Source organism: uncultured Rikenella sp., from assembly GCF_948810725.1.
Lineage (GTDB): Bacteria > Bacteroidota > Bacteroidia > Bacteroidales > Rikenellaceae > Rikenella.
Genome location: NZ_CAQIVA010000001.1, coordinates 222,278 through 279,948, shown reverse-complemented (window position 1 = coordinate 279,948; position 57,671 = coordinate 222,278). Strand labels below are relative to the sequence as shown.

52 protein-coding genes, 2 tRNA genes and 1 other RNA gene (1 of these 55 cut by a window edge) are annotated in these 57,671 nt (G+C 55.2%); 18 read left to right on the top strand and 37 right to left on the bottom strand.

Annotated features, from left to right (window positions below; translation table 11 throughout):
* The first annotated feature begins 1,211 nt into the window (after positions 1-1,211).
* Positions 1,212-2,501: a malic enzyme-like NAD(P)-binding protein gene (locus tag Q9S52_RS01390; protein WP_297625058.1), complete on the top strand. Its 1,290-nt coding sequence runs from the start codon at positions 1,212-1,214 to the stop codon at positions 2,499-2,501.
* Here Q9S52_RS01390 and Q9S52_RS01385 read toward each other — a convergent pair.
* From Q9S52_RS01385 to Q9S52_RS01365, 5 genes are all read right to left on the bottom strand, one after another.
* Positions 2,495-2,917, bottom strand: coding sequence for a WG repeat-containing protein (locus Q9S52_RS01385; RefSeq protein ID WP_297625055.1), 423 nt, complete (start codon positions 2,915-2,917; stop codon positions 2,495-2,497). The genes Q9S52_RS01390 and Q9S52_RS01385 overlap by 7 nt on opposite strands.
* Before the next feature lie 26 nt (positions 2,918-2,943).
* Positions 2,944-3,609, bottom strand: coding sequence for an MBL fold metallo-hydrolase (locus Q9S52_RS01380; RefSeq protein WP_297625052.1), 666 nt, complete (start codon positions 3,607-3,609; stop codon positions 2,944-2,946).
* A 106-nt stretch (positions 3,610-3,715) separates the two neighbouring features.
* Positions 3,716-3,913, bottom strand: a complete 198-nt coding sequence (locus tag Q9S52_RS01375; protein ID WP_297625049.1) for a hypothetical protein — start codon at positions 3,911-3,913, stop codon at positions 3,716-3,718.
* Positions 3,914-4,036: 123 nt separating this feature from the next.
* The gene (locus tag Q9S52_RS01370) at positions 4,037-4,183 is read right to left on the bottom strand and encodes a hypothetical protein (RefSeq protein WP_297625045.1); all 147 of its coding nucleotides are present in this window, start codon (positions 4,181-4,183) and stop codon (positions 4,037-4,039) included.
* Positions 4,184-4,234: 51 nt separating this feature from the next.
* A complete protein-coding gene (locus Q9S52_RS01365) occupies positions 4,235-4,450 on the bottom strand; it encodes a hypothetical protein (protein ID WP_304707892.1) in 216 nt (71 codons plus the stop codon).
* 257 nt (positions 4,451-4,707) lie between these two features.
* On the opposite strand from Q9S52_RS01365, the gene Q9S52_RS01360 reads away from it, so the two are divergent.
* From Q9S52_RS01360 to Q9S52_RS01335, 6 genes are all read left to right on the top strand, one after another.
* Entirely contained in the window at positions 4,708-6,117 is a 1,410-nt protein-coding gene (locus tag Q9S52_RS01360; RefSeq protein ID WP_304707890.1) for a DHA2 family efflux MFS transporter permease subunit, read from the top strand.
* 125 nt (positions 6,118-6,242) lie between these two features.
* Positions 6,243-6,316, top strand: a tRNA-Asp gene (locus Q9S52_RS01355).
* A gap of 330 nt (positions 6,317-6,646) precedes the next feature.
* Positions 6,647-8,896 (top strand): DUF3575 domain-containing protein, encoded by a 2,250-nt coding sequence (locus Q9S52_RS01350; RefSeq protein ID WP_304707888.1) that lies wholly within the window; start codon positions 6,647-6,649, stop codon positions 8,894-8,896.
* Positions 8,897-8,927: 31 nt separating this feature from the next.
* Positions 8,928-9,911 (top strand): DUF5119 domain-containing protein, encoded by a 984-nt coding sequence (locus Q9S52_RS01345; RefSeq protein WP_294591347.1) that lies wholly within the window; start codon positions 8,928-8,930, stop codon positions 9,909-9,911.
* Between the two features lie 75 nt (positions 9,912-9,986).
* Complete coding sequence (locus Q9S52_RS01340) at positions 9,987-10,898, top strand: fimbrillin family protein (RefSeq protein ID WP_304707884.1); 912 nt, start codon at positions 9,987-9,989, stop codon at positions 10,896-10,898.
* Positions 10,899-11,058: 160 nt separating this feature from the next.
* Positions 11,059-11,874 (top strand): fimbrillin family protein, encoded by an 816-nt coding sequence (locus Q9S52_RS01335; protein ID WP_304707882.1) that lies wholly within the window; start codon positions 11,059-11,061, stop codon positions 11,872-11,874.
* Between the two features lie 416 nt (positions 11,875-12,290).
* On the opposite strand, the gene Q9S52_RS01330 is transcribed toward Q9S52_RS01335, so the two are convergent.
* Positions 12,291-14,531, bottom strand: a complete 2,241-nt coding sequence (locus Q9S52_RS01330; RefSeq protein WP_297829126.1) for an inorganic phosphate transporter — start codon at positions 14,529-14,531, stop codon at positions 12,291-12,293.
* Between the two features lie 127 nt (positions 14,532-14,658).
* Entirely contained in the window at positions 14,659-15,249 is a 591-nt protein-coding gene (ruvA, locus tag Q9S52_RS01325) for a Holliday junction branch migration protein RuvA (protein WP_304707879.1), read from the bottom strand.
* A gap of 129 nt (positions 15,250-15,378) precedes the next feature.
* On the opposite strand from ruvA, the gene Q9S52_RS01320 reads away from it, so the two are divergent.
* Positions 15,379-16,038 carry an OmpH family outer membrane protein gene (locus Q9S52_RS01320; protein WP_294591355.1) on the top strand — a complete coding sequence of 220 codons (660 nt, stop codon included), beginning with the start codon at positions 15,379-15,381 and terminating at the stop codon, positions 16,036-16,038.
* Between the two features lie 243 nt (positions 16,039-16,281).
* On the opposite strand, the gene Q9S52_RS01315 is transcribed toward Q9S52_RS01320, so the two are convergent.
* The 10 genes from Q9S52_RS01315 to Q9S52_RS01270 form a co-directional block, all read right to left on the bottom strand.
* Positions 16,282-16,551, bottom strand: a complete 270-nt coding sequence (locus tag Q9S52_RS01315; RefSeq protein WP_304707876.1) for a DUF4180 domain-containing protein — start codon at positions 16,549-16,551, stop codon at positions 16,282-16,284.
* A 144-nt stretch (positions 16,552-16,695) separates the two neighbouring features.
* Positions 16,696-17,175 (bottom strand): DUF456 domain-containing protein, encoded by a 480-nt coding sequence (locus tag Q9S52_RS01310; RefSeq protein WP_294591359.1) that lies wholly within the window; start codon positions 17,173-17,175, stop codon positions 16,696-16,698.
* A 151-nt stretch (positions 17,176-17,326) separates the two neighbouring features.
* Positions 17,327-17,521, bottom strand: coding sequence for a hypothetical protein (locus Q9S52_RS01305; RefSeq protein ID WP_294591361.1), 195 nt, complete (start codon positions 17,519-17,521; stop codon positions 17,327-17,329).
* Positions 17,522-17,611: 90 nt separating this feature from the next.
* Positions 17,612-18,184 (bottom strand): electron transport complex subunit RsxA, encoded by a 573-nt coding sequence (rsxA, locus tag Q9S52_RS01300; protein ID WP_294591363.1) that lies wholly within the window; start codon positions 18,182-18,184, stop codon positions 17,612-17,614.
* A gap of 40 nt (positions 18,185-18,224) precedes the next feature.
* Positions 18,225-18,818, bottom strand: a complete 594-nt coding sequence (locus Q9S52_RS01295; RefSeq protein ID WP_294591364.1) for an RnfABCDGE type electron transport complex subunit E — start codon at positions 18,816-18,818, stop codon at positions 18,225-18,227.
* Between the two features lie 9 nt (positions 18,819-18,827).
* Positions 18,828-19,487, bottom strand: a complete 660-nt coding sequence (locus Q9S52_RS01290) for an RnfABCDGE type electron transport complex subunit G (protein WP_294591366.1) — start codon at positions 19,485-19,487, stop codon at positions 18,828-18,830.
* 4 nt (positions 19,488-19,491) lie between these two features.
* Complete coding sequence (locus tag Q9S52_RS01285; protein WP_304707871.1) at positions 19,492-20,475, bottom strand: RnfABCDGE type electron transport complex subunit D; 984 nt, start codon at positions 20,473-20,475, stop codon at positions 19,492-19,494.
* Positions 20,476-20,490: 15 nt separating this feature from the next.
* A complete protein-coding gene (gene rsxC, locus Q9S52_RS01280; protein WP_304707869.1) occupies positions 20,491-21,840 on the bottom strand; it encodes an electron transport complex subunit RsxC in 1,350 nt (449 codons plus the stop codon).
* Positions 21,833-22,741, bottom strand: coding sequence for a Fe-S cluster domain-containing protein (locus Q9S52_RS01275; protein WP_304707867.1), 909 nt, complete (start codon positions 22,739-22,741; stop codon positions 21,833-21,835). Before Q9S52_RS01275 ends, rsxC begins: the two co-directional genes overlap by 8 nt.
* Before the next feature lie 2 nt (positions 22,742-22,743).
* Positions 22,744-23,184, bottom strand: coding sequence for a SoxR reducing system RseC family protein (locus tag Q9S52_RS01270; protein ID WP_304707865.1), 441 nt, complete (start codon positions 23,182-23,184; stop codon positions 22,744-22,746).
* Positions 23,185-23,343: 159 nt separating this feature from the next.
* Here Q9S52_RS01270 and nadB point away from each other — a divergent pair, with 159 nt between their 5' ends.
* Positions 23,344-24,921, top strand: a complete 1,578-nt coding sequence (gene nadB, locus Q9S52_RS01265) for an L-aspartate oxidase (protein WP_304707863.1) — start codon at positions 23,344-23,346, stop codon at positions 24,919-24,921.
* 111 nt (positions 24,922-25,032) lie between these two features.
* Here the strand turns inward: nadB and Q9S52_RS01260 are convergent, their stop codons facing one another.
* The 3 genes from Q9S52_RS01260 to Q9S52_RS01250 form a co-directional block, all read right to left on the bottom strand.
* A complete protein-coding gene (locus tag Q9S52_RS01260) occupies positions 25,033-26,337 on the bottom strand; it encodes a DUF4784 family protein (protein ID WP_304707861.1) in 1,305 nt (434 codons plus the stop codon).
* Positions 26,338-26,618: 281 nt separating this feature from the next.
* An RNA gene (gene rnpB / locus Q9S52_RS01255) (RNase P RNA component class A) lies at positions 26,619-27,052 on the bottom strand.
* 564 nt (positions 27,053-27,616) lie between these two features.
* The gene (locus Q9S52_RS01250) at positions 27,617-28,819 is read right to left on the bottom strand and encodes a DUF2027 domain-containing protein (RefSeq protein WP_304707859.1); all 1,203 of its coding nucleotides are present in this window, start codon (positions 28,817-28,819) and stop codon (positions 27,617-27,619) included.
* A 37-nt stretch (positions 28,820-28,856) separates the two neighbouring features.
* Here Q9S52_RS01250 and Q9S52_RS01245 point away from each other — a divergent pair, with 37 nt between their 5' ends.
* The 4 genes from Q9S52_RS01245 to dnaB are packed head-to-tail and all read left to right on the top strand — an operon-like array spanning position 28,857 to position 34,017.
* The gene (locus Q9S52_RS01245; RefSeq protein ID WP_304707857.1) at positions 28,857-30,068 is read left to right on the top strand and encodes an S-adenosylmethionine:tRNA ribosyltransferase-isomerase; all 1,212 of its coding nucleotides are present in this window, start codon (positions 28,857-28,859) and stop codon (positions 30,066-30,068) included.
* Positions 30,069-30,081: 13 nt separating this feature from the next.
* Positions 30,082-30,657: a DJ-1/PfpI family protein gene (locus Q9S52_RS01240; RefSeq protein WP_304707855.1), complete on the top strand. Its 576-nt coding sequence runs from the start codon at positions 30,082-30,084 to the stop codon at positions 30,655-30,657.
* 10 nt (positions 30,658-30,667) lie between these two features.
* Positions 30,668-32,449 (top strand): YgiQ family radical SAM protein, encoded by a 1,782-nt coding sequence (locus tag Q9S52_RS01235; protein WP_304707854.1) that lies wholly within the window; start codon positions 30,668-30,670, stop codon positions 32,447-32,449.
* Positions 32,410-34,017, top strand: a complete 1,608-nt coding sequence (gene dnaB, locus Q9S52_RS01230; protein WP_370648980.1) for a replicative DNA helicase — start codon at positions 32,410-32,412, stop codon at positions 34,015-34,017. Before Q9S52_RS01235 ends, dnaB begins: the two co-directional genes overlap by 40 nt.
* Positions 34,018-34,147: 130 nt before the next feature.
* Here dnaB and Q9S52_RS01225 read toward each other — a convergent pair whose 3' ends face one another.
* From Q9S52_RS01225 to Q9S52_RS01175, 11 genes are all read right to left on the bottom strand, one after another.
* Positions 34,148-34,687: an AbiH family protein gene (locus Q9S52_RS01225; protein ID WP_304707995.1), complete on the bottom strand. Its 540-nt coding sequence runs from the start codon at positions 34,685-34,687 to the stop codon at positions 34,148-34,150.
* Positions 34,660-35,475: an AbiH family protein gene (locus tag Q9S52_RS01220; protein ID WP_304707852.1), complete on the bottom strand. Its 816-nt coding sequence runs from the start codon at positions 35,473-35,475 to the stop codon at positions 34,660-34,662. Before Q9S52_RS01220 ends, Q9S52_RS01225 begins: the two co-directional genes overlap by 28 nt.
* Before the next feature lie 80 nt (positions 35,476-35,555).
* Positions 35,556-35,644, bottom strand: a tRNA-Ser gene (locus tag Q9S52_RS01215).
* A gap of 82 nt (positions 35,645-35,726) precedes the next feature.
* Positions 35,727-36,701 carry a flotillin-like protein FloA gene (gene floA, locus Q9S52_RS01210; protein WP_297624968.1) on the bottom strand — a complete coding sequence of 325 codons (975 nt, stop codon included), beginning with the start codon at positions 36,699-36,701 and terminating at the stop codon, positions 35,727-35,729.
* A 36-nt stretch (positions 36,702-36,737) separates the two neighbouring features.
* A complete protein-coding gene (locus Q9S52_RS01205) occupies positions 36,738-37,202 on the bottom strand; it encodes an NfeD family protein (protein WP_297624965.1) in 465 nt (154 codons plus the stop codon).
* Positions 37,199-38,800, bottom strand: a complete 1,602-nt coding sequence (locus tag Q9S52_RS01200) for a hypothetical protein (protein ID WP_304707848.1) — start codon at positions 38,798-38,800, stop codon at positions 37,199-37,201. Before Q9S52_RS01200 ends, Q9S52_RS01205 begins: the two co-directional genes overlap by 4 nt.
* A gap of 32 nt (positions 38,801-38,832) precedes the next feature.
* Positions 38,833-40,278 (bottom strand): TrkH family potassium uptake protein, encoded by a 1,446-nt coding sequence (locus Q9S52_RS01195; protein ID WP_297624959.1) that lies wholly within the window; start codon positions 40,276-40,278, stop codon positions 38,833-38,835.
* Positions 40,275-41,030 (bottom strand): hypothetical protein, encoded by a 756-nt coding sequence (locus Q9S52_RS01190; RefSeq protein WP_294591399.1) that lies wholly within the window; start codon positions 41,028-41,030, stop codon positions 40,275-40,277. The genes Q9S52_RS01195 and Q9S52_RS01190 overlap by 4 nt, the downstream gene beginning before the upstream one ends.
* Before the next feature lie 55 nt (positions 41,031-41,085).
* Positions 41,086-41,466: a VOC family protein gene (locus Q9S52_RS01185; RefSeq protein WP_304707843.1), complete on the bottom strand. Its 381-nt coding sequence runs from the start codon at positions 41,464-41,466 to the stop codon at positions 41,086-41,088.
* Positions 41,463-44,189: an N-acetylmuramoyl-L-alanine amidase gene (locus Q9S52_RS01180; protein ID WP_304707841.1), complete on the bottom strand. Its 2,727-nt coding sequence runs from the start codon at positions 44,187-44,189 to the stop codon at positions 41,463-41,465. Before Q9S52_RS01180 ends, Q9S52_RS01185 begins: the two co-directional genes overlap by 4 nt.
* A 98-nt stretch (positions 44,190-44,287) precedes the next feature.
* Positions 44,288-44,770, bottom strand: coding sequence for a metallophosphoesterase (locus Q9S52_RS01175; RefSeq protein WP_297624950.1), 483 nt, complete (start codon positions 44,768-44,770; stop codon positions 44,288-44,290).
* Positions 44,771-44,835: 65 nt separating this feature from the next.
* Here Q9S52_RS01175 and Q9S52_RS01170 point away from each other — a divergent pair, with 65 nt between their 5' ends.
* From Q9S52_RS01170 to Q9S52_RS01150, 5 genes are all read left to right on the top strand, one after another.
* Positions 44,836-46,113, top strand: coding sequence for a replication-associated recombination protein A (locus Q9S52_RS01170; protein WP_304707994.1), 1,278 nt, complete (start codon positions 44,836-44,838; stop codon positions 46,111-46,113).
* Between the two features lie 147 nt (positions 46,114-46,260).
* Positions 46,261-47,037, top strand: coding sequence for a 3-deoxy-8-phosphooctulonate synthase (kdsA, locus tag Q9S52_RS01165; RefSeq protein WP_304707993.1), 777 nt, complete (start codon positions 46,261-46,263; stop codon positions 47,035-47,037).
* Positions 47,038-47,065: 28 nt separating this feature from the next.
* Complete coding sequence (locus Q9S52_RS01160; RefSeq protein WP_304707838.1) at positions 47,066-47,770, top strand: hypothetical protein; 705 nt, start codon at positions 47,066-47,068, stop codon at positions 47,768-47,770.
* On the top strand, positions 47,706-49,637 hold the full coding sequence (locus Q9S52_RS01155) for a hypothetical protein (RefSeq protein WP_304707836.1): 1,932 nt from the start codon (positions 47,706-47,708) through the stop codon (positions 49,635-49,637). Before Q9S52_RS01160 ends, Q9S52_RS01155 begins: the two co-directional genes overlap by 65 nt.
* A gap of 74 nt (positions 49,638-49,711) precedes the next feature.
* Positions 49,712-50,305 carry a peroxiredoxin gene (locus Q9S52_RS01150; protein WP_297624942.1) on the top strand — a complete coding sequence of 198 codons (594 nt, stop codon included), beginning with the start codon at positions 49,712-49,714 and terminating at the stop codon, positions 50,303-50,305.
* A 346-nt stretch (positions 50,306-50,651) separates the two neighbouring features.
* Here the strand turns inward: Q9S52_RS01150 and Q9S52_RS01145 are convergent, their stop codons facing one another.
* From Q9S52_RS01145 to Q9S52_RS01120, 6 genes are all read right to left on the bottom strand, one after another.
* Positions 50,652-52,406 (bottom strand): acyl-CoA dehydrogenase family protein, encoded by a 1,755-nt coding sequence (locus Q9S52_RS01145; RefSeq protein WP_304707833.1) that lies wholly within the window; start codon positions 52,404-52,406, stop codon positions 50,652-50,654.
* Positions 52,407-52,423: 17 nt separating this feature from the next.
* Entirely contained in the window at positions 52,424-53,443 is a 1,020-nt protein-coding gene (locus tag Q9S52_RS01140; protein ID WP_304707831.1) for an electron transfer flavoprotein subunit alpha/FixB family protein, read from the bottom strand.
* A gap of 38 nt (positions 53,444-53,481) precedes the next feature.
* Entirely contained in the window at positions 53,482-54,366 is an 885-nt protein-coding gene (locus tag Q9S52_RS01135) for an electron transfer flavoprotein subunit beta/FixA family protein (RefSeq protein WP_297624932.1), read from the bottom strand.
* A 55-nt stretch (positions 54,367-54,421) separates the two neighbouring features.
* Positions 54,422-55,831: a signal peptidase I gene (lepB, locus tag Q9S52_RS01130; protein ID WP_304707829.1), complete on the bottom strand. Its 1,410-nt coding sequence runs from the start codon at positions 55,829-55,831 to the stop codon at positions 54,422-54,424.
* A 15-nt stretch (positions 55,832-55,846) separates the two neighbouring features.
* Complete coding sequence (gene dapB, locus Q9S52_RS01125) at positions 55,847-56,572, bottom strand: 4-hydroxy-tetrahydrodipicolinate reductase (protein ID WP_297624926.1); 726 nt, start codon at positions 56,570-56,572, stop codon at positions 55,847-55,849.
* Between the two features lie 91 nt (positions 56,573-56,663).
* A protein-coding gene (locus tag Q9S52_RS01120) for an adenylosuccinate synthase (protein WP_304707826.1) crosses the window boundary here: on the bottom strand, positions 56,664-57,671 show its 3' portion. It continues 258 nt past the right edge of the window; 1,008 of the gene's 1,266 nt are visible here — the last part of the coding sequence; its start codon lies beyond the right edge, outside the window; the stop codon is at positions 56,664-56,666.

Sequence of the window (57,671 nt, the reverse complement as noted above, 5' to 3'; positions counted from 1 at the left end):
CTGGTTCTCTTTGTTCACAAAGAGAACAGTATTAGCTGGGGCAGTGATCAGATCGCGCGCCGACGCCTTAAGAGGGAAATCGTCAAAATGCGCTTGCGCGTTTTGACAGGATTTCCCAAGGCGCGCGAACAAAGAACGGCGTGTGAAAAAACTTGATCCGCGCAAAAACTCCGTCGCCCGCCCGCCTAAAAGGGGATTTCGCTCGTTTTGCGACAGCAAAATCGAGATGAAATCCTAACGGGCGACGGAAATGCGGCGGAGCGAAAGCGGAGCCGCAGTGAGGCTGACACAGGGCGGAGAACTGGTTTCTGCTTTAGGCTGGAATTTGGGGCGAGAGCGAATAGCGCGATTCCGAAAGGAATCGCCGTTCTCGGCGAGAGCGACGCATTAGCGGCGCGTGGGGGGCGCGCCGAGGACGAACTCGACAGAAAAAATAGTGCTTTTGCGACCCTTTAGGGTCGTGCGGGCCGAAGCCTCCCGCCGCGGAGGCCCGCAACTCGCTATGCTCGTTTTAGGCCCCGCAGGCTTCGACCCGCTCGGACGACAAGGCCGAACCTGAAAGATGTAGGTTGTGGATTGGGCCGAGCTCCTGCGGCTCGCAGAGCCGCGCGGACCGGAGCCACCCCCGGCGTAGGGCCGCCACTTCGCGGTGCTCGTTTTGCCCACGCTGGCTCCGGCCCGTCCAAGAGAGTAGGATAGTCCCAGCCCTTTGCCCCCCGCGAGCGGCACCCCCGTTTATTTCGAGAGGCAACGCAACTGAAAACCGTGGCCACGATAACGCGCATAACCGGATTGGACTACATCTGTCAGGAAACGCAAACGCACACTGTATATCCCTTCAGTCGAGGCAGACCAAAGCGATCCCTCGCTGCCGTCGCCCCACAGCCCACCCGTGTCGTAGCTGCGGAAGCCCGGGGCGGTGCGTCTCCGTTTATTCCGAGAGGCAGCGCAACGGAAAACCGTTAGCCTGTCGTGACGTAACGCGGGGATTTATCTCCCTCATTTCAAAATACAAGCATCTGCCATAAGTGCCACTGACTGTAGAAGTCCAACTATACCCATTGTTGCCAACGCCGCCTATCATACCCTCTCCGTTGGTGCGGCAGCCCGGGGCGGAACGTTGGGGAAATCGAGTCGAATCATTCGTTGCAGAGGACAACGAATGACGTTTTTTGACTAACTTTACCACTGAATATCATATCTTTCATCCGATGAAAAAGCAAGATAAAGAAGCGCTGCTCTATCATAGCTCCGAACCCAAAGGAAAACTGGGCGTTGTTCCCACCAAACCCTACACCACCCAACACGACCTCTCGATGGCTTATACCCCAGGCGTGGCGGTGCCCTGTATGGAAATTTACGACGATCCGGAGAAAATCTACGAATATACCAACAAAGGCAATCTGGTGGCCGTGATTTCGAACGGCACGGCCGTGTTGGGACTCGGCGATATCGGCCCGGCCGCCGCAAAACCCGTGATGGAGGGGAAAGGACTGTTGTTCAAGGTGCTGGCCGGAATCAATGTATACGACATCGAGATCGACACTACGGATGTGGATCGTTTCGTGGAGACTGTCAAGGCGATTGCGCCGACCTTCGGGGGGATCAACCTGGAGGATATCAAAGCGCCCCAGTGTTTCGAAATCGAACGACGGCTCAAAGAAGAGGTCGGCCTGCCGCTGATGCACGACGACCAGCATGGGACGGCGATCATTACTTCGGCCGCCCTGCTCAATGCTTTGGAGATCGTGGGAAAACGCATCGACCGGATTCAGGTCGTTGTGAACGGCGCGGGAGCTGCTGCGACAGCTTGTGCGCGGCTCTATTTGCACCTGGGGGTTAGGCCCGAAAATCTGGTGATGTGCGACAGCAAAGGAGTGATCAGCGTACGGCGAACGAACCTGACGCCCGAAAAGGCACAGTTTGCGACCCGGCGCGAGGTGAATACGCTGGCCGAAGCTTTGGTCGGCGCCGATCTTTTCTTGGGCGTCTCCAAAGCAGGGGTGCTGACGGCTGAGATGGTGCGGACGATGGCCGATGACCCGATTGTCTTTGCATTGGCCAATCCCGATCCGGAAATTCCGTATGAAGCGGCCAAAGCGTCGCGTCCCGACCTGATTTTCGCCACCGGGCGGAGCGACTATCCGAATCAGGTCAATAACGTGCTCGGTTTTCCGTACATCTTTCGCGGGGCGTTGGATGTACGAGCCACGGCTATCAACGAGGAGATGAAGGTAGCGGCGGCACAAGCGATCGCCGGGCTGGCGAAAATGCCGGTCACGGACGAAGTGCTTCGGGCCTATAATTTAGAGGAGCTGGCTTTCGGACGGGACTATCTGCTGCCCAAACCGTTGGATCGACGCCTGCTCGTGACGGTCTCGGTGGCCGTGGCCAAGGCGGCGGTCGAATCGGGTGTCGCGACCAAAATCATTACGGATTGGGAGGCCTATGCAGCCGGTCTGGCACGGTTGGCCGACCGTATCCGACAGGGGCGTTATTGATTGCGGTGAAGAGAGACCGATCCTTTGACTTTTCGGCCTTTGGGGTCAATCTCTTTCCATCGGTCGCTCTCCCAATAGAAGTGCTCGCCGATCCAGACCTTGCGTGCCCGGCGAGCCACAGTAGCGTGTCCGTCCTGAAACGGATAGGCGGCTTCGTAGTGCGGTCGGATCACGACACGACCCGTTGTGTCGGCATATCCGATTCGTCCGTTGCGTCCTACGATTCGAAACAGACCTTCCGAAACATAATCCGGGCCGTTGTCGAATAGGTAGGCATCGTATTTTTTGCGACTCTCCCGGTCGGCCAGTTCGGCGGTTTTCGGATCATGGCGACGGAGGCCGGAGCGATAACCGGCGCAACTGCCGCAGAGTGCAAGTGTCGCGCCGGCGCAGAGGATGACGGTGAGGCGGTTCATGGCGAGCGATGGGTGTATTGGGGTGATTATCGCACCTGCACGACGGCCAGCTGTTCCTGGATCCGTTTCCGATCCACCGTCTCATAATGATATGGATAGAGGTATTCCGGTTCGATGATTTTGGCCGCTTCGATAAACTCCTCTTCGCTCATCGTATAGGGAAGCATCAGGGGGAGAAAAGCGATAAAAATAAAGTTCAACTCCCGCATTTCCGGAATCAGTTCGGTGTCGCCGGCGATGTAAATCCGTTTTTCGTTGATGGTCAGCAGATAACCGTTTCCCTCTCCTTTCGGGTGGAACGGTACGCCGGGTCTCCGTTCCCGGACGACGTTATAGGCCGGCAGGGCCCGGATGCGGATTGAGCGGTTGTAGTCTGTCGTATCGCCGTTGGCCAGTGTGATGATCCGTTGGGTGAATCCGTCGACCCGCAGCCGTTCTGTGGCTTTCGGCGGTGCGATAAAGACGGTCTGGTCGGTCGCGATGGCGCGTAGCGCCTCGGGGTCGTAATGGTCATAGTGATCGTGGGTGATGAGAACCGTCGTGGCTTTCGGAAGCATCGTATAATCGGCCCCCTCTCCGTATGGATCGACGGCGATTAGCTCATTCTCATAACCTATATAAAGCGCCGCATGGCTGATACGCGTCACGCTGATCGGGCCGTAGTAATCGGTGGTGTCGGGTTGTGCTTTCATGATGTTTGTGGGTTTGGGAATAAAGGTAGCATTTTTCGTGCCGAAATCGGAGCGTTTTTTGGGAAAATGGAGGGGCTATTTTTGCTGAGGTTGGAGGCTGTCCTGTTTATTCCGAGAGGCAACGCAGCTGAAGACCGCTGGCCCGGTGTACCGGATAGTTTGAGCCGAGTCCCGTCGCGTCGAAGTACAAGTATACGCCATAGATATCGCTGACTGTGGAAGTCCAGCTGTAGCCGCCGTTACCGACCACCCACACCGAGCCTGAACCGTAACCGCGGTGGCCCGGGGCGATGCCGCTCGGCACGCGGACCGGGTAGCCTCTGCCCCAATGGTCGCCTCTACCCTAAGTGCTTCTATCTCAAATAATCGGCCTGCCTCGGCTTCAAGTTGGGGCAGACACAGCCAGTAGAATGCCCTGTGGGCGCGTTTATTCCGAGAGGCAACGCAACGGAAAACCGTGGGCGCGGCTGTCCGAGTTGCTGGTGAGGAGGTGCTGCGAAAAGAAATTCAAGTCCAGACCGTAGACACCGCCCGTAACGGAAGACCAGCTGAACCCGGTGTAGCCGACGCCCATCAGATCGCCCGAGTTCGAAAGGCGGTTGCCCGGGGCGGGGTTTGTCTCCGTTTATTCCGAGAGGCAACGCAACGGAAAACAGTGGGCACGGTAGTCTGGGTAGCCGATGTAGAGGCCCTGCGAATTGAAACTCAAGTCCAAACCGTAGATGTCGCTTGCGGCGGAAGACCAGATGAACCCGCGGTTGCCGACGTGCCACAACGCACCCTCATCGAAGGCGCGGAAGCCCGGGGCGTGTCGCTCGGCCCTGTTTATTCCGAGAGGCAACGCAACGGAAGACCGTAGGCGCGGAGGTACGCGTAGCTGGGATTGAGCCCCGTCACGTAGAAATCCAAGTACACCCCATTGCTGCCGCTCACCGACGACGAATAGCTGAACCCGCCGTTGCCGACGTAGCTCAGCCCGCCCGAGGCGAGGCTGCGGAAGCCCGGGGCGGCACTGCCCCGCCCTTTCCTGATTTGAACGAAGAATCGCAGTAAACCATAAATTGTGTAATTTCGGAGCGCTTTTCGGACAAATTATCGATGGATAAACAGACGACGATTCGAGTCTCGCTGGTCGTAGCTGTTGCGTTTTTCATGCAATTTCTCGACACCACCGCGGTCAATACGGCCATTCCGGCCATGGCCGACACGTTCCGGGTGGATGTCATCCGGCTCAGTACCGGCGTGACCTCCTATCTGATGGCGTTGGCGGTTTTTATCCCCGTGAGCGGCTGGATCGCCGAACGCTTCGGAACCCGCCGCGTTTTTTGCTCCTCGGTCGCCTTTTTCATCCTCTCCTCTACCCTTTGCGGCACCTCGCACAGTTTGTGGCAGTTCGTCGCCTATCGCATCATGCAGGGGATGGCCGGAGCCATGATGTCGCCCGTCGGTCGGCTGGCCGTGCTCAAAGCCACGCCCAAAGAGGATTTGCCCACCGCCATGAACTATATTACCATTCCGGCACTCGTCGCTCCGATTATGGGGCCCGTGGTGGGCGGCTATCTGACCTCCTTTTGGTCGTGGAGGTGGATTTTTTACCTGAACGTGCCGATCGGAATCGCCTGTATTCTGTTGGCCTGGCACTACATTCCCGAAGAGACGCCGCGCGACGCGAAACGAAAGCCGCCGTTCGATTGGGGCGGATTCGTATTGAGCGGGAGTGCGCTGGCCGGATTTATGTACGGAGTCGAAATGTTCAGCAAATCAGGCATCTCGTATGCCCTTTCCGGTTCGGTCGTCGGCCTGAGCCTGCTGTTGCTTTACTGGAACGTGAAGCACGCGGCCCGGGTGGAGACGCCGCTGATCGACTATTCAGTCATGCGGGTGCGAACCTACAGCATTACGGTTTGGGTCGGTTCCGTATCGCGAATCGTGATCGGAGCCTTTCCTTATCTTGTGCCGCTGATGTTTCAGGAGGGTTTCGGGCTGAGTCCCTTTCGTTCCGGGCTCCTCTTTCTGGCCACGATGGCCGGCAACCTGTCGATGAAGACCGCGACCGTCTGGCTGATCCGCCGTTTCCCCTTTCGCAATATTTTATTGGTAAACGGTGCCTTAGTAGCTCTTTTCACCTTTCTGACCGCCCTGTTTTCTCCCGAAACGCCCGTTTGGATGATCGTGGTTACCCTCTTCTGTGCCGGTCTGGTGCGGTCGATGCAGTTCAGTTCGCTGACCACCCTCGCCTTTGCCGATATCGCCGAACGGAAAATGACATCGGCCAATACCTTATATAGTACGGTGCAACAGATGTCCACCGGCATGGGGATCGCCGTCGGCGCCGTGATGCTGCGGTTCGCCAACCAGTTCGACGGCGGCATGCCCGGACACTATACGGTATTGGATTTTCGGCTGGCATTCTTTGCTGTGGCCATCCTGGGTGTTATTCATCTGTTCGGCTACACCTTTTTGCGTCCCTCGGCCGGAAACGCCGTCAGGATCAAGAAGAAAGAGTAAGATTCGGCCTCCGTTCGCATCATACCGTCCGGCGGAATTTGCGAAAAAAACGGTCGAACGTTTGGTAGAATAAAAAGAAGACTCTATATTTGTCCTCGCAATGCCGAATCGGGTATTGCGGATTTGGTGCGGTAGTTCAGCTGGTTAGAATACCTGCCTGTCACGCAGGGGGTCGCGAGTTCGAGTCTCGTCCGCACCGCGCGTTTTTAACACGCCTCTTCTTGTGGATGGAAGAGGCGTTTTTCGTATGAGCCTTTTTGACATAGAGCGGGATTTGCACGAAAATTGTCGGAGGGCTCTTGCTTTCGCCGTCCGAGCTGATTCGGGCGGGCCGGCTTCAGGCGTCGAACTCCGGGATTCGGCGACGAAAAAAAGTGAAATCTGACAATAAGTGTGGATTACTGACTAAAATTTATTAATTTAGCCGCGTGAAATATCCTCTCTCGCAGAGGATTCGGGCATAAATTGAACGGATATGGATTTTGCAAAACGCAGAAAATCAAATTTTTCGAACGGTAGAAAGCGGTCGTTGCGAATCGTAACGGCGGCTTTGTTGGGCTTGTTGGGGGGCTGTGTGTGGGGGGCATTTGCGCAGGGACAGGGGCTGGGGGCGCCGCAGAAACAGTCCGTCGATTTTGCATTCGGCTTGGGGAACTCGGAACTGAGCGTAAATTATGGTCAGAATGCCGCAGCGATGGCCAAATTCGATAAATTGGTGCGCGACGTGGCCAATTCGGCATCGGCACGGATCGACTCGGTGGTGATTACCGCTTATTCGACGGCTACGAACCCGCTCGGGAACGTCGATGTGGCGGAACAACGGGTGTCTGCGGTTAAAGCGTATGTCGATCCGGTGATCCGGAACTCGCAGCTGCGTCAGGCGGTGGTCGTGACGGGGAACGTCGTGGCCAAGAACAACGTCATGATGCCGGATCAGGTATTCGGGATGTTGAAAAAGGTGACCGTTACCGTTTATATGAACGGGTCGAGCCTGGCGAAGAAAGGTACGACCAACGGCGGTGGGACGATGGGGAGCGACGAAAGTCGATATATGTCGCCGTTCGGCGGAAGCAACGTCTTCGGAACGACTTCGCGGCAGCAGCAAACGGCGGCTCAGGCGGACACTCATCGCGAACCGCAGCAGGTGGCGGTTGAAGTAGTGCCGAAACACGCTTTCTCGGCTAAGGAACAGCCGCGGCAGGAAGTGGTCGTTGCGCGGCCGGCGGAACCGCAGCAGCCCGCTCAGACGAAACCGGTAGTTGCAGAGCGGGAGTCGGAAGTAATTTTGCCGGTCGATAATAATAAATCGACCCCGAAAGACGATTATAAGAAGGAACCGGTTCGGCAGTCGGAAGCGGTTGCTGCGACGCCTGTTGCTCCGGCGGAACCGTTGTGGGAACCGACCAAAGAGGAAAAGAAAGCTCTGGATGCGGAATTGCATCGCTTTATCGACTCATTGGCCCAGCTGGAAGTGAAACGGAAACAAGAGGCGACTGCGGTGGCTCCTGCTCCTGCGGTTGTGGTAGAGACTCCGAAGGTTTCGAATGTGCAGCCTGTGCGGCCGGCGGTAGTAGCGGATAACAGCTATGCACAGCAGGGACGCAATCCGGAGATCGATGCGCTCGTACAGCAACTCCTCGAAGAACAGGGAGCGACTGCTACGGCGACCGTTCCTGCGGGAAGAGGCGGTGCGACGAATATCGCCGGTCTGGAGTTGGGGAACAGTACCGACGACAAGACCAATAAAGTGGTGTTGGAAGAGATCAGCACTACCCTCTTGCGCTCTTCGAATGCCAAACAGAAGGCGATTATGGAGCTCGAAATTTCGGGTAGCTCGGCTTTCGTGGCAGGGATGGCGGATGCGAAGAAGATTAAAATGAAGCCGTCGAAAGCAGGGGCGGTTGTGGAAGCGAAACCGGTGAAAGCGGAAAAACCGGCTAAACAGAAACCGGTCGTAGTAGCGAAAGAAAAAGAGAAGATCAAGGTAGAGGAAGAAGTGATCGCCGTTACGCCGATCGTACCGGCTGAAGTCGTGGCCAAAGAAGAGATCAAAGAGAAAGAAAAAGAAGAGGTTAAACCGGTGAAGGTGAAGCCTGTCAAGCCGTCGAAAGCAGTGGCTATCGAAGTGGTACCGGTCGAAGAGGTTGAAACCGCAAAAGTGAAAGAAAAAGAAGAGGTTAAACCGGTAAAGGTTAAGCCTGTTAAACCGGTGAAAGCGGAAAAACCGGCCAAAATCAAAACGGCGCACGAGCCGATGACTTTGGTGCGACCGTTGGTGGCGGCGAAGACCAATCTGGCTTACTGGGCGGGAGTTGCGGCGAATGCCGAAGTCGAATTCTACTTCGCTAAACGCTGGTCGGCGATGGTCGAAGGGGTTTATACCGATTGGAACATGAACCTCTACAAGAAGCACTACGCCGTCAACGAAATCAGCCCGGAAGTACGTTATTGGACGACCCGGAAAGCGGGGCAATATTGTGGCTTGTACGTTGGGGTATATGGACACTTGGGACAGTTCGACTACATGTCCAAAGATCGCCTCACGGGCGGTAAGACCGGGGACTACTACGGTGCCGGGATTTCGGTAGGGGGCTATCTGCCTTTCACTCCTCACTTCGGGATGGAACTCGGCTTGCGAGGGGGATATGTACGGGCGAATTACGACCGTTACCACAAAGAAGTTTCGACCTATATATATGAATCGTCGAAGTCGGCCAACTATTTCGGTCTGACGGGAGCGAAAGTTTCATTGGTATACCGTTTCGGCTTGGGCCGGTAGTAATTTTTGAATAGGGAAACGCAGATTTATCATGAACAAGATACTACATTTCGGAAGATCGAAAAAGCTGGGGGTGATTGTCATGGCTGTGGCGGCTGCTTGGAGCGGTTTGGGGACGACATCGTGTGTCAGACGGAATTTGTACACCAAACCGGACGAAGGGCGCGTGATTGTGAATTTCGACTGGAAAAACAAAGTCGAAGGGACGACGGCGCCGGAGAAAATGTCGGTCTACCTGTATAACGAAGATGGCAGCAAACTGTATCACGGTGAGACCGGAGAAGACGGTTCTTATCAGGGGACGGTAGCATCGGGGAAATATAAAGTATTGGCTTTTAACGAAGGGATCGAAGGGATCAAATTTGCCGATATTGAAAGCTTTGAAAAGGCATATGCTTATGCGCTGCCGTTGAATAACAAGGCTTTGGAAGAGGATGAGTGGATCAAGGAGGCGGGCGGATGGCTTTATAGCGGACAGTTCGCGGAATTGACCGTTGCGAAAGAAGATACCGTCGTGACCACATTGGCGCCGGCACCGCGGGTACAGCGGGTGGTGGTAAAGATTCTTGTGAATGGCGATGCGGATAAGGTGACCGGATTACAGATGGCTTTGACGGGAGTCGCTTCTTCAATCCGGTTGTGCTCCGGAGAGTGTACGGGGGGATATAAAGCGGTGGTACCTTTGAACCATCAGGTGGAACAGGTGGATGGCTCTGTGCTCTATTCGGCGAATGCTTTGGTCTTCGGAATCCGGCCTTCGGAAGGAGAGAGTCAGGGATCGAATAGCGTGCGGCTGGACTTGAATTTTGACAATGGCGGCTCGCAGCAAATCGAAGCAGAGATTGGGCCGGAAATTATCGATAATCCGGATGCCATCGAAATAACGATCGATATCGATGTGGAAGTTTCGGCTACTTCTCAAGGCGGATTTACGGCTCAAATCACCGATTTCGAGGTGACTACCGACGATATGATCGTGAATAACCGGCCAAATACCAGCGGTGCGGGGAATTAGGTGATAGGCGGGGTGAGAAACGGGGGAGAACTGTTGGATACGAACTAAAATTAATCGGGGGAAATATAGATGATCATGAAAAAAATCACTTGGTTCTCGGCACTGACGGCGATATGCGCCGTGGCTGTAGGAGTGAGCGGTTGTACCAAAAAGGAACTGGAGATTCCGGCGGGAGAAAAATCCCAGTTGTTGCTGACCGGAAAAACCCAGAAAATGGGAGTGACCAAGGCGCAGAAGGCGACCACTACCCAACCGTTGGCGAATAATTTCGAAACCGGGATATATGTGGTGAATCGGACTTCGGGCGAAAATGTGGGGACGGCGGGAGTGTCCAATTTGAAGCATGTGTCCGATGCGTCGGGGGCGTTGATTAATACCGGCGCTCCGATTATCTTGACCACGGGTTGGGAATACGATATGATCGCTTACGGGCCGCATGATCCGGCGGTGGTGGCTGCGAACGGAGTAAAAGTCGCGCATGGGAACGATATGATCTGGGCGAAGAGCGCCGGTGAGAAACCCAATGCGAAGACACATAGCACGGCATTGACCTTTCAACATAAAGTATCGCAGATCGAATTCGAACTGGTGGATGGCGGGACTACCGGAGAGGGAAATTCTGTGAACTTGGCGGGAGCGACATTCAAAGTGACGGGGTTTGTTAAGGACGGGACCGTAGATTTGACCACCGGTGCGATGACCCTCGGAGCGGTCGATCCGACGATCGTTTTGACCGGGATCAATAATACTGATCTGAAGACCGATGTAATCTATTTCGTGCCGGGAGAAAATTTGCAGTTGAACGCGGAAGTGACTTTGGCCGACGGAACTACCTTCTCGGGTGTCTATAAGAAGAAGTTCGAAGCCGGAAGACATTATCAGGTCAAGATTAAAGTACTCGATTTGGACACCGATTTGGATCTGGATGACAGTACATTGCTTCCGTGGGAAGAAGACGAAGAGGGAGATTTGGAACTCGGACAATAACACCAAGCGAATAGAAATCTCTCCCCTTTGGGGGGTACCATTATCTTCAAATATCGAGAGTGAGATTATGAAAACGTTTTACGTACTTGCGGCTCTTTTTCTGACAGTGACCGGTTGTACCAAAAAAGATACGGAAAGGGATCAAAAAGTTCCTTCTGAATTGATTTTGAACGGAGAAGTGACATTCAGCGACAATGATCCTGAGACCGCTTCCTCTGTCTCGGCGGTGAAACAAGTGGAAACACGCGCGGGAGGGCAATTGCCGGCCAGTACCTCTTTGGGAGTCTATATTCGGAATACCCCGGAGACTGCGGGTGCGGGGGATTTGAATGCAGCAGAGTGGAAAAATCTGCCGTTCGTTTGTAATTCCAGCGGACAGATTGTTCTATCGGGGGGCACAGGTGGCGTGATTCTGACCTCGGGGATTCAGTATGATATCTTGGCCTATTCACCACAGGTTCAGACCGTGAGCGACGCTCATCGAATACCGGTGGATCATGGAACGGATATCTTGTGGGGGAAGAAGACGGTAAAAGCAGTGCCGGGGGCGACACGGGTGAACTTGGAATTCAGACATGCCGGAGCACAGGTCGGGTTCAAATTGAAAGCGAAGGATGGGACGACGATGGATTTGAGTAATGCCCAGATGACAGTTACCGGTTTTTATAAGACCGGGACGTTGGATTTGGAGACGGGGAAGATTACGGGGGCGGATCCGACCGAGAAATTGACGGATAAGACGGGCGCGAAATCGTATGTTCTGGCGACGGGTGATAAGATGACCGTGAATGCGACTGTGACGGGTGTTCCGGATCAGCCTACGTTTACCGGTTCTTATACTTTGACCCTCAAACCGGGGAAATCTTATCTCTATACCATTACGCTGAATCCGAATGGTGAAGCACCGGTTAAATTCGATCCAGAGGTGGTGGATTGGGAAGATGTAGCAGCTGGCAATGATGTGATTATCAAATAGATTTTATGTAAAATGGATAAGGGGTCGGTATTCTCAAGAATACCGACCCCTACTGTTTTTGTGGATTTCTGACGGCGAAAATTTAGTAGTACTCTACCCTATTCGGACAATCTATAACAAACACATTGAAATCGACGTTACCGACGTGGGTAAAATGTTGCACGGATCATTCATTGTTGAAGTAAATCTATGAATCTCTCCTTGTAATAAGTAGGCCTAGTCGAAAGAGAGAGTTTTGAATATTGAATCTCTGATTATCGATCGTTTTACCCCGTTCCGACGCAGCTTTCCATATCCTTGTTAACTCCTAGAAGCATCTAATAGGTTGGAAAAAATAACCCTTTGCCTCGGAAAGAGACAAAGGGTCGGATTTTCGAAACGCGGAATTTTGCCCGTATGTCGTGACCGGCACCGGACTATTCATCCGCCGCTAAGAAATGCTTCTGAGCCTTCAGCAAATTCCTGGACTGAAGCACCATCGTTTTCGTCTCGTTGATGATGTCGAGATACAGCATACTGCTCCGAGAGCTCGACGCATTGTCCCGTACCCGATAAATCTGGTTTTTGATCGCTTTGGCCAGTATCTCGAACAACTCGTCCCGGTGTTGCAACGCATCGTCCAAATGGCTGAAATCTTTGGTCTGCAACATCCGGATAATCTCGTCGTAAATATCCGAAACCCGTTTGTTGATCTCTTGCAGATCGGACAACTGTGCCGGACTCAATCCCTCGTGGTTGTTGTCGATGTGGTCGAAGCTCGGCCGCGTGATATGCACCAATGCCTTCGCCACTTCGTTCACGTAGTCCGCCACCTGAACGTAATAGTGAGCCGTATCGATGTTGTTGGCCTCCAGCTTGCGCAAGATCGGCAGTAACCGATACTTCCGCTCGTGTGCCTCCTGATACATCTGCTCCGCCGCCCGCATCGTATCTTTCAGTTTCCGACGGTCTTCGCTTGCCAGCCCCTCGATCGTCTCCTGATAGAGCTTGGTCATCGTCTGCATGGCGTTGCAAATCTCCTGCGTCGATTCATCCACAATGTTCAATTCCTTGTCATCCCCGTTGTACATGGCTTCACGTGCTGCCGCTTTCTTCTGCCGCCGCGAGAAGAGCACCTTGCTTTGGAACAGGATGAAAGCGCAGACCGCCGCCAGCCCGTAGATGGCGATATTTCCGCCGTACATCAGCACCAGCCCGACGATAAACGCCACCGTAAACGCCACCGCCGCCGTCAGGAACCAGCCCGAGATCACCGTCAATACCCCCGTGATCCGATACACGGCACTTTCGCGTCCCCACGCGCGGTCGGCCAGCGAAGAACCCATCGCCACCATGAAAGTAACGTAGGTGGTCGAAAGCGGCAACCGCAACGAAGTGGCCGATGCGATCAGGATCGAAGCGACCGCCAGATTGACCGTGGCCCGGATCAAGTCGAACGGTGCTTTCTCCGCTGCTTCGATCACCGCCATCGGCTCGAATCGCCGCGCGAGGAACCGTTGTGCCCGTTCCGGCACGTATTTGGCGAAATTTTTGTTAAAATTGACCGCTCCGCGCACCAAGGCCCGCGACAGCGACGTAGAGCCGAATCGCTCTACTCCATCGTCCTGCCGTGCCAGATTGATTTCGGTGTCGGAAACCGACCGGGCTTTCTTTGAGAGCCAGATGGTGATGACCATAATCAGCCCCCCGATGAACAGGATCAGCGGATTGGCAGGTACGGCCCCTGCCAGTTCCGACATTTTGAGGGTTGAAATATCAACTCCCGCAGCCGCCGCATTCGAAGCAATGTTGTAGGAGTCGAAACCCGCCACGAATACCCCGATAAAATTCACCAGGTCATTACCCGCAAAAGCCAGCGCCAACGACAAAGTTCCCGCCAATACCGTCAGCTTGAGGATGTTGATCTTAAATAAGTAATGGATCAGGCCCATCAGGATGGTCCATCCGATAAAACAGTAGACCATCATTAATCCCGTGTGGGCGTTCATCCACGCCATCAGTTCGTGCGGCATGATCGAGGTGTCTTTCATTCCTTTGAAGATGGCGAAGTATGAGATTGCCGTAAGTGCGATCCCGCACCACAGCGGCCCGATGTAGCGAAATGATTTCTGGTAATGGAACGAGAAGATCACGCGGGTCACGTACATGACCACGGTACCGGTAATGAATGCGACGATGACGGATGTCAATATTCCCGATATGATCCCCAATGCCTTTCCGGAGTTGATGTAGATGGGCAGTTCTGCCATGCTTCCCCCTGCATTCCAGATTTTTACAAGTGCTACAGCCACGGCAGAGCCCAGCAGTTCGAATACGAGCGATACGGTGGTCGAGGTAGGAAGCCCGAAAGTATTGAACATATCCAGCAGGATCACGTCGGTGAACATGACTGCAAGGAAGATCATCATCATCTCGTGGAAGTAGAAGTTTTCGGGAAAGAAAACTCCCCGGCGTGCCACTTCCATCATACCGCTGGAGAAAATGGAGCCGAGGAGAATCCCTGCCGAAGCGACGAGCAGGATGACGTATCGCGGCGCGGCTTTCGAGCCTAAGGCCGAGTTTAGGAAATTGACGGCGTCGTTGGAAACTCCCACCACAAGGTCGGAAACGGCGAGAGCCATCAGAATCACCAAGACAAACAGATAGATATTGTCCATAGAAGACACAAGGTGTGTGGTTAAAAAGGCGGGGCGGCGAAAAGCTCTTCGGGCTCATCGACCGAAATCCCCGACGAAAATACCGAATTAATCTCGATTTACCAAGATACGATAGGCGATTGTGCGGTTACAGTTGGGTAAGTGCCTGACGAATAATGGCTTCGGCAGTGAGTGACGGATTTTCGCGGCAGATCGCCTTGACGACCTTTTCGCAGGCCGATTTCGGATAGCCGAGGATGGTCAGAGCCGATATCGCTTCGTCGATGTTTTCGGTCACTTCGGCGAAGATGCCCGGCGCAGCATCCGACACGGCCGCCACGTTGAGCACTTTGTTTCTCAGGTCGACAATGGCCCGTTCGGCGGTCTTTGCGCCGATCCCCTTGACGCTTTTCAAAGCTCCCACATTACCCGTGGCGATGATCTGTACCATATCCTCCACTCCGTACGACGAGAGCATGATCCGGGCGGTATTGGCCCCGATTCCCGATACGGAGAGCAGGAGGCGGAAGAGTTCGCGCTCTTTCTGCTGGCTGAACCCGAAGAATATCTGGGCGTCTTCGCGTTGGATGTGGTGGATGTAGAGGGTCGTTTCGGTCACCGAGCTGATGGCGGTGTAGGTTTGCAACGAGATTTGGAGCAGGTAGCCGATCCCCGCCGCCTCAATGACGACATAGGTGGGGGTCAGTTCGGCGATTCGGCCTTTGATGTATTCGTACATAAAAGTTGGAGTGAGTGAACCCGGAACAAAGATAACTTTTTCCCGGAGATTTCGGGAAACCGCGCGGGGAGATGGAATATTTTTACCATATTTGCACCATAAAATCGGAAACTCAATATTTTAACGGGAATGAATAAAATGACACTCAACATCGTATCGTTGGCAGCGGCTTTGACGCTGGGATCGGTTTTCGTCGGCTGCGGAACCTCTTCGAATAAGGGGGATTCGACGACGGGGGCAGCGAATGCGGCGGATTCTGCGCAAACGACTGCGACGACGGACGCGATCGAATATAACGGAAAGATCGTTTACGTACAGATCGACTCCGTTATGAGCGGCTATGGGTTGGCGAAGGATTTGCTGGACGCTCTGGCCGAAAAGAGCAAAAAGGCGCAGAATGAACTGACGGCAAAGGGGCGGAGTCTGGAGCGCGAGATGCGCGACTATCAGGAGAAGGCGCAGAAGGGGTTGATTACGCGGTTCCAGGCGCAGGACATCGAAGCGGGATTGCAGAAGAAACAGCAGGCGGTGATGGACTATCGGGATCGGAAGATGCAGGAGTTGGCGGAAGAAGAGGCGGTGACGATGAACCGGATCAGCGAGGCGATCATGCAGTATGTGCGGAAATACAATGCAGAGAAGAAATACAGCATGATTATCAGCACGCAGGGTGGGAATACGGTTTTGCTGGCCGATCCGTCGTTGAACATTACGGACGACTTGCTGAAGGGGCTGAATGACGAGTACCGTCTTCAGCTGGATACGATGAAGCAGGCGGCGACGAAGTAGTTCGTTGGTATGACTGAATAGATTGAACGCGGTTTTTCGCGACAAGGGCCTCTTTTCACGGGAGGCCTTTTTTGTATGGAGTTATGTAGTATGTATGGCTAAGGGTGTGCAGAAGCGGGGGAAATATGCTTTGGGGTTGTCGGAAAATATGCGTTGCTGGCGACAGACGAGGAGGCGGTGAAGGCGGATATCGGGCGATTTACATAATTATTTGCCTTTCGAGGCGTTTGTCTTCAGAACTTCCTATTTTCCTTTCGTTAACATCTCCACCGCAGCTTCTGTCGTGTCAATGAAAATAACATCTTTCCCTTTATTGCTCTCATAAATGAAATCTCTCAGCGGTTGGCTTGTATAGTGTGAATAATCACCATAGACTGCAATCCTTCCCCCGTAATTTATATATTTCTGCAAGATTTCTCCTGCAATGCCACTGCTGAGGACAAAGAAGTCTTCCGTAATCAACTTTTTATCTATCACGATGTTCTTTGTTCCTACTTCATATTGTGCGGTCATTAATAAGTCAAGTGCCGATTGGGCATCTGTGATGACTACGAATCACTTTCTACTATTGCGCATGTAATGTGGTTTCTTGTTACCGAACGAAATGTCATATTATATGGCTTATTGGGGCGATAGAGAGACAACTTTCATATTTCTTTATGCCGTGAGAGCGACCACCATCCGGTAGAGGATGTAGAAGCAGAGCAACAGTTTCAGCCCTGTACCGAGCAAAAAACCGATGAAAGTGCCGACAGCAGCTTTCAAGGCTGCGCCGCCCGATTTTTTCGCGTACCACAGTTCACCCAGAAAAGCGCCCAGTATCATGCCGAACAGCATCCCGATGGGCAGAAAAAACAGGCCGAGAATCATCCCGATAATCGAACCCCAGGTCGCGGCACTGCTGCCTCCGGCGCGTTTCAGGATCAGCGGAGGTAAAAAGTAGTCCGCCAAGAAAACGACCAGACAGACGCCGGTCATAATGAGCATGAAGTTGTCACTGAAAGGCGTATAGCCGCTCCACCGTCCGATCCAGAGGCTCAGATAGGCCAGCGGTACGCCGGGAAGAGCCGGCACGATCGATCCGATCAGACCGAGCAGCAGAATAATAAAGGCGAGAATAATCAAAAAGAGATCCATAGGGCTAATTCATTGAATGGTTTCGTTGGGCGACCTCATCGGGTGCCGACACGGAAGTATGCGTACGCCGATTCGCTTGTGCGGGTTGTGTCCGGGAATACGGGAATAAAGGTAGGGTATTTTTTGATTTTTGCGTGTATAACACTCCCGTTTATTCCGAGAGGCAACGCAACGGAAGACCGTAGGCGCGGCTGAACGTGAAGCTGGGATCAAGCAGTGTGGGACGAAATTCTAACCATACGCCGTTATGGCCGTTCGTCCATGATGACTGACTGTACCCGTAGCTGCCGACGCTCCACAACGTTCCCTCGCCGCGGTCGCGGTAGCCCGGGGCGGGAAGATGCAATAATCCCTATTCCTCCGCAAACCAACTCGGTGGAATAGGGATTGGCAAACGAAAGCGAGAGGAGAGTACTTCTCCCCGCTAAAAAAGTGTCTACACCAGCCCCGAGAAGCCCATGAAAGCCATGGCCAAAATCCCGGCTACAATCAAAGCGATCGGCACTCCTTTGAATGCTTTCGGTACGTCGGTCAGTTCGAGCTTTTCGCGCAAACCGGCGAACAGTACCAAAGCCAGTGTAAATCCCAAAGCGGTCGCCGCCGAGAAAACCACGCTCTGTGCCAGGTTGAACTCTTTTTGTACCAGCAAAATAGCCACCCCGAGCACGGCACAGTTCGTCGTAATCAAAGGCAGGAAAATCCCCAGCGCCTGATACAAGGCCGGACTCACCTTTTTGAGCACGATTTCCACCATCTGCACCAACGCGGCGATCACCAGAATGAAGACGATGGTCTGCATGTATTCGATCCCCAGCGGAACCAGCACGCCGTATTGCAGGACATAAGCCACCAACGATGCGATGGTCATGACGAAGGTCACGGCCATCCCCATCCCCATCGAGGTGGAGACTTTGTTCGAGACGCCCAGGAACGGGCAGATCCCCAAGAATTGCGCCAGCACGATGTTGTTGACGAAGATCGCGCTGATGATGATTACGAAATATTCCATAGTCGTTTTTCCGAATCAAAGAGAATAAGAGAGCCGCCGATTACCGCAGCCGGGCGGTGAATTTGTTGAAGAGCACAAGGAGGTATCCCAACGCGATAAACGCTCCCGGTGCGAGAACGAAGATCAGGATTCCGTCCGTCCCCGCCGGCAGGAATTTGGCTCCGAACACCGAACCTGCGCCCAACATCTCGCGCACAATCCCCAGCAAGGTCAGCGAGCAGGTGAAGCCCAAACCGATTCCCAGCCCGTCGAGCATCGAGGCGAAAGGCCCGTGTTTCGAGGCGAAGGCTTCGGCCCGCCCCAGAATAATGCAGTTCACCACGATCAGCGGAATAAATACCCCCAAGGTGTTGTACAAATCGGGTACATAAGCCTGCATGACAAGCTGTACGACGGTCACGAACGAAGCGATGATGACGATGAAACTCGGTATCCGCACCTTCGCCGGAATCACGTTTTTCACCAGCGATACCACGATGTTCGACATAATGAGCACGAACATCGTCGCGAGCCCCATACTCATCCCGTTAATGGCCGAGGTGGTCGTTCCCAACGTGGGGCACATCCCCAACAGCAGGACGAATGTCGGATTCTCTTTAATTAACCCTTTGGTAATCAGTTGCAATTTGTTCATGGCTTTCTCTTACCTCCCCTCTTCCTGTTTGTGCTCGTCGTTCGTATAGTTGTGTGTTGCCGTCGCTCCCGAAACGGCTTCTACCGCCTCTTCCGCGGAATCGCCCTGCAAATATCCCTGCAAGACGAGATATGCCCGTTCCACCGCATCAGTAAAGGCTTTCGACGAAATGGTCGATGCCGTGATGGCGTCCACATCTCCCCCGTCCTTCCGCACGGCGAGCCGAAACGATTCCGGATTTTTTCCCTCAAACTGGACGGCGAAGTTCGATTTGGATTTCTGAATCTTATCTCCCAATCCAGGCGTCTCGGCGTGCGAGATGACCGAGATATCCTTAATCGTCCCGTCCGGAAGAAAGCCGACCATCAAGGTCATCAATCCGCCGAATCCCTTTTTCGAGAAGGTTTCGACGGCATACCCTACTGCATTCTCATCCTTGGATGCCGGATAGATTTTCACGATTTTTCCATCGACTTCCACTTCGACAACGTTGTCTGCCGGTCGGTTGTCGAACTCGGGCAGCACTTGTGCGATCGCGTCATTGACTTTCTTTTGCTGTGCCGCTTCGATCGGCTCTTTGGTCAGGAGGTAGATGCCTCCGACTGCGGCGCTGGCCACCAACGTAATGGTACCCAGCACGATCACCATATTCTTGAGTGAACTTTGCATGGCTCTACTTCTTTTTAGCGTTGCTGCCGCCGAAACGACTGGGTTTCGCGTACATATTAATGAGCGGAACGGTGGCGTTCATAATCAGGATGGCGAACGAAATCCCTTCTGGATAAGCCCCCCATACGCGGATCAGGATGGTAATCACGCCGATACCTATGGCAAAAATGGTCTGTCCGCCTTTCGTCATCGGTGAGGTGACGTAGTCGGTGGCCATAAAGATCGCCCCCAGCATCGCCCCGCCTGCAAAAACATGAAACAGCGGGTTGATATACTTGGTCGGGTCGACCAGCCACAGAATAGCTGCGAATACCAGCATACTGCCCAGTACGAACACCGGAATGCGCCAGGTAATCACTCGCCGGATCAGGAGATAAATCCCGCCCAGCAGCAGTGCCACGGCTCCGATCTCCCCCATCGATCCGTCCTTAAACCCGAGGAGCATTCCTCCGAGGTCGATATTCGGCATGATTTCGGTCACCGCTCTCCCCGTCTTCAAAGCCTCTTTGACGAAGGCCAGCGGCGTAGCCCCTGTAATGGCATCGACTCCCGGCGTATCTGGAAACAGGGTCATCTGCACCGGAAACGAAATGAGGAGGAATACCCGTCCCACCAAAGCCGGATTGAACAGGTTCCGACCGAGGCCGCCGAACGACATCTTACCGATGCCGATCGCCACCAGCGCGCCGAGCATAATGAGCCACGGCGAGATCGTGGCCGGCAGGTTGAAAGCCAGCAAGGTACCGGTCACCACCGCAGACCAGTCGCCCAACGTGGACGAACGGCCCAGCATGAAGCGGTCGATCAGCCATTCGAACAGCATACAGGAACAGATGGCGATTCCGGTGACGAAAAGGGCCGACCAGCCGTAGACGAATACCGAAAATGCGAATGCCGGCACCAAAGCGATCACCACGTCCCGCATGATCCGCGGGGTGGAAAAGTCCCCGTGAAGATGGGGCGAAGGAGCTACGATTCTATTACTCATGAGGATGAAAATTCTTTATTTGGCCTGCGCCTGTCGGGCACGAATGAGTTTCATGGTTTCCGCTTTTCCCAGACGGATGTAGTCCAGAAGGGGCAAATTCGACGGACAGGTGAACGAACAACAGCCGCATTCGATGCAATCCGCCGTGCGTTCCCGTTCGAGCCGGTCATACCGTCCGAGTCGCGAGAGTTTCGAGATCAGGTACGGTTCCAGGCCCATCGGACAAACGTCTACGCACTTGGCGCAGCTGATGCACGGCATTTCGGTACCGCGCACCGAAGATTTTTCGTCCATCAGCAGCACACCCGAAGTCCCTTTGGTAACCGGCGCTTCGATATTGGCCATGGCGCGTCCCATCATCGGCCCCCCGTTGATCACCTTTCCCGTATCCTCAGGCATCCCGCCGCACGCTTCGATGAGCGAGGAGATCGGTGTCCCGATCCGCACCAGCAAGTTCGACGGACGAGCCAGCGATTTCCCCGTAACGGTAACCACCCGGTCTACAATCGGACGCCGTTTCTGTACCGCCTGATACACCGCATAAGTCGTCCCCACATTCTGCACCACCGCACCGACATCGATCGGCAGCGCGCCGCTCGGCACTTCCCGCTTCATGATAGCCGCGATCAACTGCTTCTCGCCCCCCTGCGGATAGCGCATCTTCAACGGAACCACGCGAATCCCCTTATGATACGATCCGCCGGCAAGAATATCGTTCAGGTGCTTGATCGCCTCCGGCTTATTGTTTTCGATCCCGATATAGCACTCCTCTACCCCCAACGCCCGCATCAGAATTTCGCACCCCACCAGAAGTTCTTCGCCCCGCTCCATCATCAACCGGTAGTCCGCCGTCAGGTACGGTTCGCACTCTACCCCATTGATAATAAGCGCCTCAGCCACCTTCCCCGGCGGCACCGACAGTTTGACCTGGGTCGGAAACGTAGCGCCCCCCAGCCCTACGATCCCCGCCGCAGCAATCCGTGCGATAATTTCTTTCGGCTCCAGCGTACACTCCTTTATTAAAGTATCCGTCCGGTCGATCTCCGGATTCCATTCGTCTCCTTCCACCGCAATGGTAACGGAAGGCTTGCGCAGATTGGCCCCGTCCGGAACCGCATCCACACTCGTCACCGTTCCTGATACGGAAGAGTGGATATTGGCCGACACGAATCCTGTCGCCGTTCCGATCACATCTCCCACGCGTACTTTATCCCCCTTCTGCACCGTCGCCGTGGCCGGCGCGCCGATATGCTGTCCGAGCGGGATCGTCACTGACGCCGGCACGTCGAATACCCGAATCGCCGCGTCGCGGCTGATTTTATAGTCGTGCGGGTGAACGCCACCCAGTCTGAAAGTCTTAAGCATGTTGTTCGCCTCCTTCCGCAGCCGTTTTGGTTTCCTGAGTTGTCGCCGCTGCCGCTGTGTCCGTCTCCGGTTTGCGCGCCGGGAAGCCGACTTCCACAATCGCTCCCGTCGGACAAACGGCCACGCATTTCCGACACAGCCGACATTTGGCCGGATCGATATAAGCTAAATTGTTTTCCAAGGTAATCGCTTCGAACGGGCAGGTTTTCACGCACTTGCCGCAGCCGATACACCCCACGGCGCAAGCCTTCCGCGTAACCGCTCCTTTGTCCTGATTGACGCAATTGACATAAACGCGTCTCCCCTTCAGCCCCTTCTTGCGCAGCTCGATGATGTACTTCGGGCAAGCCTTCACGCATGCCCCGCACGCCGTACATTTCTCTTCGTCGACCTCCGGCAGCCCCGTTTCCGGGTTCATGTGGATGGCGTCGAAGTTGCAAACGCGCGTGCAGTCGCCGTTCCCGAGGCAGCCGAAGGTACAGCCCGTCTCTCCGCCATACAGCGAAGCCTCGACCGCACACGACCGCGCCCCGTCGAACGTATTGATCCGGGCCCGGTTGCAGAATGTCCCGCCGCATCGCACCACGGCGACCATCGGTTCCTTTTCCGCGACCGCTTTGCCGAGAAATTCCGCGATGGCCTGCATCGTACTCGCCCCGCCTACCGGACAGTAGAGCGACGCAATATCGTCGTTTTTGACCAGCGCTTCGGCCATCCCGCGGCAACCGGGAAATCCGCATCCGCCGCAATTGGCCCCCGGCAGCATCGCTTCGACCTGGTCGATCCGCGGGTCTTCGTACACTTTGAATTTCTGCGCCACGAAGTAGAGCACCACGGCCGCTACCAGACCCAGACCTACCAGAATAACGACGGTCCAGGTGTAAATCAACGTTCCATCCATGTCTAATTATCGATTTCTTTTTCGATTTCAATGGTCATCTCTCCTTTCAGTTTCGTTCGAAAGAGTCTGACAACCAGGTAATAAATTCCGACGATTCCGAGTGTGACCAATCCGGCGACCGTCTCCCGCACCTCGGTCTGCTGGAAGACCAGCAGGGCGGCCACGATCAGGCAGACCGGAATGAAATAGGCGATTATGACCGCCTTGAATCCCGCCGAACGCCGCATCACCAATGTCACCCGTTCTCCGACCGTATATCCCTGTCCGTCGTTCGCGAGGGTCATCCGTCGTCCGCCGCCTTCCGCCGATCCCCCCTCGCTGCACACGCTCCGGGCCTTGCACGCCGCACACGCCTCCGGGCGGCACACTTCGACCTCGACCTCCGCCTTGTCGACGCGGACAATGGTGGCGCTTTGGCGGATGGGTTCCGAGTTTCGATTCATGATTTCCGAATTGCAGTCACAAAATTAATAAGTTTTCGGGGAATCGGGAATTAAAATTCGTCGCAGCCGGTCAAACACGCTGCAAATATAGGCAGATATTTCCGCCGATAATGCGTAACTTTACCCGTTCCTAAACGAAAGATTTACCTTAGTTATATAATGAACAGAGAGTGCGATTTTTTGGTGATCGGTTCCGGCGTGGCCGGGCTGAGCTATGCCTTGAAGGTGGCCGACCGCGGGCGGGTGCTGCTCGTGACCAAAAGCCGGCTGGACGATACCAATACCTATCATGCGCAGGGTGGGATTGCCAGCGTGACCTATGCGCCGGACGATTTCGAACAGCATATCGAGGACACGATGGTCTGCGGTTCGCACAAGAATAACCGGGAGGTGGTGGAGCTGGTGGTGCGGAACGCGCCGCGGCAGATCGAACAGCTGATCGAATGGGGGGTGGATTTCGACCGTAGGGCGGACGATCCGGAACGGTACGAACTGGCGCGCGAAGGGGGGCATCGGCAGCATCGGATTTTGCACCACAAGGACTATACGGGGGCCGAGATCGAAAACCGGCTGGTGGATCGGGTGCGCGAACATCCCAACATCGAGATTCTGGAGCGGCATTTCGCCGTCGATTTGCTGACCCAGCACCATTTGGGCAAGTTGGTGAAGCGGTCGATTCCCGGGACGGAGTGTTACGGGGCGTATGTGCTGGAGTTGGATACGAAGGAGGTCTTTACGGTGCGTGCGCGGGTGACGGTGCTGGCGACGGGCGGGACGGGCAACGTCTACCACACGACGACCAATCCGGCGGGGGCGACGGGCGACGGCATCGCGCTGGTGCACAGGGCTAAGGGGATTATCGAGAACATGGAGTTCATCCAGTTCCACCCGACGTCGCTGTATAATCCGGGCGAGCGGCCGTCGTTTCTGATTTCGGAGGCGATTCGCGGCTTCGGGGCGATTCTGCGGACGCAGGACGGCGAGGAGTTCATGCAGAAATACCATCCGATGGGGTCGCTGGCGCCGCGGGACGTGGTGGCGCGGAGCATCGACCATGAGCTCAAGACCAGGGGGGAGGAGTTCGTCTACCTGGATGTGACGCACAAGGATCCGGAACTGACGCGGGATCACTTTCCGAATATCAACAAGAAGTGTCTGTCGATCGGGATCGATATCACGCGGGATTTCATCCCGGTGGTGCCGGCGGCGCACTACTGTTGCGGAGGGGTGAAGGTGGATATGAACGGCGAGACATCCATTAAGCGGCTCTATGCGATCGGCGAGACGGCTTCGACGGGGCTGCACGGAGCGAATCGGCTGGCCTCCAACTCGCTGATCGAGGCGGTGGTCTATGCCGAACAGGCGGCGCGCCATTCGCTGGCGGTACTCGACGGCTTGGCGTTGCAGGAGGGGCTGCCGGACTGGGACTACAAAGGGACGTCGCATCCGGAGGAGATGGTGCTCATCACGCAGAGTCTCAAGGAGGTGCAGCAGATCATGTCGAACTATGTGGGGATCGTGCGGTCGAACATCCGGTTGGAGCGGGCGATGCACCGCTTGCAGATCATTTACGAGGAGACGGAGCACCTCTACCGGCGTTCGACGTTGTCGAAGACGTTGTGCGAGTTGCGGAACATGATTGCGGTGGCTTATCTGATCATCAAGCAGGCGCAGCAGCTCAAGGAGAGTGTGGGGCTGCACTTTTCGCTGGACTATCCGATGCTTTCGCGGTTCTGAATGGGTTTCTGCAAAAACAGCGGCTCGTCTTTTCTACGTGTAAGAGAAAAGGCGAGCCGCTTGTTTTTCTGGCAGTCAGGTCGTCGGACTCGTTATAAAGCCGTGATTCGATCAATTACACAACCACCACAACTCTATCTCCTTTGAATATTCTGCTGCTTCCTTGAACTCTTTGGAATTGAAGTGATAAGTGCCGAGTGCGCTGTGTTCGTTCGTGGTGAACGCTTTCCAAACGATACAATACCCTGTTCCCGTTGCTGCGTCGTAATGCCAGGCGTCTTCATCGCCGAATTGATCGTTGCCGGAGAGTGTTGCTTGTCCGATTGAACTCCCTATGGTTAATGATTCGGTGTTGATCGCACGAAAATCGATGCTTTGACGGTTCTCCGTATAGAATGCCCCATAAACTTCATTGTCCATCAGGAACGGAATGAAGTATTCGAGGCTTTTTTCACCGGGGATAATTTTTTTATCTGCGATGTTCAGTTGGGTCAATTGAATGACGTCATTGTCTTCTTCTTCGATCCAGATCGGAACGATCAGGCTTTTCGAAATCGGATCGTATACTAAAGGATGAAGGTCTCTTTCCGTGTCGATGTTGATCGAGTTCGATAATCCCAAGGCTTCCTGCAACGAACCGAAGTCGGCCACACTGGTCTGTGCCGCTGTATTCGGATCGATGGAAACCAATGAAAACAGGACTTCGTGATGTTCTTCCTCATTGGTTTTTTGATCGATCAGTGCGTGCAATTGACCGTCGATCAGGCACAGCGAGTAATGGGTGTCTTCCTGGTCGGTCAGTAATCCGACTTTTTCTATGGTTTTCTTGTCGGGGTCTATTCGGTACAGTTCCGATTGTTCTGCAAAGTCGTTCTCGGGATCTTCGAAGCTCTTATTGCAATATATCAGACCACTGGTTGGATCTGTGACCAAAGACTCCCACTGTGTATATTGATTGCCGGGGATGGATATGATTTCGGTCAGTTTTCCCGTTGTTTTGTCGATTTCCCAAAACACAGTGGTGTTACCGTTATCGGACGAGCCGATACCGTAGAGTTTGGCGGCGGCGGGTTCGGCTACGGTAATTTTGCCGAGGGGCATCTCCCGGTCGTCGCGCTTGAGCAGAACGGTCTGTTCGCCCGCCGGAAGTCCTTGCGGGACGATAAAGGTAATTTTGGTGGCAGTCTGTTTGGTGACCGTAGCCTGAATGTCGTCCGTGGCTTTGGTCTGAGCGCGGAACCAGATTTCGTCCGCAGCGGTGAAGCCCGATCCTTTGATAGTTACCGCTGCTCCCGGCGCGAATGTTTCGGTGGCAGGAGGCAAAACGGTGTTTTCGACCAACGACGGGGTCGAGTCTTTTTTACAGCCGGTCAGGGCGACGAGGCCCAAACTCAACAGTACCAGAATTTTTCTCATGGCTTTTTTGTTTGTTTTGGTGAGTAAAACGGAACGTATACAAACAAAAAGCGTGGGCCTTGAATCTTATTTGCTATCCAGGTATCGCCAAACACCGTGCAACCAAATAAGTAAAGCCCACGTGTCGCCACGTGAGCGTTACCGCTTTACTTTTGGTTGCTTCTAAAATTGGCGATTTTGGATAGCAAAAAGTAAGCTAAACGCTTTTATGTATGTCTTACAAAAGAGAGGTTTATCTCATCGGCAAGTGGTGTTGTTATGCCATAAAGATAGTAAAAAATAAAAAAGCAAGGGGTATAAGCCGGGTTCTGTACTTTTCGCGGCGGCACTGCGCGAGTGCGCTTACCCGCTCTGAAAAGCCTCTGCCATTTATCCAGCCCGGCGGTCTCCCGCCGGATCGTCAGCAACCTACCCCCCGACTCGGACGGGCAGCCCTTCGGAAACGCGCGATGCGTCTCGGCGTCGGTGTACATGGTCTTGCAACCCGCAGTTCGTACGGCTGCCGGCGTCGCCGTCGGCACCGGTGGGCTCTTACCCCGCCTTTTCACCCTTACCGCTGTCCTTTACGGATAGCGGCGGTCGTTTTCTGTTACGATCTGCACGAGCTCGCGCCCGTCTGGCAGTTTCACCAGTGCGGTGCCCTGTGTTGCCCGGACTTTCCTCTCCTCCCGATTCACCCGAAAGCGTCGGAAGCAGCGGCAGAGCCCCCTTGCTTCTATTTAATTGAGTTGTACTATCTTGTTCGTTTATTGCCCTAGAGGGTACTGTTCTTTTTGGCTTCGCGTTGCCTTCGGGTTCCTCGTGCTACCTCGGCAAAGCCCGTAAACGGTCTCTGCCCTCGGTACGCTACTCGGTTCCTCCTCGCCGCTCGGCAATTTGCAAACTGCGTTTGCATTGCTCTCGCTGGCAGCGTCGGTTGTGAACAAAAAGAACCAGAAAACCGACGCAGCAACCGAGCGCCATCAAACTTGTTTGAATGGCCGAGGTGCAAGGAGGAAGGCGAAGCCAAACTTTAGACGGATGCTGGCGCATCCTCAAGCTACCGGCGGCCCAAATCTCAGACTGTTGGTTGGGCTGGGGTTTTCCGGCGCGGGCGCATTAGGGTAATACTCGCATTATATGCGCCCCGCCGAGAAAACCCAGCCCGACAGATTCACGAAGACTGAGGACTGCGGAGCCTAAGGAGTAGCGTAGCTATCACGAAAGTTCTTTGCGCCGCTTTCTTACAAGAAAGCGGCAGTTTCGGCCTGTACAATAACAGGAACGTAGACAGGACAAATTATTTCAAGAAAACCATAATCGCTCCGTATCCGTACTCCGCAAACGAGGCATCCTGATACCGCAACTTCGGATAGTTGCGTTTGAGCTCTTTTTCGATCTCGTACCGCAATTTCCCCTTTCCTACCCCATGGATAAAGACGATCCTTTTTTGTCGGCCTACTTTGACAGCGCCGTCGAGAGCCACCGTAAAACGCGCCAACTGAGCCTTCAGTATCTCGCCCGGAGCCATTCCGTCCGTCGAGTCGAGAATTGCTTCGGCGTGCAAGTCCACCACCTCCTCGTCTTTCGTCGAAGGCTTGTGCGGAACGGTATTCTCCTTCGGTTTCGGCACCCGCGCCGGAATAACCGGAGCCGCCGTATCGGTCGCCTCATTGGACGACGCCAGCACGAACTCCAAGGCCGCCGCCTCGAAGTAATCGTTTTCGACGAACGAAGCCGCCCGCACGAATTTCAGCGGGTGCAGCTCCAGGTCGAACGCCTCCACAGCCTGCGGCACGAATGCCGTCGGTTTGTACGGCAACAGACTGATGTGCAAGGTCGAAATCTCGGCCAGCTCCGCCCGCCGGTAGAGCTTGATTTGCTGTTTCGAATCTGCCGCCAACGTCCCGCTGGCGATCGTCCGCACGAAAGCCCCTCCGCCCCGTTGTTCCCGCCTTGCGATGTTGTAGAAGAGCGTGTAGCTGCTGTCGTTCACCAACCACGCCTCCAAGTCCGCATTTTCGGCCGGTTTATCCGTATCCGCCACCGGAACGAAGATCAGTTTCACGAGATAATCCGTCACCTCCCACGGTGCCTTTTCCGGCGCTGCCGGCGTGGCATCGACCTCGGTTTCCGCTACGGACGCGGTGAACGACTTCCGGAATTTCGACAGGTCGATCGGCTCGTCGTCTTCGTAATCGTCCGCCAGCGAAACCCGACCGTAATTATTCAACCCCCGCACCGTCGCCCGTTGTTTGCGGTTCGGCGTTTCGCCCGTATGCGCGGCATGGACCGAGGAGGATGACGGTTTGGGGTCGGACGGGCCGATTTTGACAATCGCCGCATTCTCGGCTTCGATCTCCACCTCCACGATATCGCTGATCAAGGCCGGAATCTCGAATCCGTCTTCCACTTCGACGTAGGCCATGTTTCCCTGTATGGAACGCACGATGCCCACGCCCGTGTCCGATACGAATTTTACCCGGCTGCCTGCTTTAATCATAGTTTATCGCTAAATTTGTGCAAAATTAACGGTTTTGATGGAGAAGGCAATAGCCATTTCGGAATTCGATTATCCGCTGCCGGACGAACGGATCGCCCGTTTTCCGCTGGCGGAGCGGGCGGATTCCAAACTTTTGCTCTACCGCGGGGGGGCGGTCGGCGAAAGCGTTTTTCGGCAGGTCGCCGATTTTCTGCCGGCCGGGGCGACGGTCGTGTTCAACGATACCCGGGTGATTCGGGCGCGACTTCTGTTCCATAAAGCGACGGGGGCGCGGATCGAAATTTTCTGTCTGGAACCGGCCGAACCGGCGGATTACGAACGGGCGTTTGCGGTGAGGGGCTCTTGTGCGTGGCACTGTATCGTGGGCAACTCCAAAAAGTGGAAAGAGGGGCCTTTGGCGATCGAATACGACGGGGGGATTTTGTCGGCGGAACGTATGCCCGACTTGCCGGGAGGGGATATTATTCGCTTTAGTTGGAGTTCGGAACATACGTTCGGTCAGCTGCTGGAGCTGCTGGGACGGACGCCGATACCGCCCTACTTGTGTCGCGAGAGCGAGGAGATCGACACGGTGCGTTATCAGACAGTCTATTCGCGGTGGGAAGGATCGGTGGCGGCGCCGACGGCAGGGCTGCATTTCACGCCGGAGATCATCGAGTCGTTGCCGGAGCGGGGATTTCGGACGGAGCGGGTGACGTTGCATGTCGGGGCGGGGACGTTTCTGCCGGTCAAGGCGGCGGATGCGCGGGAGCATCACATGCACACGGAGGTGTTTCAGGTCGATTTGGCGACGCTCGAACGACTGGCGGCTGCGGTTGGCGGAGCGGGGATCGTAGCGGTGGGGACGACGTCGGTGCGGACGCTGGAGTCGCTGGCGGTGTTGGGCGAGCGGGTTTTGCTCCGGGGAGATGCGGAGCCGGAGCGGGTGGTCGGCCAGTGGGAGGCTTACGAGAACGGGGCTACCTTGACGAATGCTTCTGCACCTTTGGCGGCATTGGCCGGGTGGATGCAGAAGCGGGGTTTGACGCAGTTGCAGGGGGCGACGGAGATTATGATCGTGCCGGGCTACCGGTGGCGGACGGTGCGGGGCCTGATCACCAACTTCCACCAGCCGCAGAGTACGCTGTTGCTCCTGATTTCGGCTTTGGTCGGAGAGCGTTGGCGCGAGATTTACGCATACGCTTTGGATCACGGATTCCGTTTCCTGAGTTACGGGGATTCGTCGTTGTTGTTACCGAACGAAAAGTAAAAATGGAAATAGCATGAAAGAGGTTTTGCTGGTCTTATTGAATGAGTATGCCGATTGGGAGAGCGCTTTTTTGGCTGCCGGATTGCGGAGCGGCGGGCGGTACGTGCCGCGTGTGGTGGGGCCGACGCGCGAGGCGGTGGTTTCAATAGGCGGTTTCCGGACGTTGCCGGATTACGATTTCGCAACGCTGCCGGAGGAGTACGCTGCGCTGGTGTTGATTGGCGGCACCGGCTGGCAGTCGGCCGAGGCGGAACGGGTGGCGGAGTTGGCGCAGCGTGCGCGGGAGCGGGGGAAGATTGTAGGGGGGATCTGCAACGGGGCTTCGTTTTTGGCGGTTCATGGATTTCTGAACGGAGTGCGGCATACGGGGAATACGGTGGAACAGTTGAAGTTGTGGGGCGGAGAGCGGTATACCAACGAGGCGGGGTTTGTGGAGCGGCAGGCGGTGGCCGACGGAGGGATCGTGACGGCGAACGGGACGGGATATTTGGAGTTTTCTCGTGAGCTGTTGCTATTGCTGGAGGCCGATGCGCCGGAACGGATCGAGGCTGATTACGCTTTCCAAAAAAACGGGCTCTATACCGTCTAATTTGTTATTGATGGTTTCACCGAACGCATTTTTGCCCACTTCGGCTAAGGAGGTGGCGGCGCGCGGGTGGGAAGAATTGGATGTCATTCTTTTCACCGGGGATGCGTATGTCGACCATCCGGCATTCGGTGCGGCGGTGATCGGGCGGCTGCTGGAGGCCGAGGGCTATCGGGTGGCGATCGTGCCGCAGCCGAACTGGCGGGACGATTTGCGGGATTTCCGGAAGTTGGGCAAGCCGCGCTTGTTTTTCGGCGTGACGGCCGGAGCGATGGACTCGATGGTAAACCACTACACGGCTACGCGGCGCAGGCGGTCAGACGACGCTTACACGCCGGGCGGTCGAGCGGGGCAAAGGCCGGACTACCCGACTTTGGTCTACACGCGGATATTGAAGGAGCTCTATCCGGGGGTGCCGGTCGTTATCGGAGGGATCGAGGCCTCGCTCAGGCGCCTGACCCATTACGATTATTGGGAAGATCGGCTCCGACCGTCGTTTCTGGTGGAGAGCGGGGCGGATCTGTTGACCTACGGGATGGGCGACCGGGTGATGGTCGAACTGGCGCGGCGGATGCACAACGGATTTAACCTCAAACGATTGGCGCGCTTGCCGCAGGTGGCCTATTTATCGGATTCGGTGCCGGAGGGGGCTTTGCAACTACATTCATATGAGGATTGCGTGAAAAGCCCGGAAAAATTCGGCGAGAACTTTACGAAGATCGAAACCGAATCGAACCGTGTGGAGGCTTCGGTGTTGGCCGAAAAAACAGGGGATAAGTATGTGGTGGTCAATCCGCCCTACCCTTACCTGACGGAGGCCGAGATGGATCACAGTTTCGACCTGCCTTACACGCGGCTGCCCCATCCGCGATATCAGGGGAAGGGGGCGATTGCGGCGTATGAGATGATCAAACACTCGGTCAATCTGCACCGGGGATGTTTCGGGGGGTGTAGCTTTTGCACCATATCGGCGCATCAGGGAAAATTCGTCTCTTCGCGGAGCGAGAGGTCGATTCTGCGGGAGGTGGAACGCATTACGCAGATGGCCGATTTCCGGGGCAACCTGTCGGATATCGGCGGGCCGTCGGCCAATATGTATCGGATGGGAGGGCGGAACAGGGAGTTGTGCGGGCGGTGTACGAGGCCCTCGTGCATCTTTCCGAAAGTCTGTCCGAACCTGGATAACGACCACCGGCCGTTGCTGGAGCTCTACCGGAAGATTCGCGGCGTAAAGGGGGTGAAGCACGCCTATATCGGGAGCGGGATTCGGTACGACCTGTTCGACGGGTCGCCGTACCTGGACGAGGTGGTGAAGTACCACACGAGCGGGCGGTTGAAGGTGGCGCCGGAACATACCTCGGACAAAGTGTTGGGGCTGATGCGGAAGCCGTCGTTCTCGCTTTTCGAGCAGTTGAACGAGCGGTTCCGCGGGATTTGCGAGCGCGAGGGGCTGCCGTACCAGTTGATACCTTACTTTATTTCGAGCCATCCGGGGTGTACGGAGGGCGATATGCGGGAGCTGGCGGAGATCACCAAACGACTGAATTTCCGCTTGGAACAGGTGCAGGATTTGACGCCGACGCCGATGACGCTGAGTTCGGTGATGTTCTACACGGGGCTGAATCCTTACACGGGAGAGAAGTTGTATGTGGCGCGCACGCGGGAGGAGAAGGAGCGGCAAAAGGCCCATTTTTTCTGGTATAAACGACCGACCGCAGTCCGACAGGGGGGCATTGGAAAACGAAACGAAAGACCATGGCAGAATACAAACAAGATCCGGAAGCCAAAAAGATAGCGACCCGGCGCAAGACGACCGAATCGATCACGGCGGTGAGCCAGCAGATGGGTGTGACGCCTCCGCAGGCGGTGGAGCTGGAAGAAGCTGTATTGGGGGCGTTGATGCTCGAAAAACATGCGATTCTCGGGATTCAGGAAATTCTGGTGCCCGAGTCGTTTTACCGCGAGGCGCACCAGATTATCTATCAGGCGATTCTCGACCTCTCGGCGCGGATCGAACCGATCGACCTCTACACCGTCGGCCAGCAACTCCAGAAGAAAGGACAGTTGGCCATGGTGGGCGGGCCGGTCTATTTGGCAGAGCTGACCCAGAAGGTGGGGTCGGCGGCCCACCTGGAGTTCCATGCCAAGATCGTGGCGCAGAAGTATGTGCAACGGCAGCTGATTTCGGCTTCGACCGAGATTCAGAAGCAGTCGTTCGACGACTCGATCGACGTCGAGGAGTTGATCAATCAGGCGGAGCAGGCCATCTTCGTGATTGCGGAGGGCAATATCCGGCGCGATGTGCAGAGTGCGCGCGATATCGTGAGCAAGGCGATCCAGAAAATCGAGGAGGCGGCTCAGAAACCGGACGGCCTGAGCGGGATTCCGAGCGGATTTACCGATCTCGACCGACTGACGCTGGGGTGGCAGCCGTCGGACTTGGTGATTATCGCGGCGCGGCCGGCGATGGGGAAGACGGCTTTCGTGCTGACGATGGCGCGCAATATTTCGGTGGATTATCAGAAGGCGGTGGCGGTCTTTTCGTTGGAAATGAGTTCGGTACAGTTGATGACGCGTCTGATTATCGGCGAGTCGGGACTCACGTCGGAGAATATCAAGAACGGTCGCCTCTCGCCGGACGAGTGGAAACATCTCGAAACGTCGATCAAACCGCTGGCGGCGGCGCAGATGTTTATCGACGACACCCCTGCTCTTTCGATTTACGAGTTCCGTTCGAAGGTGCGGCGGCTCAAGGCGCAGCATAATATCGAGCTGGTGATTATCGACTACTTGCAGCTGATGACGGTGGGGACGACGGATAACCGGGGAAACCGGGAGCAGGAGGTGGCGACGATTTCGCGGACGCTCAAGGCGATTGCCAAGGAGTTGGACGTGCCGATCCTGGCGTTGTCGCAGCTGAGCCGGAATGTCGAAGCGCGGGGAGGGACGAAGCGTCCTCAGCTTTCGGACTTGCGCGAGTCGGGGGCGATCGAACAAGATGCGGATATCGTGGCGTTTATCCACCGGCCGGAGTATTATGGGATGACGATGGACGAGGACGGGCAGCCGACGCAGGGGTTGGCGGAGATTATTGTGGCCAAGCACCGGAACGGGGCGGTGGATACGATTAAACTGCGTTTCCGGAAGGAGCAGGCGAAGTTCGTGGACTGGGACGATACGGGTTTCGGTGGTATCGTGGGCGGCGGAATGGATGGTTACAGTACGATTGCGTCGAGCGGTTTCGACTCGGATTTCGATGCGGGGGGACGTGTGGCGACTTTGGAAGGAGCTGCGGGAGGTGCAGGGCCGATCGATCCGTTTGCCTCGGCGGGCGGCGGGTTCGACAGCGAACCGCCGTTTTAGTGCCCAAAAGACTTGACAAATGGAATGATTCTATGAGTCCATCCTCTACGGAGGGTTGGAACAATAACGATGTAGAATTAAACAGGGGCAAGAATTTCCTACTCCTTGTTTTGCAGATATAACTTATTTTTTAAAGCGATTCTTCTGTATGTTTTCTTGGTATGGGAACGAGAGGCAAACAATACTCTTTATTGACGACTTTGTCTCGCATGGCAGGTTTATCGTTGAAATTGCGCGAAAGATTTCGAATCAACTGGCTGTAATCATCTGTGCCATCCTCTCGCTGATGATAATAGACTTTTACGGAGATGCAATTGCGATGCTCGAATAAGGTATTGAGCAGCGTGCGATCGGAGTTGCCGCACGAATGTCCCATAGTAATTACTTGATACGTCTCGGATTCAATAAAACCCAACAACTGACGGTAATTGCCTGTTTCATGGTAGCGTACAGACTTGATATTTTCGAGAAAGTCATTGTCTTGTAACTTCTCGATTCGTTTGTAATCATCGTCCAACTCGTCGCCATAGCCGAAAATGATCGGGGTACGTTCATTGTTAAGTGCTCCATGAATGTCAATTATCTCATCGGTATCTCTTGCATATAATTGTTTTGCAGTTTGGGTGTAATTGAAATTTAAGATTAAGGTATTGGAAGGTGTGCAATGAATTTCTTGAAAATGCTTGTCGGATAAATGCTTCTTGACATAGTAATTACGCTCTTCGTCCTGTGAATGAAAAAAAGATAATTTAGATCTTCTTTTTTATCTAATTGAATTGCACCAACTTTATCAAAAGTAGTAATATTGCTCGATATGGAATCGACAAACATTTTTTGTTTTCCGACAGCAACTTCTATCGGATCAATTATACTGTTGAATGCCTCTTGAATAGACGGAAATTGTTTGGTTTGCGTTTTTTGGACTACCTCTGTCAAATAGATTTCAAGGTGCTTTTTTACGGCATCGAACTCTCGGTTCAATGCCCGCACCTTTTCACTCCGAATAACTGTGTCGTCTTCCGCAAGTAACTCTTTCAATTTTCCATAATATTCGTTCTCGATGTCCACCCAGGTATTGAGAGAACAACGACCGGAAATATGTTCGAAGAATTTATTTTTGAAAGTGAGGCGAACCGAACCGTCATACTTCATATTAGTACTATCATTGAATATGGCAACCAGCTCTCGAACCTCATCGTATGGGGTTGAATCTGATTGAGGGTATGATGGCTCCGGCGTTTTATGCAGTTTGTCTCGGAACACCTCGAATAATACAAATTCGTCTTCGTAAGATGATGGATCATTGATTACTCCCCATTTTGTTGCAATCTCACGTTTGTAACCGTTGAATATATGACCGGAAACGTTGATCCAATAGTTGTCTATAAAATCTCTATATCCGGTAGCAAGACCATGTGCCTTGTCAAATCCGTTGCCTATGATGATAATTCTATTCATATCGTAAAAGAAAAATCCTGTAAGACCTTGATCTTACAGGATTTGTTATTGCTTGACCTCATTTTGTCTTTGAGGTTCTGCGGAGAGAGGGGGATTCGAACCCCCGGTACAGATTACTCCGTACGGCAGTTTAGCAAACTGCTGGTTTCAGCCACTCACCCATCTCTCCTGGAAAGGCGCTGAAAGCAGGACAAAAGTAGTGCTTTCACTCCTTATTTCCAAATCAAAATCGTCGTGTCGAACGAAAATTATTACTTGCTCACATCGCCCGGCTTGCCGATGCTCTCCCGCATCGAGGTATCTGCCTGAATATTACGGAGCTTATAATAGTCCATAATCCCCAGGTTGCCATTCCGGAATGCTTCGGCGATGGCCATCGGAATACCGGCTTCGGCTTCGATCACTTTCGCACGAGCTTCCTGTGCCTTCGCCTTCATCTCCTGTTCCAATGCCACGGCCATCGCTCGTTTCTCTTCCGCCCGTGCCTGTGCGATGTTTTTGTCGGCGTTGGCCTGATCCATCTGAAGCACGGCTCCGATATTCCGCCCCACGTCGATATCTGCAATGTCGATGGAGAGGATTTCAAATGCCGTCCCGGCGTCGAGCCCCTTTTCCAATACGACTCGCGAGATAAAATCGGGGTTCTCCATTACGCTCTTATGCGAATCGGATGACCCGATCGAGGAGACGATCCCTTCTCCTACCCTTGCCAGCACGGTCTCTTCGCCTGCTCCGCCGACCAACTGTTTGATGTTGGCCCGCACGGTCACCCGCGCTTTGGCAATCAGCTGAATCCCGTCCTTAGCTACCGCCGTCACCGGAGGGGTGTTGATCACTTTCGGATTCACGGACATTTGCACCGCTTCGAATACGTCCCGTCCCGCCAGATCGATAGCCGTAGCCATCTTGAAATCGAGTGTAATATTGGCCTTTTGTGCCGAAACCAGCGCGTGAACGACATTGGCCACATGCCCGCCCGCCAGGTAATGCGCCTCCAGTTCGTTTGGATTGAGATGGAGGCCGGCTTTCGTCCCTTCGATCATGGCGGATACGATCGTAGCCGGCGGCACCTTGCGCCAACGCATCAGAACCAGTTGCAACAGGCTGATCCGCACGCCGGAAACCAAGGCGGAGAACCAAAGTCCGATGGGAATGAAGTAAAGAATGATCCACAGCAGAATGATCGAAACTGCGGCGATGACAATGGCGGTTGTTGAGATTTCCATATGGTTGTTCTGTGTATTTCAACGTGTTGCAGGAGGTCAAAGCGGTCGGACGACGAGGCTGGCGTTGTCGTATCCGATTACGATCACTTCGCGCCGCGGATCGACGTAACTGTCCAACGATTTCGCTTCGAAAATCGTATCGCCGATCTGTACTTTTCCCATCGGCGCCAAACGGGTCAATGTATAACCCTGTACGCCCACTTCCACCTGTTTTTCAATCTCGACCGGTTGGACTTGCGATTCGATGTTGGTTTTCAGCGCAACCCGATTCCATGTCTTCGGCCGTAAAAACAGCAAGGTCAATATGCTCAAACAGAGGACAATGATTCCGACAACGATGAATCCGGTCACCACTCCTCCCCCAGCGAAAGCCCATGTCGCAGCGCTCACCAGGCAGACGAATGCTCCCACCGCCGCCAGCGTGATGCCCGGCAGGAGAACCAATTCCGCGACGAACAGCAATAGGCCGAGCAGAATCAGAAGGGTGATCCAGAGTGTCATAAGGTCACGATTTTCATTTTGATATTCGGTTGATCGCCCAACGCGCCGATCACTGCCTCCGCCTCTTTCCGCGTGGCGAATGCTCCGATGGTGTAGACCACGTCGTTCCCCACCGTACTCCGCACAATGGTCGTTCCGGTCGCCCGCGCCTTGACGATCTCACGGATTGCGGTCGAGAGGCGTTGTTCGGCCGGAATAATTTCGATATGGAATCTCCCCTGTCGTCCCGCCGCGGCAGAAGTCGTACTATTATTATCCTCTCCACCGCCGGCAGTGCTCTTTGTCGTTTCGAGCGCCTTGGCTTTCGCCGGTGTCGTGATTTTTCCGTCGACATAAGCCACGACCGTAGCCCGGAATCCCCCTCGAACCATCAGTGCCGCAGCTGCACTGGCCGCCGCATAGGTGTCGAAACCGCCTGCCATATAACGCCATTGTCCGTTGGTCGCCTTTTGCGACATGACCGGTGTCATGCCTTTGAAAACGTCGATGCTTTTCGGCGCGGTGGCGTAGTTGGCGATTTGCACCGTGTAGTAAATCCCCGTCTTCGGCACATGCAGCGTCGGAATATCCGCGACGGTCGTATAATTCTGACTTTCTCCCTCCCCGGCCTTGGTGATCGGTGCGTAGACGACCAAACTCCGCGGTTCGAAGCGAATGTCCCGGTAGGTCATCTCTTCCGCCAGCTTCTCGGCGGAGTATTTTCCCCGCTCCGTCGCTAACGAGTCCCGCGCCGCAGTCAACTCTAAAGCCTCTGCCATCGCAATTTCGTAATCGAGCATCAGTTGCTTTTGCAACGGGTAGGTCGCCACCAGAGGCGCCAACTGCTCGCCGGCCCACCCCTCGGCTCGCCGCACCTGTCGGCTCTCCCGGTCGAGCTGTTCGAGCTGCAACCGGTCGAGAGTGCCTATCTGATCGACCAATACCGGATAGTTGTCCCGTTTCCGGTCGTAAATCACCAGCCAAAGCCGCTCCATCAAGGCATCGACCTGTTCGATCTGCTCTTTGAGCTCGCCGGAACGCCTCCACAAACTGTCGATCGTCTCCTCGTCGCCCGCTGCCTCGTACTGCCGTTTCACGGTCAAGAGCTGGTCGTACAGGCCCGAAACCAACCGGTTGATTTTCATGACTTCCGGTTCGATTCGCGGGCTCAATCCGAAGAGTGTCCGGTCGTTCCGACTCAGGTTTTCAACGAAAAACGGGTTGTCGAACAATGTCCGTTCGCCCGTGACAACACTCGTCTCCGCCTCTCCTTCGTTATCCATGTGTTCGATCAGGTAGGTCTGCTCCATCGCCGTCACCCGGGCCGCCACCTTGCCGATCTTGCTCCGCACGTCGAAGAGTTCGCTCTCCAGCCGCACGATCTCTCCTCCGACCCGCTCCCGATCACTCCCCTCTTCGAAGAGCCGCCGATTCTGCTCGATCAACGATAGGGTAGAATCCTCGCAAGCCTTCAACATCTCCTGCTCCCGCAGCAAGCGGGTATATTCCGCATTCTCCGCCAATCCCGCCATCCGCACCTCCTGGGCACACGCCATCCCCGTTCCCGCCAGCCAACACCAGCCGAAACATACGATACGGTATGAAATCTTTTTTATCATCGGTTGCAAACGCAAAATAGATATTATTCCGGTCATTTCCAACTGCGAAGCATGAAAATATGGATGAATCCGAAAAATTCCAGACGCCCGAAGAGCATCAGCCCCGTCAGGAGCCATTTGGCTGCCGCGGGCAATGCGCCGAAGTTGTCGAGGTTGCTGATTTTGCCGAATCCGGGCCCGACGTTGCTCAGGCTGGAGATCACGGCGGTGAAGCTGGTCAGCAGGTCGAGGTTCATGGCCGTAAGCAGCACGGTGCCTCCCAGCGCGCTCAACAGGTAGATGACGACCAGCAGGATGGCGGCATTGATCATGCCGTCGTCCTGTGTGACGCCGTTCTGTTTGATGCGGATCACGGCGTTCGGATGTTGCAGCTTCAGCATCCGTGCGCGGATCGCTTTGAACATCAGCAGCACCCGGTCGGCTTTGATCCCTCCGGAGGTCGACCCGGCCATCGAACACTGGATCATGCAGTAGATGATGGTAATAATGGCCAGCGGAGGCCACAAGGCATCGCTGGCCGAAGCGAATCCGGTCGTCGTGATGTGCGAAACGACCTGAAAGGTTCCGTATCGGATCGCCTCGCCGAAGGTCGGATAGTTGTGATTCATCAGCAGTCCGGCCGCCACGATGGCGGTGCAGATGACGATCGAGAGGATATAGAATCGCGTGACTTCCGACCGGAAAATGTTGTTGCGTTTGCCGCATATCGTGGCATAGACCAGCCCCATGTGTATCCCGGAGACGACCATGAAGAACATGACGATTATTTCGATCACCACACTGTGATAGTACATGATGCTCTGATTCCGGATACAGAATCCGCCGGTGGCGACCGTGGAGAAGGAGTTGGTCACGGCGTCGAACGGCTCCATGCCGACGAGCATCAAGGCCGCGGTTTCGCACAGGGTCAGTCCGGCGTAGATGAAGACGATGATTTTCAGGATCTTTTTCGTGGTGTACCGGAAGTTGTCTTTGGCCATCATCGACATCTCGGCGCTCGTCAGGCTCATCTTCATCCGCCCCATCGAGGGCAGAATCACCAGGGCGAAGAGAACGACGCCCACGCCGCCGACCCAGTGGGTCGAGGCACGCCAGAACAAAAGGCCTTTGGGCAACGCCTCGACGTCGCTCAAAATGGTCGCTCCGGTGGTGGTGAATCCCGATGTGCTTTCGAACCAGGCGTTGGTCGGGGAAAATTCGCCGCCCCAGATCAGATAAGGCAGCATGCCCAGCAGGCAAGACATCACCCACGCCATCGTCACGATCACGTAGCTCTCTTTATTCGAGAGGTTGTTGTCGTTCGGTACGAAGATCAGGGGGAACGAACCGATGATCGAGGTGATGAGGAAGCTGACCAGCAAGGGATAGAACCCTGTGTCGAGGCCGTTGAACAGCGAGATCAGGGCGGAGATCAGCATGAATGCGGCGTTGAACAGCAGCACCAGTCCGACATAGCGTATGACGACTCCGAATTTCATCGTTCTCCGTCTTGTTTCATCTTTTTGTGGGCCGAAACCAGAGCGGCGATGTTCTCCCGCAGGGTGTTGATCTCATCCTGCGTGGCGACGTTCACGGCGAACGGCAGGCGCGAATCGACGTATCCTTTCAGTGCGCGCGTGATCCGAAGCACCGGGTCGAGAAAGTAGCTGTTCAGCATGAAATAGAAGACGAGCAGCAGCAGAATCCCGCCGCCCAGGGCAATGATCCCGACCATCGAAGCCCGATAGGCGTTCCGTTCCAGTTGTGCCGTGTAGTCGATCGTGCGCTGCTGGATTTGCACGATAAACTCTTTGATGGCGTGGGTCAGGTTGTAGTACGAGGTTTTGTAGACGTCCGTAAACCAGGTGATGTCGGTCGTATCGCTGGCCTGAGCGACGATGCTGTTGTAGTAGCGCGCCGCCGTCCGGATACTCTCCAGCTGCGACGGGTCGCGGAAATCGGCTCCCGCGCTTTGCAAGGCCTGTTCGAAGTCCCGGTTGCTTTTGACCAGCATGGAGTCGTAAACGACCCCCAGTTTGCGGTTGGTGATCCGAAGCAGAAGTGCCGTATTTTGTTCCTGTACGGCGTCGAGCATCTCTTTCGACCGTTCGATACAGTTCTGGCTCCGCTCCAGCAGGTTGTGCGTCGTGCGGTTGAAGCGCACCAGTTCGAGCGACGAGATGATGCCGGACAGAAACAGCAGAATGCCGATGGCCGTGAAGCCCAGGCGGATTTTATGTTTGACCCCCATGTGTTTTTATCGTTCAGCTAAGCGACTGTAAAAGTAGCTTTTTTTTTCGTTCGGTTCAAGCGCAGATTTCGACCGGATTTCCTTCCGGGTCTGCCACCGAGCTTTCGTAGAATCCGTCGCCGGTTCTACGGGGTTCGGAGAGAATCCGATAACCGTCCTTTCTTAAACGTTCGGTTAAGGCGTGTACCGCCTCCTCGGAGCCTAAGGTAAAGGAGATATGGCACCAGCCGAGAAGCGGTGTTGCGGCTCGTTCGCCGACTTGCGTGCTCCGCATGATTTCGAGTGCCGCATCGCCGTCGAAGCGGATGAAATAGGACTCGAAACCCTTGGCCGGATTCACGTATTTCGGGCCGCTTCGCCCGTTGAAATAGGTTTCGTAAAAGGTGCGCATGGCCTCCAGATCGGCGCACCACAATGCGGCATGTCCCAGTCTCATGGCGTGGTGATTATGTGTTGAAATAAACTTTGTAAAGCGTTCTTTTCCAAGTATTCGACCGGAAAGCCGAGCAGGATGGTTTTCCCGTTTCGCATGCCGCTCGTCGGCCAATCTTCCGAAGCGATCGGATGGCCTCCCTCCGTCGGCTGCAACCGGTCGAAGGTCGGAGTAAAGTAACGATCTGCCCGTCTGGGTAGCGGATTGGGGATCGTTTCGGCGAGGCCGTAGCCCAAGCCTTTCCGCATCTCGGCCGAAACGTCCGGATCGCAGCCGAGGTAACTGCCGGAGATCAAAAGCGGAATCGAATCTTTAGCTGTCTGCTGCAACTTATTGTATAACAGCTTGTCGAAAATTCGATAGCGTTTCGGATAGTTCCGCTGTGCACCCAGAATCAAATCGACCAGTCGGTAGTCGGAGAGTCGGATTTGCCGACGGGCGAAAGCCTTTCGGGAACAACTCGTGAACGAGTAACCGGCAGCCAGCAAGGCTTCGCCGTGCACAGCCGGATAGTCGAAGGAGTTGCCGCCTGCTCCGTGCGGATACCACGTTTCGGAAGAGCCGCCCCAGCCGGGTCGGTCGTTCTCTTCGAAAGCCGAGAAAGGGTCGAAATCGACCTGCGGCCCCACGATCGAAAGGTCGTTCCGGTAGGGAACGCCCGGGTCGGACTCCAAATCGAATCCCAACAATTTGCCCGACTTGTTGTCTCGGCGTAATCCCGGCGGACTGAGCCGGGTGAAGCCGTTCACCACCAGTGCCCTGCCCTGCTCCGTCGGGCTCAGGCCCACCGACACGATCTCGCTCGGAAAACTCTCGCCCCCTTCATTGATGGCCGTAATCCGGAAGCTGTAAACGCGTCCGTCCCGCGGTATCGACAACTCGATCCGGGCCGTACGTGTTTCGAAACCCTCATCGAATGCCCCGTCGCTGCCGATGCGCCGATAGACTCGGTACCGATTCGGAACGGCTGTCGTTTCGAGCGGGTCGACGGTGGGGCTCCATCCGATCCGCACGGAGTCGCCGCCCGCCCATTCGGTATAGAGCGACGAGGGCGGCAGCGGCTGGACGACATACCGCCGGCCGTAACGGTCGGCCAGAAAGCGCAACAGTCCTTTGTAAATCGCTCGCGCCATGTCGAACCGGAAGGTCGGATCCATTGCCAGAGCCATATCTGCGGCGTTTTGGTGCGAGAACATTTCGATCAGCGTGGCCGGCATATCCGGCCGCGAAATCTCAGCGTAACTTTTGTCGTAGATCGCGCGACGCGTCCAATGCGGCTCATGCCGTGTCCGCAGATCGCTCACGATTTGGGTCTGTACCAGGTCGGCCAGGTCGCGCGCCGCCAGTTTGCTCTTTCCGTTCCGGTATTGCGCCTTCGTCCGGTTCGTATAATGGATAGAGAGGGTGCCGATGATCGAGTCGCAGATGCCGGCGTCCGTGTGCAGGCCGATCGCCGCATCCAGAGGGATGTTTTTTTGGTAGCGGATGTAGTTGCACCAGTCGCCGTTTCCCTTGAAGTTATCGATGTAGTCGAGCTGTTTACCCTCTTCGTTTTCAGGGGATAAGGTCTCCTGTGCATAGATCGAGTCCGGTACGCCGCTGTATTGCATCCAGTAGCGGGCCGCTTCGGCATAGCGTGCCACGCCGCTGGTCGTTCCGCCGCGTCGAATGTTGCCCAGTCCGCCGCCGATTTTCACGGCGTCGGCGGTCAGTGTCCCCGTAGTCGCCTTTTCCGGTGCGCTCAGTACGATTTTCGAGGCGCTGTCGAGGTCGAATCGCCCCAGCCAAACCCACGTCGAGCCGCCGATTCGCTGATTGACTTCGAATTCGGCCTGCCCTCCGGCGTGAAAGACCGTGTAACGGGCGTTCGTCAGGTTGGTGGGGAGGGCTTTCCAGCTGACATAGACTCCGTAATTCCCCGGCCGATCTAAAGCGATACGATAGGTTAAGTGTGGCTTGAATTGAGCCGAGATATCGGCCTTTAATACGGTGCCTTGACGAAATGGATTTTGGTGATCTAAGGTGTCTGAAACGGCAAATCCGAAATTCGTTTTTTCCCACTTGCCGACCGTGTCGATTTCCCGGCCCTCCTGTGTCGGATCATCGTTGTCGAGGATGATCTCTGCAGGTTGCGGATCGCGTTCGCGGGCCATCACCACGACTGCGCCTGCCCGCTCCAGCATCGGAGCCAGATAACGCGAGGCGAACTCCTGTGTATTGAGGTCTTCGATGGTGGTGAACAGCGGAGCGCGCTGCCAGAGCCAGGCGGAATCCCCCTCTTCCTGATAGTATTTTCCGTGGCCTCCCCACAAGGCGATGTGCCGTCCGCCCAATCCGAGGCTGTACCCCGAGCGATCGGCACGACGGGTCAGCGGGCGAATGTGGATCGGCGTGCTCGCCCGTTTCGGATCGCGCCCCTCTTTCGGACGGAAAGCATTGGGAATGAATCGTTCGGCAGGAATTTTATAGGCGAAGAAACGCACGTCGCAGTTCTGATACCCTGCCCCTAAAGTTTCCCGTACAGCGTCGGCCCATTGTCCGAGCAACTCCTGTCGGATGGCGATCTGTGCCAGCCCCACATTGCAATAGAGCTCCAGCCGCTTTTTATCAGGACTCAATTTCACCCGCTCCAGCACGACGCTCCGTACCGATTCGCTGCGCCACGGGTCGAACAGGGAGGGGCGCTTGCCGAGTTTTTTCAGGATGTTCTGCTGTTCGATTTTCAATTCCGCCGCCGAAAGAGTTGGTTCTGATAAAGAGGAGAAAGCGACTGAAATCGAGCCGAATAGTAAACCGACTAATAATAGAAAAAATCTTCTCATCGTCAGAACTCGCCGACCTCCACCTCGGTCACTCGGTCGCCGTCGACCGCGAAACGCAGAGCGGTGCGAATTCCCTGATAACCATATCCGGCCGCCCCCGGATTCATATGCAATAGATGGTACTTTTTGTCGTTTATTACTTTGAGTATGTGCGAGTGGCCGCTGATGAAGAGGTCGGGGTGGATCCGCTCGATCCACATCCGGGCTTCGGGCTCGTAACGGCCCGGATAGCCGCCGATATGGGTCATCATGACGCTCAGATTCTCGCACACGATGTGCTGGAATTTCGGATAGACGGTCCGCACGCGGTGGTCGTCGATATTGCCGTAGACGGCTTTCAGGGGGCGGAAAGCGGCTATCTCGTCGGCCAGCTCCAGCGAACCGATGTCGCCGGCATGCCAAATCTCGCTCACCGGATCGAGAAAATGCCTGATTTTATCGTCGAACGTTCCGTGCGTGTCGGAAATCAATCCTATCTTGATCATACGGAGTGGTGCTATTGCGCACCAAAGTTATAATAATTTGAGAAACCGAAGTATCTTTGTATATCATGACGAGCAGCATACCATTAGCGGAACGGATGCGTCCCACGACGTTGGAGCAGTATATCGGTCAGACCCATCTGGTCGGGCCGGAGGGGGTGTTGCGCAAACTGGTGGCGTCGCGGAACCTTTCCTCCTTCATTCTGTGGGGGCCTCCGGGGGTGGGCAAGACGACGCTGGCGCAGATTATGGCCCGGTCGCTGGAACGTAAGTTTTTTACACTCAGTGCAATCAATGCGGGGGTGAAGGAGGTGCGCGAGGTGTTGGAGAAGGCGAAGTCGAGCCGATTTTTCGACTCGGCGCCTCCAGTGCTGTTCATCGATGAAATCCATCGATTCAACAAGGCACAGCAGGACTCGTTGCTCGGGGCTGTCGAGCAGGGAGTGGTGACGCTGATCGGGGCGACGACCGAGAATCCGTCGTTCGAGGTGATCCGGCCGCTGCTTTCGCGGTGTCAGGTCTATATCCTCAAACCGTTGGCAGAGGATGATTTGCGCGTGTTACTTGACCGGGTGATTAAGGAGGATATCTGCCTCAAGGAGCGGGAGATTCGGATCGAAGAGACGGGGGCATTGTTCGCTTTCAGCGGCGGCGATGCGCGGAAGCTGTTGAATATCGTTGATATGCTGTGCGGGATGGCGGAGGAAGAGGCACCGATCGTGATCAACGACGAGACGGTGCGGGGGGCTTTGCAACAGAATGTCGCCCGGTACGATAAGGGGGGCGAGGAGCATTACGATGTCATTTCGGCTTTTATCAAGAGTGTGCGGGGAAGCGATCCTAATGCGGCGATTTACTATTTGGCACGGATGTTGGCAGGGGGTGAAGAGCCGCGGTTTATCGCCCGGCGTTTGTGTATACTGGCTTCGGAGGATATCGGGCTGGCCAATCCGAACGCGCTGTTGCTGGCTGAGGCCTGTTTCAATACGGTGCACAACATCGGGATGCCGGAGGCGAGGATTACGCTGGCGCAGGCGACGATCTACCTGGCCACTTCGCCGAAGAGCAACTCGGCTTACATGGCGATCAACAAGGCTTTGGCGCAGGTCGAACGGGAGGGCTATCGACCGGTGCCGTTGCACTTGCGGAACGCCCCTACCCCGCTGATGGAGAAGGCGGGATATGGGACGGGCTATAAATATGCACATGACTATCCGGGCCATTTCGTGGAGTTGGAATTCATGCCGGAGGGGCTTTCGGGGACGAGGTTTTGGGAGCCGGGCGAAAATCCGGCTGAGGAGAAGCTGAAAGCGCGGATGGAGGAGTTGTGGGGCGGGAAATATTAGCCGCGAGGCTTGGATTTCGCGGGAAAACGGTTAAATTTACAGAAAAAAGCGACATTTATGACCATGCACTGTTGTCGGAACAAGGCCGACGAGGCGGATATTCGGGTAGAGATTCCCGGTTTTACGACGGAGGATAAAAAACGGGGAATGTTTTTTCTGATGGGTGGGCCGTGTGTGGTGGAGAGCGAGGCGATCGTTATGGAGATTGCCGGCCGGATGGTGGAGATTACCTCGCGGCTGGGAATTCCGTACATTTTCAAGGCTTCGTATCGGAAAGCCAATCGCAGCCGGTCGGACTCTTTTACCGGCATCGGCGATATCCGGGCGTTGGAGCTGTTGGCCAAGGTGCGGCGGGAGTTTCATGTGCCGGTGGTGACCGACATTCATAATCCGGAGGAGGCGGCGATGGCGGCGGAGTATGCGGATGTGCTCCAGATTCCGGCTTTCCTCTGTCGGCAGACGGATCTGCTGACCGCGGCCGGAGAGACCGGACGGTGGGTCAATATCAAGAAGGGGCAGTTTTTGGCTCCCGAATCGATGGCTTTTGCCGCGGCGAAGATTACCGAGACGGGAAACGACCGGGTGATGCTGACTGACCGGGGTACTTCGTTCGGGTACTACGACCTCGTGGTGGACTATCGGGGAATACCGATCATGCAACAGACGGGATTTCCGGTGGTGGTGGATATCACCCACTCGTTGCAGCAGCCCAATCAGAGCAGCGGGGTGACGGGCGGACAGCCGGAGATGATCGAAACGATCGCCCGGGCGGCGATTGCGGTGGGGGCGGACGGCTTGTTCGTCGAGACGCATCCGAATCCGGCACAGGCTTTGTCGGACGGGGCCAATATGCTGGCGCTGGATCGGATGGAGGGAATGCTGGAGCGGCTGGTGGCGTTGCGAAACATCGTCCTCTCGTTTTAATCACCAAGCAGGATTTCAAATTCACCGTATGGAAGAGAATCAGACGGCGAAACCCGCCGGAAAACGCGAACAGATCGTAAAGACACTGAAGACCAAGTCGGTGCTCTTGCAGCAGATTTTCGACAACACGCAGCAGGTTTTCGGACAACTCAAGGAGATTTTGCAGGAATACGCCGTCGAGGTAAACGAACAGCTCGAAGGGGCTTCCGACCGGCGTATCAAGCTGGAGTACCGGGATCGGGGAAAGTTCGAGGCGCAGCTTCAGCTGGCCGGCGACATCCTGATCTTCAGCATGCACACCAATGTCTTCCAGTTCGAGCGGGAAAACATTATCTGGCAGAACTCTTATGTGAAGCAGGATAAGCAGAATGCTTATTGCGGGGTGATCAACATCTACAACTTCCTTTCGGACTCGTTCCGGTACAACCGGTCGGCGGACGAGGGCTATCTCGTGGCGCGGATCTTTATCAATCGCGATTTCCAGTACATGGTCGAAGGGAAACGGCAGGTGACCTATCGGCACGACAATTTCGGACAGGGGGCTATTACGCCGGATGCCCTGACCGAGATTATCGAGAGCACCATGGCTTATACCCTGGACTTCGATCTTCTGGTGCCGCCTTACGACACGGTCAAACTGGTGACGGTTGACCAGATGAATACCAAAATTGAGAACTCGAAACTCCAGACGGGGAAACGAATGGGGTATCAGTTCCGGTCGGACGATGTGTAATGGGAAACATATCGTTCTCTTTCTCTCGATCGCTCTTTTCGGAGTAGCTGTTCCTGCCTCTCGCGGACAGCTTCCGCCGCATTATACGAACCAATTGCATGCCGACACGGCCATCGTGCCGATCAACTATCGGGAACAGAGCGCCCGGTCGGATGCTTTCTATGACACGCTGCGGCTGCGGAAATACAAGAATGCTTTCACACGCTTTTTGTTCCGTTCGCTCATCCGGGGGCGAAACAGCAGCGATGAGGGGACTCCCTCGCTCGACTTCAAACAGAATCGAGACTACTTCGAACTCTTTGCCGGAAAAAGAATCACCGGCATTCATTGGACGTTGGCCAACGTCTTCTCGCCGCGCGATACGACACGCAACGTGAGTTGGCTGCAACGGACGATCGACAAAATCCACATCCAGACCAAACCGCGCCAATTGGCTCAGAACCTGCTTTTTCAGGTCGGCGATACGCTCAATCCGTATGTGCTGGGGATCAATGAAGAGTTGCTGCGTAGCCTGCCCAATCTGGCGACCGCCTATTTCGTCGTCATGCCCGACCGGAACGATTCGACGGGGGTGTCGATCCATATCTTTGCGCGCGATAACTGGTCGATCGGCGCGGATGTCAATTGGGGGAGTCGGGAGAAGAGCCTCTCGGTTTTCGACCGCAACTTTCTCGGAACGGGCGACGAATTGAAGTTGAAAGTAGCCGGCGACAAGCAGCTGAGCCGCTTCGGCTTCGGAGTCGAATACACGGCCCGAAATCTGTTGGGACATTTTACCGATGCAACCATCGGATTGGGGAGCGGAGGCGATCAGAATATGGCCCGCTTCGCCGTCGTTCATCCGTTTATTCTCCCCACGGGATGGGGGTTCGGCTTCACGGCCGATCGCACCTACCGCCGCGAAGAGATGACCCGGACGGATACGTCGCACTACATCGAACGGTTCTTCTTAGGCGGTTGGGGCGGCAGGTCGTGGTGTCTGAACTGGCGGAACGGGACGAACGTCTATGTGACGGCTTCGCTGGATCGGGAACGTTATCTTCAGCGGCCCGAGGTTTCGGAGACGCTGAATCCGTATTACCACCATTCGACGCAGTTTCTGGTCGGATTCGGTTTTTCGCGGCGGAACTATTTTCAGGGGAACATGATCTACGGATTCGGACGGACGGAGGACATCCCTTACGGTTTCCGGTTCGAGTTGGTCGGCGGACGGCAGTGGGAAGAGGAGCTCGGAGGGAGAGATTATTGGGGAGTTCGGGGCTATTGGGGCAACCTGATCCGGAACAGCTATCTGGAAGCGAGTCTGGCATTCGGTTCTTACTTCACCCGGAACTATCGGTTGCAACAGTCGGTGGCGACGGGGCATATCAAGTACTTCACGCCGTTGTTGCGGGTGCGTACCAGCTACATCCGGCAGTTCGGAACCCTGTCGGCGACCATGGGCTTTCATCGTCTGGAGGGCGAGCGCGAAGCGTTGCGGTACGAGAATCGTTGGGGGCGCGGAATTCGCGGACTCTCGGCCGATTGGCGGATGACGGGTTACAACCGGCTGACGATCGGTTCCGAGACGGTTGTCTTCACACCGCTGTTTCTGTACCATTTCCGATTCGCGTTTTTCCTCTGCGGCGATGTCGGATGGCTCGGATACGACAACAATCTGTTTCGCAACCGATTTACAGGAGCGATCGGCGCGGGGGTGCGGATTCGGAACGAACGGCTGATTTTCAACAACGTGGAGATTCGATTCGGGTATGCTTTCAACAGGCCGCCGGACGTGGGATATCGTAACTTCTCGATCTCTAGCGAGCCGGACTTCAAAGAGATCGATTTCGCCCCTGAGAAGCCGCAGGTGATTCCATATCGGTGATCTTTTCGACAGGGGCTCGATTCGTGGCATGAATTATGCACTCTTATCGACTACATACTTAAATTCTTGAAATCATGTCAGTATTAGTCGGTAGAAAGGCTCCGGTATTCCGGGCTACAGCGGTGGTAAACGGGAGCGAAATCGTCTCGGATTTTTCGTTGGAAACATATGCGGGTAAAAAGTACGTGCTGTTTTTCTTTTATCCGGCGGACTTCTCGGCAGTGTGCCCGACGGAGATTCTCGCTTTCCAGGAACGGATGGCGGAGTTCGACGAACGGAACGTGGCGGTAGTAGGCTGCTCGGGCGATTCGCAGTTCGTTCATCAGAAATGGCTGTCGATCCCGCTAAAACAAGGGGGGATCGAGGGGGTCAGGTATCCGTTGGTGGCCGATACGGCCAAGACGATTATGCAGCAGTACGATGTGCTGGCGGGCGATTATCTCTACAATGAGGAAGGCGAAGTGTCGTTCGAAGGGCCGGCGATGGCCTATCGGGGGAGTTTCCTGATCGACAAAAACGGAGTCGTGCGGCATCAGGTGGTGAACGACTTGCCGTTGAGCCGAAGCATAGACGAGACATTGCGGATGATTGACGCGCTGCAACATTTCGAAGAGTACGGCGAGGCGTGTCCGATCGATTGGCACAAGGGTGACAAGGGTATTAAATAATCATACTATTTTGGCACTTGTTCCTTAGTACTGTATGGAACTGTTCTCTTTCTGAAGAAAGAGAACCAGAAAGACTTCCGAGGATGCTTGCGCATCCTAACGCTATTTCGGTACAGTATCTGAACTTTTGACTTTTCGGGCCACGGAAAAGGGCGCGCTTGAGGCTATCAAAAACCTTAGCGCGCCCTTTTTTCTTGGCCCGAAGAACAAGAGGTTGAGAACCTTGTCCTCCGAATGGCTTTAAAGTGCGAAGCACTTTCGAAAGTTTCTTTGGTACTTTCTGTTCACAGAAAGTACAGTACCCGCCGTAGCTAAAGAACGGGTATGCAAAAAACAGTACGGTTAATTAAGCCTCGATCTTTTCGTCCAATACCATTTTGAAATACCCCAAGCTGTCCGGTTCGAACTCCCGGATGTAGCTCAGATGGGCATTGCACTTGGCCTGTCCCTCCTTGATGAAGGCGATGGCGGAGATGCGATAGCCCTCCCCTACTTCGGCATGGCCGGCCTGTTGCAGCAGGAGGTGTCCCATAATGATATAGCCTCCCATTTCGACTAAACGACGCGCATGGAAATCGAGCAGGTCGGCATCGCTTCCTTCCTTGGCCGAAGCCTCTTGCACCCGCTTCACCGCCTCTTCGTACTGCTCACGCAGAGTAACCAGCGTCCGATACTGTCCGTCGAGTTCCGACACCGGTTTGATCGCTTCGTAAGCCTGCATCTGCCCCAGCAACACGCCTGTCGTCACCCCGCGAATCGCCGCTACCACCTGCAACTGCGATGTCCCTTCATAGATGGTAGTGATACGTGCGTCCCGATAGATCCGTTCGATGGCGTAGTCTTTCATGAATCCCGAACCGCCATGAATCTGCAAGGCGTCGTAAGCCACGCTGTTGCTGTATTCCGACGAGAAGAGCTTCAAGAGCGGCGTATAAGCGTCCGCCAGCTTCTGATACTGCTTCATCTCCGTCCGTTCCTCCGGCGTCAGTTTCCGTTCTTTTTCGATGTGGAAATAGTTCTTATAGACATCCACGAACCGTGCCGTCTCGTACAGCAATGCCCGGGAGGCCTGCAACCGCGCTTTCATGTTGGTCAGTAGTTCGTAAACCGCCGAGAACTGAATGATCGGTTTACCGAACTGTTCCCGTTCGTTGGCATATTTCAACGCTTCGCGGTACGCCGCCTCCATAATCCCCACCGACTGCGCTCCGATCCCGAGCCGCGCCGAGTTCATCAACGCCATCACGTACTTGATGAGCCCCATCTTCCGATCGCCCACCAGCTTGGCCGGTGCGTTGGTGAAGACCAGTTCGCAGGTCGGCGAGCCGATAATCCCCAACTTATGCTCGATCCGCCGCACCTTGACCGCCATGTGTTTCTTGTCGTACACGAACAGCGACAAGCCCCGCGCATCGGTCGTCCCCTCTTCAGACCGGGCCAGCACCAGCGAAATATCTCCATCCCCATTCGTAATAAACCGTTTCACGCCGTTCAAGAGCCACTCGCCCGGCTTATCCGGATTGGGCGTCGCCTTGAGCATCACGGCCTGCAAATCAGACCCTGCATCCGGCTCGGTCAGGTCCATCGCCGCCGTCGCCCCTTGGTTAATCTGCGGCAGGAATTCTGCGTTAATTTCTTCGCTGGCAAACTCATGCAAGGTCTCCGCACAGTCCTGCAACCCCCAGATATTGCCGAATCCGGCATCGGCCCGGCTCACCAGTTCGCAGGTCATCACATACGGAACGAGCGGAAAATTCAGCCCTCCGAACCGTCGCGGCAGCGAAATTCCATAAACTCCCGCCTGCGTCAGCATATCGTGATTCTCCTGCGTCCCGCGCGCATAGATTACCCGGTCGTTCTCCACCCTCGGCCCCTCTTTGTCTACCGAGTCGGCGTTCACGGCAATCGTGTTCGCCGCCACATCGCCCACAATTTCCAGCACTTTCCGATAGCTGTCGATCGCATCCTCGAAGTCCACCGGCGCATATTCGTAGGTTGCTTTATCCCGGAACCCCTGCTCTTTGAGCTCCACGATCTTTTTCATCAGGGGGTGATCCAGATGAAACTGTATGTCTTTGTTGTCTAAGAAAAAGTTAGCCATATCTGTAAGTCCCTGAATTATTTGCTATTCTGCTTGTAATATTTGATCATCTTCGGAATCACGGCGTTCACGTCCCCGATAATCGCGTAGTCGGCGATTTTGTTGATCGGCGCCTCCGGATCGGTGTTGATCGAGATGACCATCGAACTGCCGTCCATCCCGGCCGTATGCTGAATCTGGCCCGAAATCCCACAGGCGATATAGAGTTTCGGCCGCACCGTCACCCCCGTCTGTCCGATCTGGCGTTCGTGTTCCGTAAACCCGGCATCCACCGCAGCGCGCGATGCTCCGACCTCAGCCCCCAACACTTCGGCCAGCTGATACAGCAGATCGAATCCCTCTTTCGACCCCATCCCGTAACCGCCGGCCACGATAATGGGCGAACCTTTGATGTCGATTTTCCGCTCTTCCATCTCGCGGGCGATGATCTTGACTGCAAAATCCCCGTCGCTCAGGAATTTTTTGTAGTCGATCGTTTTTATCTCCGCCGCCTTCGGATTCGCCACCGGCTCCATTTTCATCACCCCTTCGCGTACGGTCGCCATCTGGGGCCGATGATCCGGATTGATAATCGTGGCGATGATGTTCCCCCCGAACGCCGGTCGAATCTGGTAGAGCAGGTTTTTATACTCCTTTCCCGTCCTGGCCTCGCTGTGGTCGCCGATCTCCAGCGAGGTACAGTCGGCTGTCAAACCGCTGTGCAGTGCCGACGATACCCGCGGCGCCAAGTCCCGTCCGGTGCAAGTCGCCCCGAACAAAGCGATCTGCGGCTGCTCTTCCTTGAACACGCCGCAAATAATCGCCGCATGCGGCAGTGTCCGGAACGGGGCCAGCTCTGCTCCGTCCGCCACATGCACAACCTCCGCCCCATATTGGGCCAGCTGTTTTTCGATTCCGGCTAAGTTATGTCCGATGGTCAGTGCTTCGACCCGACATCCCAAGGTCTCGGCCAAAGCCCGAGCCTTGGTCAGCAGTTCAAGCGAAACGTCGGCGACTTTGCCGTCTTCAATCTCGCAGTAAACGAATATATTGTTCATGAGAATTTCAGTTGGTGGTTTGATTTAGGTGAACAGGATTAACCGATTGTGTGCGAAGCGATCAGTTCTTTGATCAGCCCTTCGATATCGGTATCGCTTCCGGTCAGATGCTTCGCCTCTTTGGCCTGAAAGACAATATTTTCAATGGTCTTGACCTTGGTCGGCGATCCGCTCAGGCCGAGCGATTCCGGTTCGGCGTCCACGTCGCTCGCCCCCCACTCCGGAATGCAGAGGTAGCACCGGTCTTTGTGCAAAGCCATGTAGTAGTCTTCCTGCTGCTCCTGCACTTCGCTCACCGTCCGGGCGTGTTTGTATTTCATCACCATCTTGGCGTTCCGCGGCCGACACGCCGGTGCGCTGGCATTAACGGTCACTACCCCCGGCAGTTTCATCGTAACGGTCTCCACGCCGCGTTCCAAACGTCGGCGGATGGTAATCTCGCCGGCCTGCAAGTCGATCTTATCCACCGCTTCGGCATAAGTCACCTGCGGCAAACCCAACTTCTCGGCCACCTGCGGCCCCACCTGTGCCGTGTCGCCGTCGATAGCCTGCCGACCGGCAATGATCAGGTCGGGATTCAGTTTCCGAATGGCGCACGAGAGCGTATAACTGGTCGCCAGCGTATCCGCCCCGGCAAATTTCCGGTCGGTGAGCAACACCCCGCCGTCCGCTCCGCGAAACATCGCTTCGCGAATCACTTCCGCCGCCCGAAAAGGCCCCATGGTCAGAACCGTAACGGTCGATTTCGGATGTCGATCCTTGATGCGCAATGCCAACTCCAGCGCATTCAAATCCTCCGGGTTGAAGATAGCGGCCAGCGCCGCCCGATTCACCGTCCCGTCGGCTTTCATGGCATCTTTGCCTACGTTCCGTGTGTCGGGAACCTGCTTGGCAAGTACGACTATTTTTAGGGTATCATTCATAAAATGAAAGGTTTGGGTTTATTTATTTCATGTTTAACTTTCGCCCGGGGAACGGTTATTGAATCCTCCGAAACATCCTGTCCCAACGCACGCCGGTAAAGATATTCTTGCCGGGCGTAATGGATAGCCATACAAAAGAGGCTTTCCCCTCGATATGGTCGACCGGAACGAAGCCCCAGAAGCGCGAGTCGGCGGAGTTGTGCCGGTTGTCGCCCATCATGAAGTAATAATCCATCTGAAAGGTATAATCTTTTGCCGGAGAACCGTTTATGTAAATCAAACTATCCGCCTCGTCGACCACCAAATCATTCCCCTCATAGTTCCGGATAATCCGTTCGTAGAGCGGCAGATTCTCAACCGTCAAAGGCACTGTAACGCCCGCCTGCGGTACCCACAGCGGCCCGAACTGGTCTTCCGTCCACGGATAAAGATCGGTGTTGTGCGGGAAAATCGCCTCGTTCGGAATGCGGTTGATGAATCGAGTCACACTCGTCACCTCCGGCAGTCCCTGCAAAACCTCCACCCCTTCAGCGGTCAGCGGCAAGGTGTATCGCCCCGCCTCCGCCTGATAGCCGATCTCCTCGCGGTCGATCCCCAGCCGTTCGAATATTTTCGAGCCGATCGGAGTCGTAACATGCACCATATAAAGATGTTGTACGCCCGGTATCGACCGCTGCGCCTGGCCGTTGATGTAGACATCTCCGTCGATCACCTGCACCGTATCGCCCGCCAAAGCCACGCACCGTTTGATGTAGTTCTCCCGCTTGTCCACCGGCCGGTAGCGTACCTCCAGCTCGTCGTAAACTTGCTCGCGTCCCAACATCCGCACCAAATCGTAATAACTCGTGGTCGATACGTCGGTCTCCATCGACCGTCCGTATTCGTCCGCCACAGTCACCGTCCCCAAAGCGACTGTATCTCCTTCCGGAAAGTTGAAGACCACCACGTCGTCGCGTTTCACGACGCCTCTTCCCGTCAAGCGTTTGTACGGCCACTGGATCCAATCGACATACGACGGCGTGGTCTTCGTCAGCGGCAGGGTGTTCTGGACGAACGGAAACGAGAGCGGCGTATTGGGCATCTTCGGCCCGTAGTAAGTCTTGTCCACGAAAATATAGTCTCCGACCAGCAAGGTCTGCTCCATCGACGACGAAGGGATGACGTACATCCCGAAGAAGTAGGTCTTCAGCGGCACGACGACGATCACGGCGAAAAGCAAAGCTTCGACCCACTCCATCACATGCCGGAAACCTTTGTGTCCCTTTTTGTAAGCCCGATAACGGTTCAGCCAGATGCGATCGATAAACCGGGTGATGTACAGGTCGTAAATGACGGCCACGCCGAACAGCCACCACAAGTTCCGCGTCCAGACCACGAACCACAGGATATAGATCAGGCTGACGATCGAAAATTTAACCCACTTGTTTCCCCAGATTGCGCGCAGCTTTTCGATAGCTTTTTTCATGTCGTGTCGTTTCGGTTAGAACCCCAGCAAGTCTTTCATGCCGTAAACTCGTCCCGTGCCGCGTTTATCGGCCAGAAACTCTGCGGCCAACACCGCTCCCATAGCGAATCCGCTGCGGTTCTTGGCGTTGTGGTCGAGCGTGATGATGTCGGCGTCCGACTCCCACACCACGGTGTGAATCCCCGGCACCATCGCCCGCCGCTGTGCCGTGACTTCCAACTCGTCCGGCGCAGTAGTCGTTCCCAGATGCCATGCGGTTTTCCGATCGATCCCCGCCAGGATATCCTTGGCCAAAGTAACCGCCGTGCCGCTCGGCGCATCTTTTTTCTGGACGTGATGCACTTCGTTCAAAGTGACGTCGTATTCCGGAAAACGATTCATCATCTCGGCCAGCTTCCGGTTGATGGCGAAGAAGAGATTGACGCCGATGCTGTAATTCGAGGCGTAAAAAAACGCTCCTTTCTGCGCTTCGCACAGCGCGGTCACCTCCGGCAGCCGGTCGAGCCATGCAGTGGTTCCGCAAACGACCGGTATCCCGCTCTTGAGACAGGTCATGATATTCTCGTATGCCGTCCCCGGCGTCGTAAATTCGATCGCCACGTCGCATGCCGCCAGATTCTCTGCCGTGAGCCGGTCGGTGGTGTCGAAGTCGATAATCAGCGGGATTTCGTGTCCCCGCGAGAGCAGGATCCGTTCGATCTCATGCCCCATCTTGCCGTAGCCTATCAGTGCGATTTTCATAACAGGGTGAAAGTAATACATAAAAAGCGAAAAACAAAATCGGATTTTGTTTTTCGCTTGCTCGATTTGAGGTAAAAAAGGGTTTAACGAATCATCGGACAATCGTCTCGTCCCGATCCGGCCCGACCGAAATAATCTTCACCGGCACGCCCGTCTCCCGTTCGATAAATTCGACATACTCCTTGAACTGCCGCGGAAATTCCTCATAGCGGCGAATCCCGTTAATGTCGCAACTCCACCCTTCGAACTCCTTATATATAGGTGTAATCTCTTCATTGGTCTCATACGGGAACTCCGTCACCCGTTGTCCGCCGATCTCATACGCCACCGCTACTTTAATGGTCGGAAAGGTGTTCAATACGTCCGATTTCATCATGATGAGTTGCGTCACCCCGTTGATCATCGCGCTATACTTCAACGCCACGAGGTCGAGCCATCCGCATCTCCGCTCCCGTCCCGTCACTGCACCGAACTCATGCCCGATCTGCTGCAAATCCTTGCCGGTCTGGTCGAAGAGCTCGGTCGGAAACGGCCCGCTCCCGACTCTGGTGCAATAAGCCTTGAAAATCCCGAAGACTTCGCCGATCCGATTCGGCGCCACACCCAATCCGATGCAAGCCCCGGCGCACACCGTATTGGACGAGGTCACGAACGGATAAGTCCCGTAATCGACATCGAGCAGCGATCCCTGCGCCCCCTCTGCCAAGACAGCCTGCCCGTTGCTCAAGAGGCGGTTCATCTCGTGTTCCGCTTCAATGATGGTGAACTGCCGCAAGGTCTCGATCCCGGCGAACCACTGGGCTTCGTACTCCGCAATGTCGTATGTGAAGCCTTCGAACTGCGCGAGCATGGCGATGTGCTTCTGTTTCAGTCGTTCGTACCGCTCCATGAACGACGGCGAGAGGATGTCCCCCACCCGCAGCCCGTTCCGGCCGGTCTTGTCCATATAGGTCGGCCCGATCCCCTTGAGCGTGGAACCGATCTTGGCCTTCCCCTTAGCCGCTTCGCTGGCGGCGTCGAGCATCCGATGGGTCGGTAAAATGAGGTGTGCTTTTTTGGCGATCCGTATTTTCGCCTTGACATCCACCCCCAACTGCTC

Excerpts from the sequence above, each read along its gene's own strand:
- ruvA (WP_304707879.1), bottom strand. The coding sequence starts at position 15,249 with ATGTACGAATACATCAAAGGCCGAATCGCCGAACTGACCCCCACCTAT.
- Q9S52_RS01360 (WP_304707890.1), top strand. The coding sequence starts at position 4,708 with ATGGATAAACAGACGACGATTCGAGTCTCGCTGGTCGTAGCTGTTGCG.
- Q9S52_RS01250 (WP_304707859.1), bottom strand. The coding sequence starts at position 28,819 with ATGATTAAAGCAGGCAGCCGGGTAAAATTCGTATCGGACACGGGCGTG.
- floA (WP_297624968.1), bottom strand. The coding sequence starts at position 36,701 with ATGGAAATCTCAACAACCGCCATTGTCATCGCCGCAGTTTCGATCATT.
- Q9S52_RS01275 (WP_304707867.1), bottom strand. The coding sequence starts at position 22,741 with ATGGATGGAACGTTGATTTACACCTGGACCGTCGTTATTCTGGTAGGT.
- Q9S52_RS01295 (WP_294591364.1), bottom strand. The coding sequence starts at position 18,818 with ATGAACAAATTGCAACTGATTACCAAAGGGTTAATTAAAGAGAATCCG.
- Q9S52_RS01330 (WP_297829126.1), bottom strand. The coding sequence starts at position 14,531 with ATGGACAATATCTATCTGTTTGTCTTGGTGATTCTGATGGCTCTCGCC.
- Q9S52_RS01135 (WP_297624932.1), bottom strand. The coding sequence starts at position 54,366 with ATGAATGATACCCTAAAAATAGTCGTACTTGCCAAGCAGGTTCCCGAC.
- Q9S52_RS01160 (WP_304707838.1), top strand. The coding sequence starts at position 47,066 with ATGGAAGAGAATCAGACGGCGAAACCCGCCGGAAAACGCGAACAGATC.
- Q9S52_RS01190 (WP_294591399.1), bottom strand. The coding sequence starts at position 41,030 with ATGGGGGTCAAACATAAAATCCGCCTGGGCTTCACGGCCATCGGCATT.
- Q9S52_RS01370 (WP_297625045.1), bottom strand. The coding sequence starts at position 4,183 with ATGGGCGTCGGCTACACCGGGTTCAGCTGGTCTTCCGTTACGGGCGGT.
- Q9S52_RS01205 (WP_297624965.1), bottom strand. The coding sequence starts at position 37,202 with ATGACACTCTGGATCACCCTTCTGATTCTGCTCGGCCTATTGCTGTTC.
- Q9S52_RS01260 (WP_304707861.1), bottom strand. The coding sequence starts at position 26,337 with ATGAGAAAAATTCTGGTACTGTTGAGTTTGGGCCTCGTCGCCCTGACC.
- Q9S52_RS01385 (WP_297625055.1), bottom strand. The coding sequence starts at position 2,917 with ATGAACCGCCTCACCGTCATCCTCTGCGCCGGCGCGACACTTGCACTC.
- Q9S52_RS01175 (WP_297624950.1), bottom strand. The coding sequence starts at position 44,770 with ATGATCAAGATAGGATTGATTTCCGACACGCACGGAACGTTCGACGAT.
- rsxA (WP_294591363.1), bottom strand. The coding sequence starts at position 18,184 with ATGGAATATTTCGTAATCATCATCAGCGCGATCTTCGTCAACAACATC.
- Q9S52_RS01140 (WP_304707831.1), bottom strand. The coding sequence starts at position 53,443 with ATGAACAATATATTCGTTTACTGCGAGATTGAAGACGGCAAAGTCGCC.
- nadB (WP_304707863.1), top strand. The coding sequence starts at position 23,344 with ATGAACAGAGAGTGCGATTTTTTGGTGATCGGTTCCGGCGTGGCCGGG.
- rsxC (WP_304707869.1), bottom strand. The coding sequence starts at position 21,840 with ATGCTTAAGACTTTCAGACTGGGTGGCGTTCACCCGCACGACTATAAA.
- Q9S52_RS01290 (WP_294591366.1), bottom strand. The coding sequence starts at position 19,487 with ATGCAAAGTTCACTCAAGAATATGGTGATCGTGCTGGGTACCATTACG.
- Q9S52_RS01310 (WP_294591359.1), bottom strand. The coding sequence starts at position 17,175 with ATGGATCTCTTTTTGATTATTCTCGCCTTTATTATTCTGCTGCTCGGT.
- dapB (WP_297624926.1), bottom strand. The coding sequence starts at position 56,572 with ATGAAAATCGCACTGATAGGCTACGGCAAGATGGGGCATGAGATCGAA.
- Q9S52_RS01150 (WP_297624942.1), top strand. The coding sequence starts at position 49,712 with ATGTCAGTATTAGTCGGTAGAAAGGCTCCGGTATTCCGGGCTACAGCG.
- Q9S52_RS01245 (WP_304707857.1), top strand. The coding sequence starts at position 28,857 with ATGGAGAAGGCAATAGCCATTTCGGAATTCGATTATCCGCTGCCGGAC.
- Q9S52_RS01145 (WP_304707833.1), bottom strand. The coding sequence starts at position 52,406 with ATGGCTAACTTTTTCTTAGACAACAAAGACATACAGTTTCATCTGGAT.
- Q9S52_RS01195 (WP_297624959.1), bottom strand. The coding sequence starts at position 40,278 with ATGAAATTCGGAGTCGTCATACGCTATGTCGGACTGGTGCTGCTGTTC.
- Q9S52_RS01285 (WP_304707871.1), bottom strand. The coding sequence starts at position 20,475 with ATGAGTAATAGAATCGTAGCTCCTTCGCCCCATCTTCACGGGGACTTT.
- Q9S52_RS01235 (WP_304707854.1), top strand. The coding sequence starts at position 30,668 with ATGGTTTCACCGAACGCATTTTTGCCCACTTCGGCTAAGGAGGTGGCG.
- Q9S52_RS01340 (WP_304707884.1), top strand. The coding sequence starts at position 9,987 with ATGAAAAAAATCACTTGGTTCTCGGCACTGACGGCGATATGCGCCGTG.
- dnaB (WP_370648980.1), top strand. The coding sequence starts at position 32,410 with ATGGCAGAATACAAACAAGATCCGGAAGCCAAAAAGATAGCGACCCGG.
- kdsA (WP_304707993.1), top strand. The coding sequence starts at position 46,261 with ATGTTTTTTCTGATGGGTGGGCCGTGTGTGGTGGAGAGCGAGGCGATC.
- Q9S52_RS01390 (WP_297625058.1), top strand. The coding sequence starts at position 1,212 with ATGAAAAAGCAAGATAAAGAAGCGCTGCTCTATCATAGCTCCGAACCC.
- Q9S52_RS01200 (WP_304707848.1), bottom strand. The coding sequence starts at position 38,800 with ATGATAAAAAAGATTTCATACCGTATCGTATGTTTCGGCTGGTGTTGG.
- Q9S52_RS01220 (WP_304707852.1), bottom strand. The coding sequence starts at position 35,475 with ATGAATAGAATTATCATCATAGGCAACGGATTTGACAAGGCACATGGT.
- Q9S52_RS01240 (WP_304707855.1), top strand. The coding sequence starts at position 30,082 with ATGAAAGAGGTTTTGCTGGTCTTATTGAATGAGTATGCCGATTGGGAG.
- Q9S52_RS01270 (WP_304707865.1), bottom strand. The coding sequence starts at position 23,184 with ATGAATCGAAACTCGGAACCCATCCGCCAAAGCGCCACCATTGTCCGC.
- lepB (WP_304707829.1), bottom strand. The coding sequence starts at position 55,831 with ATGAAAAAAGCTATCGAAAAGCTGCGCGCAATCTGGGGAAACAAGTGG.
- Q9S52_RS01170 (WP_304707994.1), top strand. The coding sequence starts at position 44,836 with ATGACGAGCAGCATACCATTAGCGGAACGGATGCGTCCCACGACGTTG.
- Q9S52_RS01320 (WP_294591355.1), top strand. The coding sequence starts at position 15,379 with ATGAATAAAATGACACTCAACATCGTATCGTTGGCAGCGGCTTTGACG.
- Q9S52_RS01185 (WP_304707843.1), bottom strand. The coding sequence starts at position 41,466 with ATGAGACTGGGACATGCCGCATTGTGGTGCGCCGATCTGGAGGCCATG.
- Q9S52_RS01380 (WP_297625052.1), bottom strand. The coding sequence starts at position 3,609 with ATGAAAGCACAACCCGACACCACCGATTACTACGGCCCGATCAGCGTG.
- Q9S52_RS01345 (WP_294591347.1), top strand. The coding sequence starts at position 8,928 with ATGAACAAGATACTACATTTCGGAAGATCGAAAAAGCTGGGGGTGATT.
- Q9S52_RS01315 (WP_304707876.1), bottom strand. The coding sequence starts at position 16,551 with ATGACCGCACAATATGAAGTAGGAACAAAGAACATCGTGATAGATAAA.